The 42,654-nt window shown below is 70.8% G+C and carries 47 protein-coding genes and 1 rRNA gene; 17 read left to right on the forward strand and 31 right to left on the reverse strand.

Going from position 1 to position 42,654, the window contains the following annotated elements:
* Positions 1–93, forward strand: a 5S ribosomal RNA gene (gene rrf, locus ACZ4XD_RS33335); the annotation flags it as partial.
* Between the two features lie 106 nt (positions 94–199).
* Positions 200–724, forward strand: a complete 525-nt coding sequence (locus ACZ4XD_RS33340; RefSeq protein ID WP_468048377.1) for a GNAT family N-acetyltransferase — start codon at positions 200–202, stop codon at positions 722–724.
* A gap of 16 nt (positions 725–740) precedes the next feature.
* On the opposite strand, the gene ACZ4XD_RS33345 is transcribed toward ACZ4XD_RS33340, so the two are convergent.
* From ACZ4XD_RS33345 to ACZ4XD_RS33370, 6 genes are all read right to left on the reverse strand, one after another.
* On the reverse strand, positions 741–2,330 hold the full coding sequence (locus tag ACZ4XD_RS33345) for a type IV secretory system conjugative DNA transfer family protein (RefSeq protein ID WP_468048458.1): 1,590 nt from the start codon (positions 2,328–2,330) through the stop codon (positions 741–743).
* Positions 2,327–3,751, reverse strand: coding sequence for an ATP-binding protein (locus tag ACZ4XD_RS33350; RefSeq protein WP_468048460.1), 1,425 nt, complete (start codon positions 3,749–3,751; stop codon positions 2,327–2,329). Before ACZ4XD_RS33350 ends, ACZ4XD_RS33345 begins: the two co-directional genes overlap by 4 nt.
* Positions 3,752–3,780: 29 nt before the next feature.
* Positions 3,781–5,343: an SCO6880 family protein gene (locus ACZ4XD_RS33355; protein ID WP_468048379.1), complete on the reverse strand. Its 1,563-nt coding sequence runs from the start codon at positions 5,341–5,343 to the stop codon at positions 3,781–3,783.
* The gene (locus tag ACZ4XD_RS33360; protein ID WP_468048381.1) at positions 5,340–6,662 is read right to left on the reverse strand and encodes a hypothetical protein; all 1,323 of its coding nucleotides are present in this window, start codon (positions 6,660–6,662) and stop codon (positions 5,340–5,342) included. The genes ACZ4XD_RS33355 and ACZ4XD_RS33360 overlap by 4 nt, the downstream gene beginning before the upstream one ends.
* The gene (locus ACZ4XD_RS33365; protein ID WP_468048383.1) at positions 6,652–7,503 is read right to left on the reverse strand and encodes a DUF8175 domain-containg protein; all 852 of its coding nucleotides are present in this window, start codon (positions 7,501–7,503) and stop codon (positions 6,652–6,654) included. Before ACZ4XD_RS33365 ends, ACZ4XD_RS33360 begins: the two co-directional genes overlap by 11 nt.
* Before the next feature lie 470 nt (positions 7,504–7,973).
* On the reverse strand, positions 7,974–8,282 hold the full coding sequence (locus tag ACZ4XD_RS33370; RefSeq protein WP_006603970.1) for a hypothetical protein: 309 nt from the start codon (positions 8,280–8,282) through the stop codon (positions 7,974–7,976).
* A gap of 478 nt (positions 8,283–8,760) precedes the next feature.
* Between ACZ4XD_RS33370 and ACZ4XD_RS33375 the strand changes: the two genes are divergently transcribed.
* Both ACZ4XD_RS33375 and ACZ4XD_RS33380 read left to right on the forward strand, forming a co-directional pair.
* The gene (locus tag ACZ4XD_RS33375; RefSeq protein WP_468048386.1) at positions 8,761–9,765 is read left to right on the forward strand and encodes a C40 family peptidase; all 1,005 of its coding nucleotides are present in this window, start codon (positions 8,761–8,763) and stop codon (positions 9,763–9,765) included.
* A gap of 205 nt (positions 9,766–9,970) precedes the next feature.
* Positions 9,971–10,690 carry a phosphatase PAP2 family protein gene (locus tag ACZ4XD_RS33380; RefSeq protein WP_468048388.1) on the forward strand — a complete coding sequence of 240 codons (720 nt, stop codon included), beginning with the start codon at positions 9,971–9,973 and terminating at the stop codon, positions 10,688–10,690.
* A 116-nt stretch (positions 10,691–10,806) separates the two neighbouring features.
* Here the strand turns inward: ACZ4XD_RS33380 and ACZ4XD_RS33385 are convergent, their stop codons facing one another.
* A complete protein-coding gene (locus ACZ4XD_RS33385) occupies positions 10,807–12,405 on the reverse strand; it encodes an FAD-binding oxidoreductase (protein ID WP_468048390.1) in 1,599 nt (532 codons plus the stop codon).
* Between the two features lie 248 nt (positions 12,406–12,653).
* The gene (locus tag ACZ4XD_RS33390) at positions 12,654–12,848 is read right to left on the reverse strand and encodes a hypothetical protein (RefSeq protein WP_468048392.1); all 195 of its coding nucleotides are present in this window, start codon (positions 12,846–12,848) and stop codon (positions 12,654–12,656) included.
* A 170-nt stretch (positions 12,849–13,018) separates the two neighbouring features.
* Here ACZ4XD_RS33390 and ACZ4XD_RS33395 point away from each other — a divergent pair, with 170 nt between their 5' ends.
* Positions 13,019–13,882: an SCO4651 family lipoprotein gene (locus ACZ4XD_RS33395; protein WP_468048394.1), complete on the forward strand. Its 864-nt coding sequence runs from the start codon at positions 13,019–13,021 to the stop codon at positions 13,880–13,882.
* 145 nt (positions 13,883–14,027) lie between these two features.
* On the forward strand, positions 14,028–14,246 hold the full coding sequence (locus tag ACZ4XD_RS33400) for a hypothetical protein (protein WP_468048463.1): 219 nt from the start codon (positions 14,028–14,030) through the stop codon (positions 14,244–14,246).
* A gap of 9 nt (positions 14,247–14,255) precedes the next feature.
* On the opposite strand, the gene ACZ4XD_RS33405 is transcribed toward ACZ4XD_RS33400, so the two are convergent.
* On the reverse strand, positions 14,256–14,672 hold the full coding sequence (locus ACZ4XD_RS33405; RefSeq protein WP_468048396.1) for a metal-sensitive transcriptional regulator: 417 nt from the start codon (positions 14,670–14,672) through the stop codon (positions 14,256–14,258).
* Positions 14,673–14,866: 194 nt separating this feature from the next.
* Here ACZ4XD_RS33405 and ACZ4XD_RS33410 point away from each other — a divergent pair, with 194 nt between their 5' ends.
* A complete protein-coding gene (locus ACZ4XD_RS33410; protein WP_042162406.1) occupies positions 14,867–15,487 on the forward strand; it encodes a DUF47 domain-containing protein in 621 nt (206 codons plus the stop codon).
* A 9-nt stretch (positions 15,488–15,496) separates the two neighbouring features.
* Positions 15,497–16,495: an inorganic phosphate transporter gene (locus tag ACZ4XD_RS33415; protein WP_468048398.1), complete on the forward strand. Its 999-nt coding sequence runs from the start codon at positions 15,497–15,499 to the stop codon at positions 16,493–16,495.
* Between the two features lie 163 nt (positions 16,496–16,658).
* Here the strand turns inward: ACZ4XD_RS33415 and pstB are convergent, their stop codons facing one another.
* The 4 genes from pstB to pstS form a co-directional block, all read right to left on the reverse strand.
* The gene (pstB, locus tag ACZ4XD_RS33420) at positions 16,659–17,435 is read right to left on the reverse strand and encodes a phosphate ABC transporter ATP-binding protein PstB (protein WP_468048401.1); all 777 of its coding nucleotides are present in this window, start codon (positions 17,433–17,435) and stop codon (positions 16,659–16,661) included.
* Positions 17,436–17,468: 33 nt separating this feature from the next.
* Entirely contained in the window at positions 17,469–18,548 is a 1,080-nt protein-coding gene (pstA, locus tag ACZ4XD_RS33425; RefSeq protein WP_468048403.1) for a phosphate ABC transporter permease PstA, read from the reverse strand.
* Positions 18,545–19,540, reverse strand: a complete 996-nt coding sequence (gene pstC, locus ACZ4XD_RS33430) for a phosphate ABC transporter permease subunit PstC (protein WP_468048405.1) — start codon at positions 19,538–19,540, stop codon at positions 18,545–18,547. The genes pstA and pstC overlap by 4 nt, the downstream gene beginning before the upstream one ends.
* Positions 19,541–19,679: 139 nt before the next feature.
* Positions 19,680–20,795: a phosphate ABC transporter substrate-binding protein PstS gene (gene pstS / locus ACZ4XD_RS33435; protein ID WP_468048408.1), complete on the reverse strand. Its 1,116-nt coding sequence runs from the start codon at positions 20,793–20,795 to the stop codon at positions 19,680–19,682.
* 418 nt (positions 20,796–21,213) lie between these two features.
* On the opposite strand from pstS, the gene ACZ4XD_RS33440 reads away from it, so the two are divergent.
* Entirely contained in the window at positions 21,214–22,323 is a 1,110-nt protein-coding gene (locus ACZ4XD_RS33440; protein ID WP_468048410.1) for a C40 family peptidase, read from the forward strand.
* Positions 22,324–22,620: 297 nt separating this feature from the next.
* Positions 22,621–24,045, forward strand: coding sequence for a PP2C family protein-serine/threonine phosphatase (locus ACZ4XD_RS33445; protein ID WP_468048412.1), 1,425 nt, complete (start codon positions 22,621–22,623; stop codon positions 24,043–24,045).
* Between the two features lie 67 nt (positions 24,046–24,112).
* Here the strand turns inward: ACZ4XD_RS33445 and ACZ4XD_RS33450 are convergent, their stop codons facing one another.
* The 4 genes from ACZ4XD_RS33450 to ACZ4XD_RS33465 all read right to left on the reverse strand — a co-directional run bounded on the left by ACZ4XD_RS33450 (position 24,113) and on the right by ACZ4XD_RS33465 (position 26,856).
* Complete coding sequence (locus ACZ4XD_RS33450; protein ID WP_018093407.1) at positions 24,113–24,457, reverse strand: DUF2516 family protein; 345 nt, start codon at positions 24,455–24,457, stop codon at positions 24,113–24,115.
* A gap of 186 nt (positions 24,458–24,643) precedes the next feature.
* Entirely contained in the window at positions 24,644–25,273 is a 630-nt protein-coding gene (locus ACZ4XD_RS33455; RefSeq protein WP_468048414.1) for a hypothetical protein, read from the reverse strand.
* Between the two features lie 33 nt (positions 25,274–25,306).
* Positions 25,307–25,753: a helix-turn-helix domain-containing protein gene (locus ACZ4XD_RS33460; RefSeq protein ID WP_468048416.1), complete on the reverse strand. Its 447-nt coding sequence runs from the start codon at positions 25,751–25,753 to the stop codon at positions 25,307–25,309.
* A 212-nt stretch (positions 25,754–25,965) separates the two neighbouring features.
* Positions 25,966–26,856 (reverse strand): putative protein N(5)-glutamine methyltransferase, encoded by an 891-nt coding sequence (locus tag ACZ4XD_RS33465; protein WP_468048418.1) that lies wholly within the window; start codon positions 26,854–26,856, stop codon positions 25,966–25,968.
* A 349-nt stretch (positions 26,857–27,205) separates the two neighbouring features.
* On the opposite strand from ACZ4XD_RS33465, the gene ACZ4XD_RS33470 reads away from it, so the two are divergent.
* From ACZ4XD_RS33470 to ACZ4XD_RS33480, 3 genes are all read left to right on the forward strand, one after another.
* Complete coding sequence (locus ACZ4XD_RS33470; RefSeq protein WP_468048421.1) at positions 27,206–27,625, forward strand: hypothetical protein; 420 nt, start codon at positions 27,206–27,208, stop codon at positions 27,623–27,625.
* The gene (locus tag ACZ4XD_RS33475; protein WP_468048423.1) at positions 27,622–27,951 is read left to right on the forward strand and encodes a winged helix-turn-helix domain-containing protein; all 330 of its coding nucleotides are present in this window, start codon (positions 27,622–27,624) and stop codon (positions 27,949–27,951) included. The genes ACZ4XD_RS33470 and ACZ4XD_RS33475 overlap by 4 nt, the downstream gene beginning before the upstream one ends.
* Before the next feature lie 328 nt (positions 27,952–28,279).
* Entirely contained in the window at positions 28,280–29,272 is a 993-nt protein-coding gene (locus ACZ4XD_RS33480; protein ID WP_468048425.1) for an aldo/keto reductase, read from the forward strand.
* Positions 29,273–29,564: 292 nt separating this feature from the next.
* On the opposite strand, the gene ACZ4XD_RS33485 is transcribed toward ACZ4XD_RS33480, so the two are convergent.
* A complete protein-coding gene (locus ACZ4XD_RS33485) occupies positions 29,565–30,266 on the reverse strand; it encodes a helix-turn-helix domain-containing protein (RefSeq protein ID WP_468048465.1) in 702 nt (233 codons plus the stop codon).
* Between the two features lie 202 nt (positions 30,267–30,468).
* Between ACZ4XD_RS33485 and ACZ4XD_RS33490 the strand changes: the two genes are divergently transcribed.
* Complete coding sequence (locus ACZ4XD_RS33490; RefSeq protein ID WP_468048427.1) at positions 30,469–30,876, forward strand: VOC family protein; 408 nt, start codon at positions 30,469–30,471, stop codon at positions 30,874–30,876.
* 504 nt (positions 30,877–31,380) lie between these two features.
* A complete protein-coding gene (locus ACZ4XD_RS33495; protein WP_468048429.1) occupies positions 31,381–31,644 on the forward strand; it encodes a hypothetical protein in 264 nt (87 codons plus the stop codon).
* A 103-nt stretch (positions 31,645–31,747) separates the two neighbouring features.
* Here ACZ4XD_RS33495 and ACZ4XD_RS33500 read toward each other — a convergent pair whose 3' ends face one another.
* The 5 genes from ACZ4XD_RS33500 to ACZ4XD_RS33520 form a co-directional block, all read right to left on the reverse strand.
* Complete coding sequence (locus tag ACZ4XD_RS33500) at positions 31,748–32,107, reverse strand: winged helix-turn-helix transcriptional regulator (RefSeq protein WP_468048431.1); 360 nt, start codon at positions 32,105–32,107, stop codon at positions 31,748–31,750.
* A 65-nt stretch (positions 32,108–32,172) separates the two neighbouring features.
* Positions 32,173–32,739: an NADPH-dependent FMN reductase gene (locus ACZ4XD_RS33505; RefSeq protein ID WP_468048433.1), complete on the reverse strand. Its 567-nt coding sequence runs from the start codon at positions 32,737–32,739 to the stop codon at positions 32,173–32,175.
* Between the two features lie 142 nt (positions 32,740–32,881).
* Positions 32,882–33,313: an ankyrin repeat domain-containing protein gene (locus ACZ4XD_RS33510; RefSeq protein WP_468048436.1), complete on the reverse strand. Its 432-nt coding sequence runs from the start codon at positions 33,311–33,313 to the stop codon at positions 32,882–32,884.
* Between the two features lie 840 nt (positions 33,314–34,153).
* Complete coding sequence (locus ACZ4XD_RS33515) at positions 34,154–35,239, reverse strand: asparaginase (protein ID WP_468048438.1); 1,086 nt, start codon at positions 35,237–35,239, stop codon at positions 34,154–34,156.
* A gap of 47 nt (positions 35,240–35,286) precedes the next feature.
* Positions 35,287–35,832 (reverse strand): RsiG family protein, encoded by a 546-nt coding sequence (locus ACZ4XD_RS33520; RefSeq protein ID WP_398835809.1) that lies wholly within the window; start codon positions 35,830–35,832, stop codon positions 35,287–35,289.
* Positions 35,833–36,202: 370 nt separating this feature from the next.
* On the opposite strand from ACZ4XD_RS33520, the gene dtd reads away from it, so the two are divergent.
* On the forward strand, positions 36,203–36,628 hold the full coding sequence (dtd, locus tag ACZ4XD_RS33525) for a D-aminoacyl-tRNA deacylase (protein ID WP_042146934.1): 426 nt from the start codon (positions 36,203–36,205) through the stop codon (positions 36,626–36,628).
* A gap of 72 nt (positions 36,629–36,700) precedes the next feature.
* Here the strand turns inward: dtd and ygfZ are convergent, their stop codons facing one another.
* The 3 genes from ygfZ to ACZ4XD_RS33540 form a co-directional block, all read right to left on the reverse strand.
* Complete coding sequence (gene ygfZ / locus ACZ4XD_RS33530) at positions 36,701–37,681, reverse strand: CAF17-like 4Fe-4S cluster assembly/insertion protein YgfZ (RefSeq protein ID WP_468048441.1); 981 nt, start codon at positions 37,679–37,681, stop codon at positions 36,701–36,703.
* Positions 37,682–37,712: 31 nt separating this feature from the next.
* Positions 37,713–38,150 carry a Fur family transcriptional regulator gene (locus tag ACZ4XD_RS33535; RefSeq protein WP_018089712.1) on the reverse strand — a complete coding sequence of 146 codons (438 nt, stop codon included), beginning with the start codon at positions 38,148–38,150 and terminating at the stop codon, positions 37,713–37,715.
* A gap of 128 nt (positions 38,151–38,278) precedes the next feature.
* Positions 38,279–38,866: a heme-binding beta-barrel domain-containing protein gene (locus ACZ4XD_RS33540; RefSeq protein ID WP_468048444.1), complete on the reverse strand. Its 588-nt coding sequence runs from the start codon at positions 38,864–38,866 to the stop codon at positions 38,279–38,281.
* A gap of 286 nt (positions 38,867–39,152) precedes the next feature.
* Between ACZ4XD_RS33540 and ACZ4XD_RS33545 the strand changes: the two genes are divergently transcribed.
* The gene (locus ACZ4XD_RS33545; RefSeq protein WP_033266312.1) at positions 39,153–39,518 is read left to right on the forward strand and encodes a DsrE family protein; all 366 of its coding nucleotides are present in this window, start codon (positions 39,153–39,155) and stop codon (positions 39,516–39,518) included.
* Positions 39,519–39,543: 25 nt separating this feature from the next.
* Here ACZ4XD_RS33545 and ACZ4XD_RS33550 read toward each other — a convergent pair whose 3' ends face one another.
* The 5 genes from ACZ4XD_RS33550 to ACZ4XD_RS33570 all read right to left on the reverse strand — a co-directional run bounded on the left by ACZ4XD_RS33550 (position 39,544) and on the right by ACZ4XD_RS33570 (position 42,443).
* Positions 39,544–39,831 carry a DUF3099 domain-containing protein gene (locus ACZ4XD_RS33550; RefSeq protein WP_468048447.1) on the reverse strand — a complete coding sequence of 96 codons (288 nt, stop codon included), beginning with the start codon at positions 39,829–39,831 and terminating at the stop codon, positions 39,544–39,546.
* Between the two features lie 184 nt (positions 39,832–40,015).
* The gene (locus ACZ4XD_RS33555; RefSeq protein ID WP_006603933.1) at positions 40,016–40,303 is read right to left on the reverse strand and encodes a DUF1416 domain-containing protein; all 288 of its coding nucleotides are present in this window, start codon (positions 40,301–40,303) and stop codon (positions 40,016–40,018) included.
* Positions 40,304–40,348: 45 nt separating this feature from the next.
* The gene (locus ACZ4XD_RS33560) at positions 40,349–41,194 is read right to left on the reverse strand and encodes a sulfurtransferase (protein ID WP_388197620.1); all 846 of its coding nucleotides are present in this window, start codon (positions 41,192–41,194) and stop codon (positions 40,349–40,351) included.
* Between the two features lie 213 nt (positions 41,195–41,407).
* Positions 41,408–41,515, reverse strand: a complete 108-nt coding sequence (locus ACZ4XD_RS33565; RefSeq protein WP_360054210.1) for a putative leader peptide — start codon at positions 41,513–41,515, stop codon at positions 41,408–41,410.
* A 226-nt stretch (positions 41,516–41,741) separates the two neighbouring features.
* Positions 41,742–42,443, reverse strand: coding sequence for an LmeA family phospholipid-binding protein (locus ACZ4XD_RS33570; protein ID WP_468048455.1), 702 nt, complete (start codon positions 42,441–42,443; stop codon positions 41,742–41,744).
* Positions 42,444–42,654: the final 211 nt, after the last annotated feature.

Genomic DNA, 42,654 nt, shown 5'->3' on the forward strand with positions numbered 1-42,654 from the left:
ACGCCCGGTTACATTCCGAACCCGGAAGCTAAGCCTTTCCGCGCCGATGGTACTGCAGGGGGGACCCTGTGGGAGAGTAGGACGCCGCCGAACAAATTTTGAGAAAGCCCCTCGGGAACGAAAGTTCCCGGGGGGCTTTTTCGCGTTTCCGGACAGAAATGGGCCCGCTGTTCGGCAGGTCGCTGAGATGCTGGGCGGTATGGGGTATGTGATCAGGCCGGTGAAGGCGGGCGAGTGGGAACGGCTGAAGGAGCTGCGGCTGGCGGCGCTGGCTGATCCCGTGGCCCGGGTGGCGTTCAACGAGACCTTTGAGGAGGCCGTGCGCCGGCCGGATGAGCTCTGGCGGGAGCGGGCGGCGCGGAGTGCTGAGGGGCACTCGGTCGTGACGTTCATCGGGGAGGCCGCGGACGGGGGTTGGGGCGGCATGGTGGTGGCTCTCGTCGAGACGGACGAGGAGGCGCCGCAGACGCATGTGGTCGGGGTGTATGTGCGGCCCGAGCACCGGGGGACGGGGCTGGCAGGGGAGTTGCTGGGGGCGGCGATCGCGTGGTCGTGGGGCCTGGCCGAGCCGGTGGTCGAGCGCGTACGGCTGTGGGTGCACGAGGAGAACGTGCGGGCTGAGGCGTTCTACCGCGGGCTGGGGTTCGCGGCGACGGGGCGGACCATGGCTGATCCGAAGGACTCCGCGGCGAGTGAGCGGGAGATGGCGCTGCCGCGGGGGTAGTGCCCTGGGGCCGGCGTCAGGCCCGTAGGGAGTGGTGGGGCCAGCGGGCGCGGGCCTGTTCCTGGGAGCGCATGGTGGCCAGGGTCAGCAGGCCGCGTGCCCGGCCGGTGTCGAGCAGGCCGGGGAGGGCGGGCAGCGGGGCGAGGGCCGCGATGTCGTCGAGGACGAGGGTGAGTGGTGGGTCGAGCCGACCGTCAGATGACCGTTCGGCCATGCGGCGGCCGTGCTCGACCACGTTCGAGAGGAGTGCGGTGAGCAGCGGCATCGCACCCGGGTCGGTACGCGGATCCTCGATGGGCTCGCCTACCACGTAAAGCGTTCCCCCTTCATCGAGAAATGATTCGAGGAGAACCGAATCTGCTCGAAGCGGGGTGCAGGCGTCCCGGATGTGGATCGAGGAGAGGGCGGTCAGGGCCCGGCCGATCAACGCCTGGGCGGCTTCCCGGCGTTCGGGGTGTGCCGTGAGCACCGATTCCAGCTCGCCGGCCTGGCCGGCCGAGGCCTTGGGGCTGGTGCGCAGGATGCGGACGGGTTCCTGGGCGGCGCCGGTGGCGTGTGCCCAGCGGTGCAGCTGGCGGAACGGGCGGCCGTCCACCGCGGCGGCGTGCAGCCAGCAGCGCAGCAGGGTCTGGGCGGCGTCCGCGACCGCCGAGTCCAGGGCGCCGGCCGGACGGACGGGGGCCAGCAGGGCGGCGGCGCGGGCGGTGGCGGTGGCGAGGTCCGTACAGCCGGAGGTGGGGGACCAGCGCAGCCGGGCCGGGGTGTCGAGGTGGTGCGTCGGGTCGTAGGTCAGCAGCGGGCCGAGTTTGGCGCGGGCGTCCTTGGTCTCGGCCCAGACAGCGGGGTCGGTCGTGGCGACGATCAGCGGGCCCGGGGCGGCGGCCGCGGCGGCGACGGCAGCCGCGCGGGCGGCGGCGCGGTCGGGGGTGAACTGGACGCGGGGGAGGGCGGGTTCGGCGGGCGTGCCGACGGCGGGGGTGAGCGGGGGCGCGGTGCGCTGTTCCGGGACGGGGCCGGCGGCTACGGGGTCGAGGGGCAGCGGGTCGAGGACGGAGGGGGTGGCCGGGGCGTCCTCGCCGGTGGCCGTGGGTTCCTGGGCGGCGGGGAAGGTCTCCCGTACGGCTTGCCGGGCCGCTCGGGCCTCCTTGGCCTCCCGCGCGGCCCGTTCCGCCTCGCGTGCCTGCTGGTCCGTCAGACGGGCTTCTCGTGCGGCCCGGGCCTTCGTCCGGCGGGCCTTTCGTACGGCGCGGTAGCGGGCGACCGTCCCCAGCGTGAAGATCACCAGGACCAGCAGCACCATCAGCTCGCCGATGAGGAGGCCCCAGAAGAGGCCGTAGCCGGAGAGCTGGCTCTTGGGGGTGTCGGGCCAGGCGGCGGTCATGTCGTGTGGTGCGGAGACCAGATGACGCAGCGCCATGGGCGTACCGGAGTAGGTGACGCCGGCGGGCCAGGCGCCGTGTGCGAACAGGCCGGCCAGCCCGGTCGCCGTCCATACCAGGACGGTCAGGCCCAGCAGGAAGGCGAGCAGCCCGACCAGCAGGGAGTCGGGGACGCCGCGTCCCCGGGGCCGGGCGGCGCCTCGTTCGTCGTCGTATCCGCGGGTCACGCCACCGTCTCGCTCGACTCGTCTCTCCACTGCCGCTCCATCGCCATGGCATCGGCGCGTGCCTCGGCCTCGGCGTCCGCCGCCTCCTGGAGGGCGCGCGCCTCGTCCGTCGGCATCGCGGACGCCTCGGTCATCGCCCGGTCGGTGAAGACCAGCGGGCGTTCGGCCTCGGTGATGAGGTGTTTGACGACCTGGACATTGCCGTTGACGTCCCAGACCGCGATGCCGGGGGTGAGGGTCGGGATGATCTCGACGGCCCACCGTGGCAGGCCGAGGACCCGGCCGGTGGCGCGGGCCTCGTCGGCCTTCTGGGCGTAGATGGTGCGGGTCGAGGCCATCTTGAGGATCGCCGCGGCCTCCCGTGCGGCGGCGCCGTCGACCACGTCGCTGAGGTGGTGGACGACGGCCACGAACGACAGGCCGAGCCGTCGGCCGAACTTCAGCAGCCGCTGGAAGAGCTGGGCCACGAACGGGGAGTTGATGATGTGCCAGGCCTCTTCCACCAGGAAGATGCGCTTCTTGCGGTCGGGGCGGATCCAGGTGTGCTCCAGCCAGACGCCGACGATCGCCATCAGGATCGGCATCGCGATGGAGTTGCGGTCGATGTGCGAGAGGTCGAAGACGATCAGCGGCGCGTCGAGGTCGATGCCGGCCGTGGTCGGTCCGTCGAACATGCCGCGCAGGTCACCGTCGACGAGCCGGTCGAGCACCAGCGCCACGTCCAGGCCCCAGGCCCGGACGTCGTCTATGTCCACATTCATCGCCTCCGCCGACTCCGCCTCCGGGTGCCGCAATTGCTCGACGATGTCGGTCAGGACGGGCTGCCGGTGGGTGATGGTGTCGGTCACGTAGGCGTGCGCGACCTTGAGGGCGAAGCCGGAGCGTTCGTCCAGGCTGCGGCCCATCGCGACCTCGATGATGGTGCGCAGCAGGGCCAGCTGGCCGGTGGCGGTGATCGACGGGTCGAGGGGGTTGAGGCGGATACCGCCGTTGAGGGCGGCGGTCGGGTCCAGGCGGATGGGAGTTATCCCCAGCTCCTGGGCGATGAGGTTCCACTCGCCGACGCCGTCCTCGCCCTGCGCGTCCAGCACCACGACCTGGCGGTCCCGGAACCTCAACTGCCGCAGGACGTAGGTCTTCTCCAGTGCGGACTTGCCGTTGCCGGACTCGCCGAGGACGAGCCAGTGCGGGGCCGGCAGCTGCTGGCCGTAGAGCTGGAAGGGGTCGTAGATGTATCCCTTGCCGCTGTAGACCTCACGGCCGATGATGACGCCGGAGTCGCCGAGACCGGGGGCCGCGGTGGGCAGGTAGACCGCCTGGGCCTGGCCGGTGGAGGTGCGTACGGGCAGCCGGGTGGTCTCCACCTTCCCGAACAGGAAGCTGGTGAACGCCTCGGTGAGCGCTCCGATCGGATCGAGCATGGCCATGACGTACGCGCCTCCCAGCGGCTTTAGCGGCGGATCCCGGTCGCGAACGGCAGGGTGTTGACGAACGCCCGGTGGTGCTCGCGATCGCACCACTCCAGCTTCAGGTAGGACTTTCCGGCCGAGGCGCGGATGGTGCGCTTGTCGCGGGCGAGGGCCTCGGGCGAGCGGGAGGAGACCGTGAGGTAGCCGACGAGGTTGACGCCGGCGGCCCCGGACGCCAGATCCTCGCCGCGCTGGTCCACCCGGCCGTGGTGCGCGACGTCCCGCGGGTCCACCACCCGGTTCATCTTCGCCGCGCGGCTGGCCTCGGCATCGTCGTTCGTCTTCTCGGTCAGCATCCGCTCGATGGCGATCTCGGTGGGTTCGAGGTCCATGCAGACCGCGACCGTACGGATCACATCCGGGGTGTGCACCAGGAGGGGCGCGAGGAAGTTGACGCCCACCGGGGTCAGCGGCCACTCCTTGACCCAGGCGGTGGCATGGCACCAGGGCGCGCGGGTCGTCGACTCACGTGTCTTGGCCTGGAGGTACGTCGGCTCCATCGCGTCCAGCTCGGCCGGCCAGGCGTTGCGCTTGCTCATCGCCTGGATGTGGTCGATGGGGTGGTCCGGGTCGTACATGGAGTGCACGAGGGAGGCGAGCCGGGCCTGGCCGAGCGGCTGGCGCACCCGGATGTCGGCCTCGGCGAGCCGGGCGCAGATATCGGTGAGCTCACGGGCCATGACCACGGCGAGACCGGCGTCCCGGTCCAGCTTCTTGCGCAGCAGGCCGCCCTGGTGCATCCGCGCGGCGCGGGCCATGGTCTGTGCCTCGGCGGCCAGCTCGCGGGTGTAGTGCATACAGGCGACGAGGTAGGCGCGGTGCTGTTCGGAGGAGGTGGAGACCATCGACTGGAGCTGGTCGTAGGACTCCTGAAGCCAGTCGGGGGAGCTCTTGTCGCCGCGCTGGGCGACGTCCTTGGCGTGCGCGTCCGGGTCGGCGGGCAGCGTCCGCGCCAGCATCTGGAGCCGGGTCACGAAGCCGTCCCCGTTGGCGACATGCTTGAGCAGCGTCCCGAAACGGTCGACCAGCGCCTCCTGGTCCTCGCTGTCCCGCAGGCCGACGCCCGGGCCCTCGATCTCGATGGCCGCCGTCACCGTCTTGCGGTCGGCGTGCAGAAGCACCGCGATCTCGTCCGGGCCGAACGGCGCGGACAGCCAGTTGATCCTGCCGATGCCCGGCGGCGGGCCGATCTCGACCTCCCGGCCGTCCAGCCGGACGCCCGCCTCGGCGGCGCCGGAGCGGTAGGTGGCGCCGCGGCGGACCGTACGGCGGAAGCTGCGCCGGATCTCGAACCACTTGTAGAACGTCCGGCCCTTGTACGGCACATAGACGAGGGCGAGTCCCAGCATCGGGAAGCCGGTCAGGGTCACGATCCGCAGCGGCAGCACGGGCACCAGCAGGCCGCACATCATGCCGAGGAACGCGCCCGCGATGATCAGCGCGATCTCGCCGGTCTCGCGGTTCTTGCCGACGATCGCGTTCGGCCGGGCGCGGCCGATCAGATAGGTGCGGCGCGGGGCGATCGGGTGGGACTGCGTACTCAACGCCCCTCACCTCCTGCGGTCTTGCCGGAGCGGGAACTGCTGCCCGGGCCGGGGTTCGGGTTCGTACGGGGAGCGGGGGTGGCGGGGGCCGGGGCGCGGCCGCCGCCGCGGGAGCTGTGGGCGGCGACGCCGCCGGCCACAGCGTCGGCCGGCCGGGACTGGCCGCCCTGCCCGCCCTGCGCCTGCCCGCCGTCCCCGCCGGAGCTGCGGGAGCTGTGGGTCTTGATGCCCTGCGAGACCAGCGCGGCGGGCGAGGAGATCATCGCGGCGGCCTGGCTGCCGTCGGTGGCCCGGCCCTTGTTCGTACGGGCCGAGACCATCTCGTCGCCGAAGCCGGGGACGAAGCGGTAGATCACCGCGCTGGCGAAGATGGCGAGGACGATGATCGAGAGGCCGGAGACGACCGCGGAGAAGGCGTTCGGTCCCTTGTCGTGGGACAGCGCACCGGCGACGCCGAGCACGATCACGATGACCGGCTTCACCAGGATCACCGCGATCATGATGCCCGCCCAGCGGCGCACATGCCCCCACATGTTCTTGTCGACCAGCCCGGCGTAGACGACCGTGCCGAGCAGCGCCCCGACGTACAGCAGCGCGGCCCGGATCACCAGCTCCAGCCACAGCACACCGGCGGCGAGCACCGAGACCAGCGACACCACGATCAGCATGATCGGGCCGCCGCCGATGTCCGTGCCCTTCGTGAGCGCCTGGGAGAAGGCCCCGAAGAAGGTGTCGGTCTGCGCCCCCGTCCCCTTCGCGATGATCTCGGTGACCCCGTCGGTCGCCGAGACGATGGTGTAGAGGATCAGCGGGGTGAAGGCGGAGGCCAGCACGGTCAGCCAGAGGAACCCGACCGCTTCACTGATCGCTTCCGTCAGCCGCACCCCGCGCACCGCGCGCTTGGCGACGGCCAGCAGCCACAGGACGAGGGTGAGCACGGTGGAGGCGGCGAAGACGACGGCGTACTGACGCAGGAACGCGGCGTTGGTGAAGTCCACCTGAGAGGTGGCCTTCACCGCCTCCGACAGCTTCGTGACGATCCAGGCGGCGGCTTTGGCGCAGCCTTTGGCCAGGGATTCGAGGGGGTCGAGGGGGTTGTTGTCGAGGGGGTTGGTGGGGGGTGAGTCGCTGCCGGATTCATTGCGCTTCTGGCAGAGCTGGAGGGCCGGGCCGCTGAGGAGTTTGCAGCGTTCCGAGGCCGGGCCAGGGTCGGGAGGCGCGGCCATGACGCGTGTCGCCAGCAGGATCATGCAGGTCTGTACGCCTGCCAGCACGCTGAGAACCGAGGCCGCGCGGCGGTGCTTGGGCCTACCGGGCATACGTGAAACCTCCGTACCCTTGGACCGCGCCCGCAATCTCCTTCGCTCCGGAGGCGGGGACGTCCCCGCTGACCGGTGCGGGGCCGTCTGTCTGAGAGCGAGTCAGCGTCTTCCAGTCGTCGCCGGTCCAGGCGAGCTTCATCGTGAGGGTGAACCAGCTCGTGGTGACGGGTTTGACGGATCCCTCGCCGGCCATTCCGAGCAGGCCGGTGCACCAGACCTCGACGGTCGCCTGGTCCTTCGCGAAGTCCTTGATCTTGGTGCCGACCGGGATGGTGCGCGAGACGAAGGTCATCCCTGCCGGCGTGCTTCCGTCGGCCTTCAGCCCGACGGTCTTGAAGAAGTCCGGCGAGTAGGCGTCATCGAGCTTGTTCTGGAGCGTGGCGGTGGCCGACGGCGCCATGACGGTGTTGACGATCTTGTGCCGCTGGTCCTTGTTGAACATGTCCGAGGATCCCAGCGCCACCGCGAAATTCGCCGCCGCCGACTGCGCCCCCTGCTCCGTCTTGGCGAACCCCGACGCGATGCCGCCGGTCTTGCCGTCGACGGCTTTGGTGCCGGTGGGGGCGGTGGGCTGGGTGTGGCCGGGGTCCTTGGGGGAGTCGCCGGTGGTGGTTTCGCTGTTGCCGCTGCCGCCGCGGTTGGCGAAGGCGATGGCCGCGAGCAGCAGGACGATCACGCCGACGATCGTGACGAGGTTGCGGCTGGACAGGCCGTTCCGGGAGCGCCTTCCCGGGCCGTAGATGTCGCCGTCGTTGTCGGGAAGTCTGGTCCGGGTCTGGCCCGTCTCCGGACCGCGGCGGCCGTCGCCCCCGTAGCCGCCGTCGTCACTGAGACTCATCGCGCCTGTGCCCCCTCTGCCGCCGTCGCCGTGCGTGCTGTGTTGTGCCGCCCTCATATGACCGTAGCCGCGCGGACGGCGACTCGGGTGCGGCGGTACGAGTACATCTCACCGTGACGGGTCCTCAGATGCGGTACGGCAGAGGCGAATGGGGGACTCTGGGTTATTTGTGCGCATCGTCTGCTCCGCGGTCGCCGGTCGCCTTCTTGCCCCCGGATCCACCTGTCCCCGCGCAGCGCTCGGCCCAATCGGTCCGCTGGTGGCGGGGGTGATGAGGGCGTGCTGCGGCGCCGTCGGGCCGGCGTGAGCAGGCGTCAGCATGTGGCCTCGGCAGGGGAGGTGGGGCCGGTGGGAGCGAGTGGGGGCACGGGGCGGCGGAGAGAGGGTGGGCGGGGGCGCACGGGGGCGACGCGGGGACGGACGGGTGCCGGGGGCGCGCCATACGGGCGACGGTGGGGCCGGGGTGTGGCCTAGACCGCCATGCCGTAGACGATGGTGAACAGCGTCCCGAGGGAGCCGATGATGAAGACTCCGGTCAGGCCGGCCACGATCAGGCCCTTGCCCTGTTCGGCGCTGAAGGTGTCGCGCAGCGCGGTGGCGCCGATGCGCTGTTTGGCGGCGCCCCAGATCGCGATGCCGAGGCACAGCAGGATCGCCACCGCCATGACCACTTCGATCATCACGCGGGCCTCGTTGCCCAGGCTCCCGAACGGCCCCCAGTCCGGGGCGATTCCGCCGATGATGGTGGTGATGTCGCCTTTTTCGGCCGCAATGAACATGTGTGAACTCACCGCCCCTTGATGGGTAGTTGTGTCCCCGTGCCGGCGCGGCACAGGTCAGTCTCTATCTTCGCTGACAAATGGGCCGTCAGCTGTCGACTTGGCGGCTTTCTTTGAAGGATCCCGTGCGGGTGGCGTGTGTCTGTGGGCGCACACCCTCCATTGAACCGACTGGTCTCACCGTGTGTATCACGGGGGATAACCCTGGGCAATGATCATCGGGAGCACCGGTGGCCGGTCCGGCGCGCCGGGCCGTTTGTAGCCCGTTCGGGTCCATGGCTACGGTCCTGCCGGGGTTCTGACGCGGTGTCGCCCGTCCGGCGGCGTGCAGGGGTGTCGCCGTATGTGCGCGCGCACCCCGGCCGGAGCGCCCCGTGCGCCGCGTCATGCGCCGTCGTGCGGCACCCGGGGCGGCGGCGCGCGCGGGAGCGGCCGGAAAAAGGCAGTGAACCGGGGCTGAATGGGGGAGGGTTGGAGGGTGCGGAAATTCTGGGTGGCCGGAGGGCTCGGGGCGGGGCTCATGCTCTGCCTGCTCGGGCTGCTTGTGATCGGTACGTATATGGCGGCGGCCGGCCTGGCCGGGGCCGGCGGGCGGGCGCTCGGACTGGCGAAGGGGGCGGTGCCCGCCGAGTATCAGCAGCTGGTGCAGAAGTGGGGGACGCTCTGCCCGGCGATAAGTCCCGCGCTGCTGGCGGCGCAGCTCTACCAGGAGAGCGGGTGGAACCCCAGGGCGCAGAGCCCGGCGGCCGCCCAGGGGATGGCGCAGTTCATCCCGGGGACCTGGCAGACCCATGGCGTCGACGGGAACGGCGACGGCAAGAAGGACGTATGGGACCCGGAGGACGCGATTCCGTCGGCGGCCTCGTACGACTGCGAGCTGGCGAGCTATGTGAAGCGCGCGCCGGGCAATGCCACGCACAACATGCTCGCCGCGTACAACGCCGGGGCATATCGCGTCATCCAGTACAACGGGGTGCCGCCGTACAGCGAGACCCGCAACTATGTGAAGACGATCACGACGCTGGCGAAGAGCTTCGAGGCGCCGGCGGGGCGGGTGGAACCGTCGCGCCAGGCGGCCGGTGCCATCTACTTCGCCCAGCAGAAGCTCGGTACGCCCTATCTGTGGGGCGGCACGGGAACCGCGGCGCAGGGCGGCCGGTTCGACTGTTCCGGGCTGTCCCAGGCCGCTTACCACTCCGTGGGCATCGAGCTGCCCCGGGTGGCCAACGACCAGTGGAACGCCGGGTCGCACCCGAAGCGGAATGAGCTGCTCCCGGGTGATCTGGTGTTCTTCGCCTACGACCTGAAGGACCCGCGGTCCATCCACCATGTGGGCATCTATGTGGGGGGCGGGTACATGATCAACGCGCCGTACACCGGGGCCAAGATCCGGTTCGACAAGATCGATACACCGGATTACATCGGTGCCACCCGCGTCACATCGGATGGCGCAAAAGCGCTGCCCGGTACGAACGCTGCGTGAACATAGGGCCCTGAACTGCGGTGATGAGTCAAGCTTCGATAACGTCCTGGTGATCATCCGGTGGAGAGTGGAACGCCAGGGGCGGGCATCGCGTTTCCTTGGCGTGGGGACGTAAGCGCGCTTGACACGGCACACGCTCGACGACCACGGGGGCAGGCAGCACACGAAGGCGCTCGCGCGCGCGAAAGATAAGGGGCCGCTGCAGATGGCTGGACTCGCATTCGAGGGGTCGAACCCCGACGTCGACGTGCTCGACGGCGTCAACGGCCTCGCGAAGGACGCCCCCCACTGGGTCAACAAGGCCATGGAGTACATCGGTGAGTACGGCATCATCGCCGGCCTCGCCGTGCTGTGTCTGATCGCCTGGTGGTCCGCGCGCCGCAATCCGGGCGCGCCGGCCGCCGTCGCGGGCCTGGTCTGGGCGCCGCTGGCCGCGGGCATCGCCCTGCTGGCCAATATCCCGATCCGGTCGTTCGTCGAACGGCCGCGGCCGTTCAAGGAACACGCCGGGCTGGAAGTACTGATCCCCGGCAAGAGCGACTTCTCGTTCGTGAGCGACCACGCGACGCTCACCATGGCGGTCGGTGTCGGACTGTTCATCGCCCACCGGAAGTTCGGCCTGATCGGCATTCTGCTGGCGCTCGCCGAGGGCTTCTGCCGCGTCTACATGGGCGTGCACTACCCGACCGACGTGATCGGCGGCTTCGCCCTGGGCACCGCCGTCGCGCTGCTGCTCGCGCCGCTCGCCCAGGCCCTGCTGGTGCCGGTGACGACGGCGATCGCCCGGTCGAAGCTGGCGTGGCTGGTGTGCGCGCCGGGTGCCGGGGCGGACGCGGGGCAGGACGGCGAGGGCAGCCGGGTGGTGGCCACGGGCTCGGCGATGCGCGGCGGACACAAGGAGCGGGACAAGGATCTGGCGGCCTGAGGGCGCGGCCCGGCGGTTCCGGTGAACCGGCGGGCCGCGCCCCCGGGAGACAAGACCTGGCGGATGCGGACGGCCCGGCCCCTCGCGGGGGCCGGGCCGTCCGTGTGTCCGGGGGCTCAGAGCGCCTGCGGGAAGGTGCTGAACAGCCGCTGCGGGTCGTAGGTCCGCTTGACCTCGGCGAGCCGGGTCGCGGCGCCGCCGTAGTAGGCCGACTTCCAGTTGCTCAGGCCGGGGTCGGTGTAGTTCTGGTAGGCGGCGCCCGAGGAGTGACGGCGCATCGCGTCATGGAACGAATTCAGCCACGCTGTGCGGGAGCCGGGCGAGCCGTTCGCCGGCCAGGACGTCAGGTACTGGGCGAGGAACCGCGAACCGCGGTGGACGAAGGCGGTGTCGGAGCTCTTGACGCGGTTGATCGCGCCGCCCAGCGCCGTCAGCGCCACGTTCCCGGCGACGCCCTTGCGGCCGCCCGCCTCGATCTGGTCCATCAGCGTGCGGATCCCGGCCGCGGACAGCGAGCGGTCGAAGAAGTGCGAGCGGGCGGCGTAGGTCTCCCGGCCCAACTGGCCGGCACCGGTCTGGCCGGGCAGCGAACCCGGCGCATGGCACTGCGCGGTGGACTTGGTCGAGCAGCCCGCGTAGGACTCCATCGCGTCCAGGTAGCCCGTCGGCGTCAGCCGGACGCTCTTGGCGGGGCCGGGGCCGCCCGGCTGGTCGGCGAGCTTGTCGAGGGCGTTCTTCAGATCCCCGTAGCTGCCCAGGGAGAAGGCCGCGACGGAGACGGACGGGGTGCCGCCGGGGTGCGCGTCCAGATGGCAGGCGGACCAGATCTCGTCGTCCTGCACCGGCCCCCACTTCTGCCAGGAGGCCACCACCTTCGCCGCCTTCGACCACGGCCAGGTCAGATACGCCATGACCGCGCGCGGGGCCGGATGCGTACGGAAGCGGAGCTCGGTGACCACGCCGAAGTTGCCGTTGCCGGCGCCGCGCAGCGCCCAGAAGAGGTCGGCGTGCTGCTTCCGGTCGCAGTCGACGGTCTTGCCGTCCGCGGTGATCAGGGTGGCACCGACGAGGCTGTCGCAGGTCAGGCCGTACGCGCGGGAGACCACGCCATGGCCGCCGCCGAGGGTGAGGCCGGATATGCCGACGGTGGGGCAGGAGCCCCCGGGTATCGTCACGCCGTGCGCCCCGAGGCCCTCGTAGACGTCGATGAGCTTGGCGCCGGCGCCGATGCGGGTGATGCCGCCGGACGGCGCGCCGACCTTGGAGAGGGCGGAGACGTCGATGACGAGCTTGTTGTTGCCGCTGGACCAGCCCGCGTAGGAGTGGCCGCCGCTGCGGATGGCGACCGGGGTGTCGTAGCGCCGGGCGAAGGAGAGGCATTCGGCGATGTCCGCCGGATGCTTGACGTAGGCGATGGCCGACGGCTTCAGCGTGTCGTAGCGGGTGTTGTAGAGGCGCCGGGCGGACGCGTAGGCGCTGTCGGAAGCCTGCACCAGCTTGCCGTCCAGGCTCTTGCGCAGCGCGGTCCAGGACGACCGGGAGGCCCGGCCCTTGGTGGCGCCCCCGGCGGCGGCCGCCGCATTGGTCGTGCCCGCGCCGGCCGCGGCCTCCGTGGCGGTGGCGCCCGCCTTGGTCTTGTTGTCGCAGCCGGTGGCCAGGGCGACCGCGGTCGCCGCCAGTCCGCCGCCGGTCTGAAGGAGTGTGCGCCGCTTCACTGGGATGAATCCCCCTCGATGTCGTACGGTCCCGCCCCGCCTGCCGGTGGACCGGCCAGTGGTCACGGGGCGCTGCCGGGGAATCCGCACCGGACGGCCGCGGCAACGCGCAGCCCCGCGTTCCGCTGTGTCCGGTGATGCCCGCGCTGTCCGGTGCTGTCCCTGAAGTCCGTTGGTGGCGCGGTGCCGTTGCTTCCCTGACTACGCAGATGCGGCAGGGGCGGGTGGGGTTCCCGGAACGGACTTCCTCATTCCAGCGGGCGCCCGGATCCGTTGCCTTCGCTGCCGGATCCGGCAGCGGCCTCGGCCAGATGGCGCTGGGCGTCCGTACGTGCCTGTGAGCGGGCGCGCCGGGCCGGCCCCCGCCAGCCGCAGTCACAGCGGGCCGTGCAGAAGGCGCCGCGTTCGGTGGTGGAGGTCGCGTGAGGGGCTCGGTCGGGCACCTGGCCACGCTACGCGCCCCAGGTGTCCTTGCGTGACGAGCCCCCTCGGCAGTCGTTGAACGGAACGGTCGACGAAACGTCAGGCGCGGCGGCGGAACGTTCGACCCTCCCGAGCGGACCGGCCGGCCCAGGCCGTTCCCGAAGACAGCGGCCGAGGGGGCTCGTACGCGATGGTGGTGCAGGACAGGCGAGGCGGTGGCACGGTCGCCGTGGCCATGGCGTGCGGGACGGGTCTGGCGGTCGGGCTGCTGACATCGGGCTGTTCCCCGGACGGCGCCGCGGCCGACGACCAGGAGCCGGCCGGCCGGGCCGCCCCCGCCGCCGCGGAGGTCCGGGACAGCGCCGACGCCCTGGTGCGGGCCGGCTCCGCCACGGTCCGTACGTCCATGGAGACCGCGAGCGGCGGCACCCGCGTCGCCATCCGCGGCACCGGCGGCTACGACTTCGCCACCAGCACCGGCCGGCTGCGGGTGGTGCTCCCCGATCCGGCGGGCCGGCCCAGCGGCGGCCATCAGCCGATCACGGAGATCCTCGCGCCCGGTGCGCTGTTCATGAAGAACCGCGGGGCCGGGGTGCCCGCCGACAAATGGGTGCGGGTGGCCACCGCCTCACTGGCGGACGGGAATCTGGTCACCGGCGGCGCGACCGATCCGCTGGCCGCCGCCGAACTGCTGCGCGGCGCACGGGAGGTGACGTATCAGGGCGAGGAGTGGCTGGACGGGGTCCGGGTGCGGCACTACCGCGGGACGACGGACATCGGGGCGGCCGCCGCGGCGGCGTCGCCGCGCACCGCGCCCGCGCTGGTCGCCGCGGGGAACGGATTCACCACCGACGAGGTGCCCTTCGACGTGTATCTGGACGAGGCGGGGCGGCTGCGCAAGGTGCGCCAGTGGTTCCGTTTCGCCAACGGTGCGCCGAAGGGGGCCTCGGTGACCTCCACGACGGAACTGTCCGGTTTCGGGACGAAGGTCGCGGTGCAACTGCCGGACGAACGGGATATCTACGCGGGGAAGATCGCTTCACCCACGCCATGAGGGCGGGCGCCGTGGGCCGGGCATGTGACGGGGGCGCCTGCCGGATGGCGGAAATGGTCCATCCGTGCCATGCGCGGAGCGCGCGCCCGTCCCTAGGCTTGCGGTAACCACCCCAGGCGTGGGAAGGCGCTCGAAGGAGGAGGTGTTGTACGTGGCCGGACACCGCCCTACGACGGTTCAGGACCACGTAGCCCTCGTCGAGATCGACCTGACCGGTGAGTTGATGATCGCGGCCGCGGCCGCCAGCGAGGATCGGCTCAGCCCGGACCGTATCGACGAGGTGCTGGAGGTCGACGGTGACGGCGGCGACCCCGCGGACCGGGTGCCGCCGGGGATCGGAACCGCCGGACGCTGCCCCGGTTAGCGTGCCGGCTCAGGTGCGCAGCATCCGCTCGATGGCCTTGGTGGCCTCCTGCACCTTGGCGTCGATGGCCTCGGGGCCCTTGACGGCGGCGTCGGCGACGCAGTGCCGCAGATGCTCCTCCAGGAGCTGGAGGCCGAAGGACTGGAGGCCCTTGGTGCTCGCCGAGACCTGGGTGAGTATGTCGATGCAGTAGACATCTTCTTCGAGCATCCGCTGGAGTCCGCGGATCTGACCCTCGATCCTCCGCAGTCGCTTGATGTGTGCGTCCTTCTGCTGTGCGTAGCCGTGCACGCCGGCCGCCGGAGAAGTCTCTGCGTGATGGGTCACGGTTTGAACGTGGCTTCGGGGGTCGGCGTCCGGCTTCGGGGGGTGGGGGGCCGCGGCGGCTGCGGCGCTGCCGTTGGTGTCGGCGTCCGTGGTCGGCATGGCCGTCTCCCGTGGTATCTAGGCGATCCGTATACCCCTGGTGGGTATATAGTACCGAACTTTGCGGGCACCTGTGGTACCCCGTGCAGAGCATGCTGCACGATGGGCGACACTGAAGGAATGCCGGTTAGCAGTGGCTGGATGATGCGCCTAGCATCAACTCGACCGAATCCGATGTACCCCGAGGATTTCACGTGCGCTTTCGTCTGACCCCCAGGGAGACGAGCTTCTACGACATGTTCGCCGCCTCCGCGGACAACATCGTCACAGGCTCCAAGCTCCTGATGGAACTGCTCGGGGCGGACGCCTCCGCACGGGCAGAGATCGCCGAGCGAATGCGGGCGGCGGAGCACGCGGGTGATGACGCGACCCACGCGATCTTCCACCAGCTGAACTCCTCCTTCATCACGCCGTTCGACCGCGAGGACATCTACAACCTCGCCTCGTCGCTCGACGACATCATGGACTTCATGGAAGAGGCGGTCGACCTGGTCGTCCTCTACAAGGTCGAGGAACTGCCCAAGGGCATCGACCAGCAGATCGAGGTGCTGGCGCGGGCGGCCGAGCTGACCGCCGAGGCCATGCCGCATCTGCGGACCATGACCAACCTCACCGAGTACTGGATCGAGGTCAACCGCCTGGAGAACCAGGCCGACCAGATCCACCGCAAGCTGCTGGCGCACCTCTTCAACGGCAAGTACGACGCCATCGAGGTCCTCAAGCTCAAGCAGATCGTGGACATCCTGGAAGAGGCCGCGGACGCCTTCGAGCACGTCGCCAACACCGTCGAGACCATCGCGGTCAAGGAGTCCTGAGCGCTTCCCATGGACACCTTCGCGCTCGTCGTGACCATTGCGGTCGCGCTCGGTTTCACCTACACCAACGGCTTCCACGACTCGGCGAACGCCATCGCGACCTCGGTCTCGACGCGGGCGCTGACCCCGCGGGCGGCGCTGGCGATGGCCGCCGTGATGAACCTCGCCGGTGCCTTCCTGGGCAGCGGGGTCGCCAAGACCGTCAGTGAGGGGCTGATCTCCACGCCGCACGGCAGCAAGGGGATGGGCATCCTCTTCGCCGCGCTGCTCGGCGCGGTGGTCTGGAACCTCGTCACCTGGTACTTCGGTCTGCCGTCGTCGTCCTCGCACGCCCTCTTCGGCGGCATGGTCGGTGCGGCCCTCGCCGGTGGCACCACCGTGATCTGGTCCGGGGTGGTCGAGAAGGTCGTCCTGCCGATGTTCATCTCGCCCGTCATCGGTCTGGTGCTCGGCTATCTCGTGATGGTCGTGATCCTCTGGATGTTCCGGAAGTCCAACCCGCACAAGGCCAAGCGCGGCTTCCGCATAGCCCAGACCGTGTCCGCCGCGGGCATGGCGCTCGGCCATGGCCTCCAGGACGCGCAGAAGACCATGGGCATCGTGGTGATGGCCCTGGTCATCGCCGATGTCGAGGACCAGAACGCGGCGATCCCGCTGTGGGTCAAGCTGGCCTGCGCGATCACCCTCTCGCTCGGTACGTACGCGGGCGGCTGGCGCATCATGCGCACCCTGGGCCGCCGGATCATCGAGCTGGACCCGCCGCAGGGCTTCGCCGCGGAGACCACGGCCGCCTCGGTCATGTACACCGCGTCGTTCATGTTCCACGCGCCGATCTCCACCACCCATGTCATCACCTCCGCGATCATGGGCGTGGGCTCGACCAAGGGCACGCGTGCGGTGCGCTGGGGCGTCGCCAAGAACATCGTGATGGGCTGGTTCATCACCATGCCGGCCGCCGCGCTGGTCGCGGCGGGCGGCTACTGGATCGTGGAGCTGGCGTTCGGCTGACGCGGACGGAAGCCGTCCGGTCCGTCGGCTGACGCGGACAGCAAGTGGGCCCGCCCCCCGGGAAGTGGGGGCGGGCCCTTCGTCTTGCGGTGGCACCGCCATGCAGCACCGCAGGACGCTGGTGGGGGCGGCCCGGCCGGGGCGGCCGGACCGCGCTCGTCGCTCAGCCGAAGCGGCCGGAGATGTAGTCCTCCGTGGCCTGGACCGACGGGTTGGAGAAGATCCGCTCGGTGTCGTCGATCTCGATCAGCTTGCCGGGCTGGCCGACGGCGGCGAGGTTGAAGAACGCCGTCCGGTCCGACACACGGGCGGCCTGCTGCATGTTGTGCGTCACGATGACGATCGTGAAGCGCTCCTTGAGCTCGCCGATCAGGTCCTCGATGGCGAGGGTGGAGATCGGGTCGAGCGCCGAGCACGGCTCGTCCATCAGCAGCACCTGCGGTTCGACCGCGATGGCGCGGGCTATGCACAGCCGCTGCTGCTGGCCGCCGGAGAGCCCGGAGCCGGGCTTGTTCAGCCGGTCCTTGACCTCGTTCCAGAGGTTGGCGCCCTTGAGGGACCGCTCGACGATGTCCTTGAGCTCGCTCTTCTTGTACGAGCCGTTCAGCCGCAGACCGGCCGCGACATTGTCGAAGATCGACATCGTGGGGAACGGGTTGGGGCGCTGGAAGACCATGCCGACGGTGCGGCGGACGGCGACCGGGTCGACCCCGGAGGCGTAGAGGTTCTCGTCGTCCAGCATCACCTTGCCCTCGACGCGGCCGCCGGGGGTGACCTCGTGCATCCGGTTCAGGGTGCGCAGGAACGTCGACTTGCCGCAGCCGGACGGGCCGATGAAGGCCGTCACGGAGCGCGGCTCGACGGTCATCGAGATGTCGTCGATGGCCTTGTGGCCGCCGTAGAACGCGGAGAGGCCGCTGACGTCGATTCGCTTGGCCATGGAAATCACTGCTTCTTTCTGTCGCCGGGCTGGTCAGCGGCCGGACTTGGGGGCCTTCCAGCGGGCGATGCCGCGGGCCACCAGGTTGAGGATCATGACGAAGGCGATGAGGACCAGTGCCGCGGCCCATGCGCGGTCGTACGAGGCCTCGGAACCCTGCTGCCACTGTTGGAAAACGTAGAGCGGAAGTGACTGCTGGGCATCTTCGAAGGGGTTGTTGTTGATCGTCTTCGCGCCCCACACCAGGAGCAGCACGGGTGCCGTCTCGCCGGTGATGCGGGCGATGGCGAGCATCACGCCGGTGGTGATGCCGCCGATCGACGTGGGCAGGACGACCTTGAGGATGGTGCGCCACTTGGGGACGCCGAGGGCCAGCGAGGCCTCGCGCAGCTCGTTCGGGACGAGCTTGAGCATCTCCTCGGTGGAGCGGACCACGACCGGCATCATCAGGATCGCCAGCGCCATCGAGCCGGCGAAGCCGGACGGGCCGAAGCCGAGGATCAGGATCCACACGGAGAGGATGAACAGACCGGCCACGATCGACGGGATACCGGTCATCACGTCGACGAAGAAGGTGACGGCCTTGGCGAGCCGGCCGCGGCCGTACTCGACGAGGTAGATCGCGGTGAGCAGACCGATCGGCGCGGCGATCAGGGTGGCCAGGCCGACCTGCTCCAGCGTGCCGATGATCGCGTGGTAGATACCGCCGCCGGGCAGCGCGTCCGGGGTGGTGCCCATCGAGTGCTGGAGGAAGTAGACGTCCAGGACCTCGGTGCCGCGGCTGATGGTCTCCCACAGGAGGGAGGCCAGCGGTACGACGGCGATCAGGAAGGCCATCCAGACCAGGCTGGTGGCCAGCCGGTCCTTGGCCTGCCGGGTGCCTTCGACGGCCGCGGCCAGCGCGAAGGTGCCGAGGACGAAGAGCGCGGCGGCGATCAGGCCCCACTGGACCGTGCTGTCCAGGCCGGCGCCCAGTCCGATGCCGCAGCCGGCGCCGGCCGCGGCCAGCGCGATGACCGGCGGGGACCAGCGCGGCAGCCGGGCGTGCTTGAGGGAGACCGGAAGCGGGCTGCCGCCGTTGGAGACCGCGGGGCGGTCAGTCGTGATACTCATGCGGCGGCTCCCGAGTACTCCTTGCGGCGGGCGATGATCAGGCGGGCCGCGCCGTTGACGAGCAGCGTGATCACGAAGAGGACGAGGCCGGAGGCGATCAGGGCGTCCTGGCCGAACTGGTCGGCCTCGCTGAACTTGCTGGCGATGTTCTGGGCGAACGTGCCGCCGCCCGGGTCCAGCAGGCTGGCGTTGATGAGGAAGCTGGGCGAGAGGACCGTGGCGACGGCCATCGTCTCGCCGAGCGCACGGCCCAGGCCCAGCATGGAGGCGCTGATGACTCCGGAGCGGCCGAAGGGGAGCACCGACATCCGGATGACTTCCCAGCGGGTGGCGCCGAGGGCCAGCGCGGCTTCCTCGTGCATCTTCGGGACCTGGAGGAACACCTCGCGGCTGACGCTGGTCACGATCGGCAGGATCATGATCGCGAGCAGGATGCCGACGGTGAACAGCGAACGGGCCGCCCCGCCGCCGTATTCGAAGATGCCGGTCCAGCCGAGGTAGTCGTCCAGCCAGGTGTAGAGGCCGGTCAGATGCGGGACGAGGAAGAGCGCGCCCCACAGGCCGTAGATGATGCTGGGCACCGCGGCGAGCAGGTCGATGACGTAGCCGAGCGTCGAGGACAGCCGGCGCGGGGCGTAGTGCGAGATGAACAGCGCGATGCCGACCGCGACCGGGACCGCGAGGACCATCGCGACGATGGAGCTGACGACGGTGCCGAAGGCGAGCACCGCGATGCCGAACTTCGGCTCCGCCCCGCTCGCGTTCCAGTCCCAGGTGGTGAAGAAGTTGGCCGTGTCGCCGGAGATGGCGAGCACCGACCGGTAGGTGAGGAAGACCGCGATGGCGGCCATGATCACCAGGAGGGCGATACCGGAGCCCCGGGAGAGTCCGAGGAAGATCCGGTCACCGGGGCGGACCGCCTTGCCCGATATGGCCGAGCGGCCGTCGTGGGGTGGCGGAGGGGTGTCGATTGTGGAGGAGGCTGTGTTCATGGGTTCTCCGGTCTGCGGAGCCGGATGACGGCTCCTGGCGCGGCGGTGCACCGGACGGGCGGCGGCCCGAAGGGGGCCCTGGTGAAGGGGCCCCCTTTTTTTGGACCGTACGGCGGTTCGTGGGCCGCCGCCCGGTAGGTCAGGAGAGCTTGGCGACGGTCGCGCGGACCTTGTCGGCGATCTCGGTGGGCAGCGGGGCGTAGCCGAGGGCCTTGAGGGCGCTCTGGCCGTCCTTGCTGGAGATGTAGGTCAGGAAGGACTTGGTGGCGGGCAGCGTCTCGGCCTTGTTGCCCTTGTTGCAGGCGATCTCGTACGTCACCAGGGTGATCGGGTAGGCGCCCTCGGCCTTGGTGGTGTAGTTGAGGTCCAGGGCCAGGTCATCGCCCTTGCCGACCTGCTTGGCCTCGGAGATGGCCTTCGAGGCGTTGTCGACGGTGGCCTCGACCGGCTCCTTGGCGCCGGTGTTCAGCTTGGCCGTCTGGATCTTGCCGGCCGTGGCGTACGACAGCTCGAAGTAGGAGATCGCACCGCTGGTCTGCTTGACCTGCGAGGAGACGCCGGCCGAGCCGGAGGCCGCCTGGCCGCCCGCGCCCTCCCACTTCTTCGCCGGCTCGTGCTTCCAGTCACCGGCGGCCTTGAGGTACTTGGTGAAGTTGTCGGTGGTGCCCGAGTCGTCGGAGCGGTGGAACGCCTGGATCTTGAGGTCCGGGAGCTTGGCGCCCGGGTTCAGCTTCTTGATCGCCGGGTCGTTCCACTTGGTGATCTTCGAGTCGAAGATCTGCGACAGGGTCTTGGCGTCCAGCACCAGGTTCTCGACGCCGGGGACGTTGTAGCCGACCGCGATCGGGCCGCCGACCATCGGCAGGTCGACGGCCTGGCCGCCCTTGCAGACCTGCTTCGACTTGGTGACCTCGTCGGGCTTGAGGGCCGAGTCGGAGCCGGCGAAGGCGGTCTGACCCTGGAGGAAGGTCGTGACACCGGCGCCGGAGCCGGTCGGCTGGTAGTTGATCTCGGTGCCCTTGCAGGCGCCCGCGTAGTTCTGCACCCAGACGTCCATGGCGTTCTTCTGCGCGGACGAGCCGGACGCGAGCAGCTTGCCCTTGCCGTCGCACTTGATGTTGGACGGCTTGGCGGCGCCACCGCCACCGGCACCGGTGGTGTCATCGGAGCCGCACGCGGACAGGGCCAGGGCACCGGAGACGGCGAGAGCGCCAACGGCGAGGGCGCGAACCCGGTTCTTGCGCTGAAGCTTCACTGTCGAGAGTTCCTTCCTGGGGCGCGCCGCTTCGTCGGCGTGCGAGGTGATGAGCAGGGCATTGGCTGTCGCGGTCGTGCGATGCCAGCTAGCCGTGACGCGCTTGCGCTGTGGGCATGGCGCGCACTCGGTACGGCTGAAATTAGGTAGATCAGGTGAAGCGGCCGATGGAGGAGAGTGAACGCAGGGTGAACCTCGGCCATCGGCTGGGTGCGGGGGGAGAAGTGCTCGCTGACGGGTGCGAAACGGCCCGTCACCCTGTTGAATTACCAGTCGGTATGGCAGCATCCGCGCCTGAGACAAGGCGATATCGGTGCGGAACGACCGGAGGTGGCTGGTGGGGAGCCAGGGGGCACAGCAGGGCGTTCGGGACGTACGAGGCATGTGGGGGGTACGGGGCGTAAGAGGCGGCAGACTGGTGGCCTGCACCACCGTCGTCCTGTGCGCCATGGGGCTGCTCGGCGGTACGGCCACGGCCGCCTACGCCGATGACCCGAAGAACCCCTCAGCGGACGCCCGGCGGGCCGGGGACGCCGCGGCCGCCGAGGACGCCGACGCCCGGCGCCTCGACGGCGTACGCAAGAAGATCGAGGCCCTCTACCGCAAGGCCGAGCAGGCCACCGACGCCTACAACGCCGCCGAGGAGCAGGTCGGGCTCCAGCAGAAGGAGATCGTCAGGCTGGCCCGCAGCATCGACCGCACCCAGCACAAGCTGGCCGCCCTCAAGCGGCAGGCGGGCTCGCTGGCCAGCGCCCAGTACCGCGGCGGCGGGCTGCCCTCCGAGGCGAAGCTGATGCTCGACACCGACCCGGAAGGCTTTCTCGACAATGCCACCCTGGCCCGTAAGGGACAGTTCGCAGCCAAGCGTGTGATCAGCCAACTCGGGCGCCTCAAGGGTGACTTGGAGAAGTATTCGGACTCCGCGACGGATCGCTGGGAGCAGCTGGAGGCGAACCGCAAGAAGAAGGAAAGCGCCCGGCGGGACATCAAGAAAAAGATCGACGAGGCAAAGCAGCTGGAATCCCGGCTGGCTGCCAAGGAAAAGGACCGGCTGAAGAAGCTGGAGGACGCCCAGGCCTTCGCACGGCAGCAGAAGTGGCTCGACTCCGGCGTGCTGAAAGACATCAGCAACAAAGCGTCGGCGGCCGGCAAGAAAGCGATTTCCTTCGCCACCGCACAGCTCGGCAAGGACTATGTCTGGGGCGCCGAGGGTCCGGACACCTTCGACTGCTCCGGGCTGACGCTGCGCGCCTGGCAGGCCGGTGGCCACACGATTCCGCGCACCTCACAGGAGCAGTGGCGGCAGCTGCCCCGCGTCGGCCTCCGGGATATGCGGCCGGGCGATCTGATCATTTATTTCTCGGATGCCAGCCATGTCGGGATGTATCTCGGTGACGGCGCGATTGTGCATGCGCCGCGTCCCGGCCGGCAGGTGACGATCACCGGCGCCGGTTCCATGCCGATCCTCGGTGTCGTCCGCCCCGATGACGGGGACGACGGCGATGGCGCGCGTCACAACGGACGATGAATGACCGGATTTCTTGCTGTCTGAGGGTTGTCGTGGCGTAGCTGAATGCACTCAAGCGGGGTGATGTTCGTCATTCCGCATTCCGCCCTCCCCAGGTCAAATGGCTTATCGGGTGCGGCATATGACGATGGCCGATTGCCGCCGGGCATTCCATACCTCTCGGTACTGACGCTATGGTCGCCTGTCAGTGCCTGGCACGGCCCACTCATTTGACCGACGAGCGATGTGGAGCCGGGCACGGTGGCGCGCCGTCGGCGCCCCGCCGCACCCCTCGGGGGGAGGGAAGGAAGCAGACCAATGCCCGTACCCGTACCGCACCAGCGGTCGGTCGTGCTGCCGCACCAGGCAGGACCGGCGGATGACGCCTGCGCGGATACCGCGCGGGTCGCCGACGCGCCGGGCGCGGGGGACGCCACGGCCTGGGGCACGAGCGCCCCGGCACCCGCCGGCGGCCAGGAGGCGGCCCGTCCGGCCCCACAGGGCTTCCCGGAGTCCGGGCAGCCCCAGCCGGACGAGCAGCGACTTTCGGCCGATCGCGGACCGCTCCACCAGGGCCTGACCCTGCTCCTCATCGGCGAGGACCCCAACAGCCATGTCCCCGAGATGTGGGACTGGGCCGGCCGCAAGGTGCGCCTGCGGACCGCCCGCAACCTCACCGAGGCCGAGCGGCTGCTCACCGACGACGTGCACTGCATCCTGCTCGACCTGCCCCCGGCGGAGCGCACCGCCGACCGCGACACCGGCGCCCCCGGCGACGAGCTGGGCATGCTGCGCGACGTGCTGCGCATGGCGACCTCGCACGCCGTCCTCGTCCTCACCTACGAGACGGACGCCGAGCGCGCCGCCGACGCCGTCCGCGTCGGCGCCCAGGACTACCTCTTCCGCGACGAGCTGGACGGCGCGGTCCTCAGCCGCGCGGTCCGCTATGCCGTCGAACGCAAACGCGCCGACCTCGCCCAGCGCCAGCTGACCGAGTCGCGGATGCTCGCCCAGGAGAACGCCCGCCTGGAGCGCGGCCTCCTGCCCACGCCCCTGCTGGACGGCTCCGACCTCCGGTTCGCCGCCTGCTACCGCCCCGGGCGCAGCCGCGCGCTGCTCGGTGGCGACTTCTACGACACCGTCCGCACCCCGGACGGCACCGTCCACGCGATGATCGGCGATGTCTGCGGCCACGGCCCGGACGAGGCCGCCCTCGGCGTCGAGCTGCGGATCGCCTGGCGCGCGCTGACCTTCGCCGGACTCTGCGGCGACGAGCTGCTCGCCACTCTCCAGAAGGTGCTGGAGCACGAGCGCGCGGACGACGAGATCTTCGCGACGCTGTGCACCGTCGACATCTCCGCGGACGGCCGCCGCGCCGGTCTGTGCCTGGCCGGCCACCCCGCACCGCTGCTGGCCCGGGCCGGTGAGCGGCCGGACCTGCTGCCGTACGAATTCGGCGGCCCGGCGCTCGGCCTGCTCCCGAACGCCCGCTGGCCGCGCCGGCAGGTCGAGCTGGGCGGCTCATGGAGCCTGATGATGTACACCGACGGTCTGATCGAGGGCCGGATCGGCAAGGGCAATCAGCGCCTCGGCCAGGAAGGCATGACCGAGCTGGTCAGCCGCCAGATGGCGGCCGGTCTCAGCGGCGAGGAGCTGCTGGACGCGTCGGTCAGGGAGGTCCGCGATCTCAACGGCGGCGAGCTGACGGACGACGTGGCCGTCCTGCTGCTGGACCGGCGCTGACGGAGCCGCGGGCCGCCGGGAACGGGCGGCCCGGCGCCCGCCGAGGGCGGGGGCGGTCCGGTGCGGCTCAGCGCCCGCCGTTGTAGGGCCCGTACGGCCCGTCCGAGCTGGAGCCCCCGCGGCGCGGGCCGCGGCCACCGCCGGAGACCTCCCGGAGCGCCGGCCGGACGTCGACGGTGTAGACGATCACCGCGATCACGCCGATGACCGGCAGGAACGACATGATCGGCAGGATGAACAGCAGCGCCGTGGCAAGAGCGAGGAAAATCAGCCACATGCCCTTGGTCTGCTTGCTCGCCGCGCGATAGGCGTCCTCCCGCCGCACGGCCGCATCGATCAGCATCACGGCGGCATACACACCCAGGGCGAGCTGCACCCAGCTCAGAATGCTCTGGAACCCGTAAATCAGCACGCCCTGCACCGCCCGTTCGCCCGTCGTGTCGTCTCGGTCCGCTGCTGCGGCCGTCGGCCGCCCATGCGGCCCCACCGTACCCGCACAACGGACCGGGCACCTGAAGTGTGCCCGGCCCGTGCGGTCAATCGGCGCCCCCGGCGCCGGGTGAGCCGGCTCACAGCCCGCTCACGCGGTGCTCCGCGGTCACTTGGCGGACGGCGGGGTGCTCTTCTTGGCCGGCGCCGGCTTGCGCTGCGCGACGGGCTTCTTCGGCGCGGCCGGCTTGGGCTGCGTCGACGGGGTGGCCTTGGTCTCCGCCTTGGCCCCGTTGGCGGCCTGGTTCTTCGCACCGCTCTTGTTCGCGGGCTTCTGCCCCGGCTTGTGCACCGGCTCCGGCTCGATCGCCACCGCGAGGTCCTCGACCTGGTCGGCGGCCTCGCCGCGCCAGGTCGCCACGGCGCCCCGGCCGCGCTCGGCCAGCTCCTCGTAGCCCTCACGGGCGCGGACGACGGCCTCGGCGGCCCGGCCCACGCCCTGGAGCGCCAGCTCCTGCGCCTGGTCGCGGACCTTCTTGATGTCGCCGTCCAGCGACCCCAGCAGCTCGGTGAGCTTCTCCTGGGCGTCCTTGGCCTGCTTGCTGACCAGGGCCTGGACGTCCTTGGGGTCGGTGCTGCGGACGGACTCGAAGCGCTTGGGCGCCTCGGCCCGGATCTTCTCGACGAACTGCGGGACCTCGCCGAGCTTCTCGGCAGCCAGGTCGACGGTGCCGGCCAGGGCGTACAGCGGGGTCGCGTCGGTCAGGGCCTTGCGGAGGTCATCGGTGTTGATGGCCATGGCGTTGTTCCTCCTGGAAACGGAATCGGTTGCTCAGGTGGCGTGCGGGCCGCCGTCGGCCTCTGTCTCAAGGGAGTCCGTGCCGCGCCCGTCCTCATGTCCGCTCGCAGCGGTGTCCTTGCCGCCGTTCCCGAGCCCGTTCTCCTTGCGGAAGGACTCGTAGATCTGGAGCAGGACCTGCTTCTGCCGCTCGTTCAGCGCCGGGTCGGTGAGTATCGCGGTCTGCACTTCGACCCCGTCCAGACCGTGCCGCTCGTCCAGGATCCCGGCCTGGACGTACAGCGTCTCCGCGGATATCCGCAGCGCCTTGGCGAGCTGCTGAAGAATCTCCGCGCTCGGCTTGCGCAAGCCGCGCTCGATCTGGCTGAGGTACGGATTGGACACCCCGGCGGCATCCGCGAGCTGCCGCAGACTCAGCTGCGCGGTGCGCCGCTGCTCCCGCAGGAACTCGCCGAGATTGCCGACATTGAGTGATGCCATACCCCGATGGTGCCTCGCCGTGCTAACTATTGCAAGCAAGCGCTAGCAATAGTGCTCCACTCAGGTGCGGACGGGCGGGGCGGCGCGGTCGGCGAGCGGGGCGGGGGCCGTTGACTTGTTGTTTGTTTGCCGGGTGCCCAATGGGGGCGGGAACACGCCCTCTCCCGTCCATGGCGTGGCCTCCCGCCATGGCGTGGACTGTCGTGGGTCCGTTACGGCGGGCCCGGTATGGCCTGCCCCGCCGTCGGCCGGGTGCCGATGATGACCGTGGCGTAGAGCTCCTCGGAGCCGGTCACCCTGGGGACCAGCCCGTTGCGGGTGAAGGCCTCGACCGCGTGTGGGGCCTGCCGTTCGCTCGTCTCGACCAGCAGATGACCTCCTGGCGCCAGCCACCGCGGCGCGGCCGCGGTCACCCGTCGCAGCACGTCGAGCCCGTCCGCACCCCCGTCGAGCGCCACCAGCGGCTCGTACTCACGGGCCTCGGGCGGCAGCAGCCCGACCTCGCCGGTCGGCACGTAGGGCACGTTGGCCACCAGAACGTCGATACGGCCCCGGAGGCCGCCGGGCAAGGCGTCGAAGAGATCGCCCTCGTAGACCTCGCCCCCGGCGGGAGCGACATTGCGCCGGGCGCAGCGCACCGCGGCGGGCTCGATGTCCGCCGCGTGCAGCTCGATCCGGTCCAGGGCATCGGCCAGTACGGCGCCCACCGCGCCGGACCCGCAACACAGGTCGACGACGACCGGGGCCCGCCCGGTGCGGGCGCCGGCCCGGCGTCCGAGGCCGACGGCCTGGCCCACGAGGAACTCGGTACGGCGGCGCGGTACGAAGACGCCGGGGTCGACGGTGACCCGCCGGCCGTAGAACTCCGCCCAGCCGACGACATGTTCCAGGGGCAGGCCGAGGACGCGCCGCTCCACCATGGCGGCGAGTTCGCGCGCGGTACGCGCGGTGGAGAGGAGCAGCTCCGCCTCGTCCTCGGCGAAGACGCAGCCGGCGGCGCGCAGTTCGCTGATGACGGCGGAGCGGGAGTGCGGTGCGGACAGGGGTGCCGGGAGGGGCGATGAGAGCGGTGACGGGTGGGACGGCATCGGAGATGACGACATGTGAGCCTTTCGGGGCGCCGAGTGCGCTTCCCGGGTCACGTGTGTCGGAGGGTCACCCGCATCGGGTGGACCGGACGGACGTGAGCCGGGAGCACCTGCCTGGTCTGGCGGGGAATCGGTCTCACCTCCTCGGTCCGTTCACTGATGGCAGCGCCACCCTACCTGACCTGGTCCTCGGCGCCCAGACAGCCATGGTGCGGCCGGCCCTGCCTCCCTCGCCGGATGCTGCGGCGCCGCGGGGGCGTGGCGTCCGAGGCCAACTCACAATGGCTGGAAAGTACTTGCCGGATTGGAAAGTACTTGTCACGCTGAATGCAGGAAGCCGGATCAGCGAACAGGGGGAACTGGCATGGGGGAGAACGCCTCACGAGACGCGGCGGCCGCACTGGCCCGGGTGCGGGAGCTGGACTCGACGGTGCGCAAGAGCTCGACGTGGTACGTCCGGTATCAAGTGCTCTATGGCTGCGCGGCCGCGGTCATGGTGCTGTCCATCGGTCTGTTGCCCCCGCCCCATGGGGTGGCGATCGGCATCGGCCTCTGGATGGCCACCATCGCCGGGCTGTCGGTCTACGCGGTCCGGCAGCGCGTTGCCCGGCGCGGATTCGGTCGGCGGCATCTCGGCATGATCGCGGTGTGGACGCTGCTCTACCTCGCGGTGCTGTTCCCCGGTGTGAGGTGGCATCAGGGCGACGCGTCGTGGTGGGTCCCCGGCGCAGTGGTGGTGGCCCTTCCCGGGCTGATAGGCGGTTATCTGGAGGCGCGGAGGTGACCGGAACGAGTCCGCGGGCACATCCACGTCATGAACTCGACGAGGTGATTCACGCCCCGGTCCGCTTCTCCATCGTGGCGACCCTGGCGGCCGCCGAGAAGGCCGAGTTCGCCTTCGTCCGCGACACCGTCGAGGTGAGCGACTCGGTCCTGTCGCGACAGGTCGCCACCCTGGAGAAGGCCGGCTATGTAGCCGTCACCAAGGGATACGTCGGCAAGCGCCCGCGTACGTGGCTCGCCCTGACACCCGGCGGCCGCACCGCATTCGCCGCGCACTGCCAGGCCCTACGGGCGATAGCGGGAGACGGCGCCGACGGAGGCGGCTGACGGAGGACGTCGACGTCGGCGGAGCGAGGCGAAGGACGTGGCCGTCGGGAGCGCCGTACTTGCCTGCCACCTGCCTGCCACCTGCCTGCCCAGCCCCTCCCTGCCCGACCCCTCCTGCTCGCCCCCTGCCGACCCAACCCCGCCTGCCCACATCCCTGTTGACTTGGAGAGCACTCCAACTCATAGCGTCCGGGACGGGATTACGGGACAGGTCCGCCACGCGGGCCCCGGATTCAGCGCTCAGGGATCAGGGCGCTCGGGGCCGGGAGCTCGGCGCAGGTTCCGGGATTCAGATCCATCCACGGCACGTCCAGGAGGCAGCAACATCATGACCACCACGAACATCCCGACGCGTCACCTCGGTGAGCTGGCGGTCTCCGCCCAGGGGCTCGGCTGCATGGGCATGAGTCACGGCTACGGGGAGTCGGACGACGCGCAGTCGATCGCGACCATCAACCACGCGCTCGACCTCGGTGTCAGCCTCCTGGACACCTCCGACTTCTACGGCGCGGGACACAACGAGGAGCTGATCGGCCGAGCCATCGCCGGACGGCGGGACGAGGTGGTGCTGGCAACGAAGTTCGGCTTCGCCAACGCCCTCGGCGAGCCGACCGCGATCCGGGGCGACGCCGCCTACGTACGAGAGGCCTGCGACGCGTCGCTGCGCCGGCTCGGGGTCGACCACATCGACCTCTACTACCAGCACCGCGTCGACCCCGAGGTGCCGATCGAGGAGACCGTCGGCGCGATGGCCGAACTCGTCCAGGCCGGCAAGGTGCGCCACCTCGGGCTGTCCGAGGCGAGTGCGGCGACCATCCGCCGGGCGCATGCGGTGCATCCGATCGCCGCGCTCCAGAGCGAGTGGTCGCTGTGGACCCGCGATCTGGAGGACGAGATCGCCCCGGTGTGCCGTGAACTCGGCATCAGCCTGGTGCCGTTCTCGCCGCTCGGCCGCGGATTCCTCACCGGGCGCTACACCTCGGTACAGGGCCTGTCGGAGTCCGATATGCGCCGCAGCCAGCCGCGCTTCGCCGACGGCAACCTGGAGCAGAACCTGGCCATCGTGCAGAAGCTCGACGAGCTCGCCGCTGAGAAGGGCGTCAGTGCCGGCCAGCTCGCCCTGGCCTGGGTGCAGCACCGCGGAGCCGATGTCGTGCCGATCCCCGGCACCCGCCGCCAGAAGTACCTGGAAGAGAACCTCGGCGCCCTCGCGATCGAGCTGACCACCGAGGACCTCGCCGCGATCGACGCCGCCGCCCCGACCGGCCGGATAGCCGGAACGCGCTACGACGAGGTCAGCATGACGTTCGTCGGCCGGTGAGGGCTGACGGGCCTGGGGCGTGAGCGATCACGGCCGGCGGAGGCGGTCCGAGGGGGCCGACCGACCGGATCGATAGGTCGAGTCGGCAGGCCGTGTCGGTGGAGTGAATTAGCCCTGAGGGCCAGGGGGGCCGAGCCGGCAGGCCGAGCCGGCAGGCCAAGCCGATGCCTGGGGCTGAAAGACCGACGCCTGGGGCTGAGGACGTCGACGCCTGGGGCTGAGGGGGCCGACGTCCGCTGGCCTGAGTAGCCGACGCTCAGCGGGACGATGGTGTGGTTGAGGGTTACGGGCATCAGGCGCTTCCGGGGGCGTTGAGGGTGCCGTGCAGCAGGACGGCGATGAGTTCGTCGGGGGTGAGCGGCGCCTCGGCCTCCGGCGCCGGCCCCGGTGTCTGTAGCCGGGTGAAGAGCAGGGCCAAGAAGGCGGCGGCGACCTTTTCGGGGCTCAGGCGGAAGGCGGCCCGGTCGGGTTCGAGCAGCTCGATGACCGCGTTGCGCAGGGTGGTGACGGAATGCGCCCGGCCGTCCGGAGGGGGAGCTCCCTCGTCCCGGCCGTCCGGCGGGGCTTCCCCGTCCCGGCCATCCGGCGGGGCATCCTCGTCCCGGCCGTCCGGCGGGGGCGCCTCCCCGGCCCGACTGTCCGGCGGGGGCGCCTCCCCGTCCCGGCTCCCGATGCCGACACCGCGGCCCCGTCGGTGTCCCGAGGCGTGGAGGGCACCGACGACGGTGCCCATGCGTTCCATGTGGGCGCGCAGCGCCTCGGCGGCCTGGGCCAGCCGGGCGGCGAGCGGTTCGTCCAGGGAGATCGAGGCGAGCTCGCGCAGCACATGGTCGGTGCCGACCGCCTCGGCGACACAGGCGTCCAGCAGCTCGCCCTTGTCCTTGAAGGCCCGGAAGATCGTGCCTTCCCCGATGCCCGCGGCGCGGGCGATCTGGCTGGTGGTGACGGCCGCGCCGTACTCCGCCACGAGCGGCAGCGCGGCGGCCACGATCATGGCCCGTCGGTCCTCGACGCTCATACCGGGCGCACGTCGGCGAGAGGGAGGGGGTGTCATGGCGGCACAATATGGAGTGAGCACTCACTCCGTCATCGAGGCGCGCCTTCGCGCCCCGCTCCTTAGACTTCTTGCAGCGCGACAAGGCCGGTCCGACGGCCGCTGTGCAGGGGCCGTCGCCCGTACGGAAGGACGGCGCGCCATGGACTGGAAGCTCGAACTGGTACCGGTTCCGGTCACCGATGTGGAGCGGGCGAAGCGCTTCTACAGCGAGCAGATGGGCTTCGCCGTCGATCACGACATGTGCATCGGCGACGAGGCGCGCATCGTGCAGCTGACGCCGCCGGGGTCGGGCTGCTCGATCGTCATCGGCGCGGGCAGCGGCGTCATGGAGGAGAAACCAGGTTCCCTCCAGGGGCTGCAATTGGTGGTCTCCGATATCGCCGCGGCCCGTGCGCAACTGGTCGAACGGGGGGTGGCGGCCGGCCCCGTGCAGCACCTTGAGGACGGCGCGATGGCGGACGGCCCCGGCGGGGCGTGGAACTCGTTCGTCTACTTCAGCGACCCGGACGGCAATGGCTGGGCCCTCCAGGAGCGCCCCGAGAGCTGAGCGCGGCGCGCCGCGGATGGCCGTTTCGGTGGCGGGCTGGTGCCAGACCGGTATCGGTGTGCGACCGGGTGCGGGCCTCGCTGCGCGACGGACTGCTGCTGGAAATCCTCGCCGCCCGGCCAGGGAAGGCACACCCTCGGCGCTTGCCGGACTCGACGTGTCCGCCGAGGTGTTGGCGCCGCCCGCCGCCGCCCGCCGCCGCCCGCCGCCCGCCGCCCGCCGCCCAGGGCCTCGCAGGGGCCGACCTCCGAGCCGACCGGGGCCGGCCGGGCGCAACAACTCCCCTTCGATGACGGCCGGTTCGACGGCTACGTATCCCATACGGCGCTGATGCGGTGGCGTGGAGGCGGAGGGTGCCGGAAGGAGGCGTACGAGGGCTGGCGAATCCGGGTTGCCCGTCGGCGTTCCGATGCGCTTGCATTGGAACCATGTCGCGCTCGAACGGGGCCTGGAACGGGCCCGGTTGCATCGGGGCGGCGTCAACAACTCATGAGGTGGGGCGACATGGCGATGGCTGGGAGTGAGGAGCGGGTGGCACGGGCGGAGGAGGTGCTGCGGGGCTACGGGCTGTCCGAAGTGGGCTGGCGGCGGAGTCCCGGTGGGAATCTGGGGGAGCTGCTGACGGATCTCCTGGAGTGGTGTGGCGCCACGCAGCACGGCTTCGAGCGGGCGTTGGCCGCCGCCCGCGCGCAGCGCCGGGCGGAGTCTGTTGGGACGGGCGGAGACGCCACGGGCAGGGACGGCGCCGGACGTGTGGAGAGTGCCTGAGAGGTCTGGTGGTGGCTCCGGGGGCGTCCGAGTGCCACGGGCGCGCCCGGAGCCGTCGAGGGTCTGAGCGCCGCCGGGTCCTGGACGTGCGAAACGCTGGTGCTCAGGCCCCTTCCGGATGGCGCTGGGGATAGGTGGCCTCCAAGTGGGCCAGATGGGCGCGGCCCCAGTCGCCGAGAGGGGCCAGTGCCTCGTTCAGGGAGACGCCGAAGTCGGTGAGCGAGTACTCGACCTTCGGCGGCACCTGCGCAAAGTTCTCGCGGTGCACGATGCCGTCGGCCTCCAGTTCGCGCAGCTGCTGCGTCAGCACCTTCTCGCTGATCTTCGGCAACTCCCGCCGCAGCTCACCGAACCGCTGTGGGCGCTGAGCCAGCGCCCACAGCAGCAGCACCTTCCATTTGCCGCCGATCACGTCCACCGCGGCGTCCAGCCCGCATTCGTACGGTCCCTTGCGTGCGCTCATGGCGTCCCCCCTGGTCCGGTTCCTTTGCCGGGCCAAGTATCGGACGCGTACCGGCCAGGCGGGCCTCAGCCGCCGTACGGGCGGCTTGCGCGGGCCTCGCGGAGGGCCACCGCCCACCAGGTGAGCTGATGGAGCAGGGCGTCGGCGGCCTGCGCGGCCGGGGCCGGGTCGTGCAGCCGGCCCGTGTCGTCGAAGAGGTTGCCGGCGAGCGGGAAGCTCACCGTTTCGCGCACCGTCGTGGCGTGCAACTCGGCGAAGACCAGCCGCAGTTGCTCGACGGCGCGGAGGCCGCCGGAGATCCCGCCGTACGACACGAAGCCGACCGGCTTGGCCTGCCACTGGCGGTGCAGCAGGTCGATGGCGTGCTTGAGCGGGGCCGGGAAGGAGTGGTTGTACTCCGGCGTGATCACGACGAAGGCGTCCGCCTCGTCGACGCGCTTGGCGAAGGTCTCGTACTCCTCGCTGCCGTAACGGAGTTCGTACGGGCGGACGGCATCCAGGTCGATGACGTCCACGTCGATGTGCGGGTGGCCTTCGGTGTGCCGGGTGAACCAGTTCGCGATGACGGGCGCGAACCGGCCCTCCCGGGTGCTGCCGATGATCACTGCGAGGCGGTAGGGGTGCTCGGACATGCGGGGCCCTTCGTGCGTGCGGCGCGAGTCGGTGAGCGGCGGAATGCCGTCTCGACCCGACGCTAGAACCTCAAGCGAACTTGAGGTCAAGCGTTGCTGCGCCTGTGGGCGTCGGGCCTCGCCTACCGGGCCGTCCGCCGGGTCACTCCGTCCCGAACAGCTTCAGCAACTCCGCCTTCTCGAACATCCGGGCCGTGTCGATCGCCGACGGAGTGCCCGCCGTCGGGTCCGCGCCGTGTGCCATCAGGACCTTGACGACCTCGTCCTCGGCCTTGAACACCGCGCCGGCGAGCGGGGTCTGGCCGCGGTCGTTGGGGCGGTCCGCGTCGGCGCCGCGCTGCAACAGGGCCTCCACGGTGGCGGGGTGGCCGTGGTACGCCGCCAGCATCAGCAGCGAGTCGCCCTTGTCGTTCGTCAGGTTGGCGGGCACGCCCGCGTCCACGTAGGCGGCGACCGTGTCGGTGTCACCGTGCCGCGCCAGGTCGAACACCTTGGCCGCGAGCTGCAGCACCTCGGGGTCGTGCGCGTGCTCGATCGCCTCGGGCCCCTGCGGCTCGGAATTCGCGTCGCTCATGGTCGCCGGCCTCCTGCTGTTGGTGGGTGATACGTGCGTGCACCGTGTCATCGCCACTTTATGCAGGCCATCGCGGTTGCGGCAGTGGATGGCTGGGCCGCCGTACGGGTTTGCCGGTGGCTGGGCGCCGTTCGCCTATGGCTTGTGGGTGGCGGGTCGGAGGGGACGCCCGGTACCCCGTCCTCGGCGCGGGTTGCCGTGGGCTTGGGCGCGGTTCGCCTATGGCTTGTGGGTGGCGGGTCGGAGGGGACGCCCGGTACCCCGTCCTCGGCGCGGGCGACGCGGGTCCCAGAGGTTGCTCACCCCGTTGTTCGCTCCGGGTCCTGCGGGCGGCTCACCGGGCATCCCCTCCGACCTCCGTCTGTGCGCGGCTGTCCCGCCGTACGGATGGCCGTTACGGCGGTCGGTGCAGCGGCACCTCTTGGCAGGCATCTGGTCCCCGCAGGACGGGCGCGGGCCGGGCTGGGCTGTGAGGCGCGGTGCCACTGTCCGGTAGTCGGCAACGGGGGACGGTCGGAGGGGATGTACCGGGGCCCGCCCGCAGGACCGGAGCAAACACCGGGGCAATCAATCCCACGCAGCCGCGTCGCCCGCGCCGAGGACGGGTCCCGGTGCGTCCCCTCCGGCCCCCGCGGCAACCACGTAACCCGCAACGGCGCCAGCCACAACGCAGCCGCACCGAACGACGTACGGCGCCAACACAGGGGCGCGGGGAACGGCGCGCCCAGCCACCACGGCGCCGCACCAAACGACGTACGGCGAACCCCCAGGCGCGCCCAGCCACACCCCACCCGCAGACAAACCCCACCCGCAGCCAACCCCGCAACCAACCAACGACCGTCAGAACGACGCCCGAACCTCCCCCACCCGCGTACCACCGCCAAGGAGCGGCGCGTCCTCAAGGCGGGTGAGGACCGGCGCGTCGAGGCCCATGAGGCGGAGGGTGCGGGCGAGGACGGGCCCGAGGGTGCGGGTGGCGCCGTCGTCGATCTTGAACGCGAGGGCGCGGCCGTCGGGAAGAGCCAGGGCCTGCACGGCCTCGGCGCCCATCTTGGACAGGGTGCCGGGAAGGGCCTGCATCAGCCAGGTGTCGGGCCGCCGGGTGCCGGCGACGTACTCCGGGTGGGCCCGCATCGCATCCGCGACCCGCCGCTCAGGGCTGCCGGGCTCGGCCATGACGAAGTGCCGGAAGGCGCGGGCCAGCCCGGTCAGCGACAGCGAGAGCAGGGGCGCCCCGCAGCCGTCCGTGCCGACGTGGGCGACGTCCTCGCCGCTCGCGGCGCGGACCCCGTCGGCGACCAGCTGCTGCAGCGGATGGACCTCGTCGAGATACGTGGCGAGCGGCCAGCCGTTGAGCGCGCAGGCGGCCAGCATCGCGGTGTGCTTGCCCGAGCAGTTCATGGTGAGGCGGTCGCGGACCCGGCCGGAGGCGAGGTAGACCTCCGCCTCCTCGGGGTCCAGCGGCAGGTCCGCGGGCGTCTGGAGGTGGTCGGCGGTCAGGCCGTGCTCGGCCAGCATGGTCCGTACGAGGTCGAGGTGGAACGCCTCGCCCGAGTGGCTCGCGGCGGCCAGCGCCAGCCGCTCGCCGGAGAGGTCCAGGCCGGCCCGCAGCACCGCCGCGGCCTGCATCGGCTTGTTCGTGGAGCGCGGGAAGACGGGCGCGGTCACGTCGCCCAGGGCCCAGTCCACGCTGCCGTCGGCGGCGAGCACCACGAGGGAGCCCCGGTGCCGCCCCTCGACGAAGCCGGAGCGAACGACCTCGGCGAGGACGGGAGAGACGGCGGAGGAGACGGAGGAAGCGGCGGAAGCGGGGAAAGCCGGGGAAGCGGGGGACGCGGAGGAAGCGGAAGAAAGCGCGGCCGTCGGGGAATCCGGGGACATGGCGGATTCCGAGGTCGGCTCGGATATGGGGGTGGGCGAGGTCATCGTCGGCCTTCCGGGAGTGGCCTGCCCCCCAGAGGCTTGTGGCCCGGTCAGGACAGCAGGTCGTCTACTTGCGCTTCACCTTCACGGTACCTGCGGGCAATTTCGGCACTGCAATCGTCGGTGGTGCGCTGCAACGACTGACGGCGCCGGGACACCTGCTGTTCGTAGCGGATCAGCCGGCCCATCGCGTCGTGCAGCTCCTGGTCCGTACGCGCGGTGAGGTCGGACAGCTCCACCTCGCCGAGCATTTCCTCGGCGAGCCTGCGGTATTCCTCGCTGTGCGGCGTACCGAGCGTCACATGCCGGGCGGAGGAGCGGTGCCGCGACGGCAGGTCGGTCAGGATCTCCGGGAGCCGGTCCAGCAGCGGTGACTGCTGGGCGCTACGGCGGGCGATCTCGGCCCGCAGGATGTCGATCCGGCCCTGCAACAGCCGCCGCAGATAGCTCAGATCGGCCTCTTCCTGCTGGGAGTCACGCCGTACGACGCGCAGCTCGGGCAGTCCCAGGCCGGACAGATCGGGGGTGGTGGCCGGCAGGCAGCGGTCGCGCTGCTGCGGGGGGCGGGGGTGCTGCGCCTGGCCTGCCTGGAGCATGGGGCCGTCCTCGGTGCCGGGGGGCTCGACGCGAGCCGTCGCTGTGGTCGTCGTCAGGGCGGTGGGGGGTGGTGGGGTGGCGGGCGCCGGATGTGCGGGGTCGGTCGCGGGGGCGGTCGATGTCGTCCGTCCGGTCGGTGTCGTACGGGCGGTTGGTACGGGACCGGGTGTCTGTCCGGCGCCGAGAGTGCTCATGAATCGTTCCGTCCCCTCGTCCGGTGCCGCGTCCTGGGCATGTTGTCCATGAAACGCACCACGTGCACGCATCGTGCCACTCTGGGCGGTCCTTCCGCAGGGCCATGGCACCCGAACGGCCCCCGTGGGGGCACGGCTGTCCGAAGCCGGTGGGCCGCCCGGCATGATGGCGGGTATGCGAGCTGTGGTGCAAAGGGTTGACGGTGCCCGCGTCGAGGTGGCGGGCGAGACGGTCGGGGAGATCGTCGGTGAGGGGCTGTGCGTGCTGGTGGGGGTCACGCACGAGGACACGAAGGAGAAGGCGGCGCAGCTCGCCCGCAAGCTGTGGTCGGTGCGGATTCTTCAGGGCGAGAAGTCCTGCTCGGACACCGCGGCGCCGCTGCTGGTGATCAGCCAGTTCACTCTCTACGGTGACGCCCGCAAGGGCCGCCGCCCCACCTGGAACGCCGCCGCACCGGGGCCGGTCGCCGAGCCGCTGGTCGACGAGGTCGTCGCGCAGCTGCGGGCGCTGGGCGCCCAGGTGGAGACCGGCCGCTTCGGTGCGTCCATGAAGGTGTCGCTGACGAACGACGGGCCGTTCACGGTGCTGGTGGAGGTCTGAGACCGCTCCGGCGGTCAGGGCCGGGCCAGGCTTGCCCCGCGCGCCGGGGGCCCGCGCCGGAGCCGCGGGCCACTACGGCTCGACGACGACCTCCTGCGCCGCCGCCGTGCTCCCGGCCATCAACGGCGCGTCGACCGGCACGTTCCGCTTGACCAGGGCCAGCGCGATCGGACCGAGCTCGTGGTGGCGGGCCGAGGTGGTGACGAAGCCGAGCTGCCGGCCCTCCTCACCGTCCGAGGCGAGGCGGACGGGGGTGCCGTGCGGGGGCAGATGGACCTCGCTGCCGTCCAGGTGCAGAAAGACCAGCCGGCGCGGCGGCTTGCCCAGGTTGTGGACCCGGGCGACGGTCTCCTGGCCGCGGTAGCAGCCCTTCTGGAGGTGGACGGCGGTACCGATCCAGCCCAGCTCGTGCGGGATGGTGCGGTGGTCGGTCTCCAGGCCCAGCCGGGGGCGGTGGGCCTCGACGCGCAGTGCCTCCAGGGCCAGGACGCCGATCGCGGGGCCGTGTTCCGCGGCGAAGGACTCCAGGTCGGCGCGGGGCAGGAACAGGTCGCGGCCATGCGCGGTCTCGCGTACGACGGCGGTCCCGGGCACCTCGGCGATGGAGCCGGCCGGGAGGTGGACGACGGCGATCTCGTCGGTGCGGTCGGCGACCTCGACCCGGTAGAAGAACTTCATGCTCTCCAGGTAGGCGATCAGCGCCTCCTGGTTGCCGGGTTCGGTGTGCATCCAGGTCGTCTCGCCGTCGTCGACGAGGGAGACCGCATGCTCGATATGGCCGTGCGCGGACAGGATCAGCGCCTCGGTGGCATGGCCTGGCGGCAGGTCGCTGACGTGCTGGGTGAGCAGCAGATGCAGCCAGCTCAGCCGCTCGGGGCCGGTGACGGTGACCACGCCACGGTGCGAGAGGTCGACGAAGCCGGCGCCGTCGGCGAGGGCACGCTGCTCCCGGAAGAGGTCGCCGTAGTGCGCGGCGACGCCTTCGTCGGGGGCCTCGGCGGGGACGGCGCCGGGCAGCGACAGCAGGGGGCTGGCGGGTGAAGGTCGCGGCATGGGGCCAGCCTACGACTCGGGGGCGACCGCCTCAGCCGTCACCCTCGGCGGCCTTGGCACGGCAGGCCGCACAGCGCCCGAAGATCGCGAAATGCTTCATATCCGTCTCGAAGCCGAATTGTTCGCGCAGCATCGCCGTGAACGGTTCGGCCACCGACAGATCCGCCTCGATGACCTCCGTGCAGTCCCGGCAGACCAGGTGCATGTGGTGGTGGCGGTCGGCGAGGTGGTAGGTCGGGGCGCCGTGGCCGAGGTGGGCATGGCTGACCAGGCCCAGTTCTTCGAGGAGTTCCAGGGTCCGGTAGACCGTGGAGATGTTCACCCCGCCCGCCGTCTTGCGCACCTCGGTGAGGATGTCGTCCGGCGTGGCGTGCTCCAGCCTGTCCACAGCCTCCAGCACGAGCTGACGCTGCGGGGTCAGGCGGTATCCGCGCCTGCGGAGGTCGCTCTGCCAGTCGGTGGTCACCACACGGCCAGTGTAGAAGGGCGGGCGCCGGGTGTCCGTACGCCGAGGGCCAGAGCCGGACTTCGACCGGCTTCCCCCTCCCGGCGGGGCGCTGGTGGGGGAGAGCGGGACTCTCCCCCCCCCCGGGGGCCTTACGGGTTGTAGGGCGTGCCGTCCGGACGGAAGAAGGAGACGCCGTCCGGCATGTCGTCGGGCAGGCTCTCCGCCCACTCCTTGAGGTCGGCGACCTTCTTCAGATGCGCGGACATGTACGGCCGCAGCGGGACGTCCGGGGTGGACTTCTCGCCGACCCACATCAGGTCGCTGTTGACGTAGCCGTAGAGCCGCTTGCCGCCGCTGTACGGGCCGGAGGCGGCGGTGCGCGCGATGGCGTCGGTGGCCAGGTCGATCTGCGGCTTCTGGTCGGCCAGCTCGCCGTACCAGACCTCCACCACGCCCTGGTCGCGGCACATCACGATCTCGACCTTGCGGTCCGCGTCGATGCGCCAGTAGCCGCTCTCGGACTCCAGCGGGCGGACCTTCTTGCCTTCGGCGTCGAGCACCCAGCTGTGCGAGGTGTACTCCAGGAAGTCACGGCCGTCGTGGCTGAAGGTGACCTCCTGCCCGAAGTTGCACTTCTCGGTACCGGGGAAGTCGGCGACGCCGGCGCCCTCCCAGTTGCCGAGGAGGAAGGCGAGCGGCACCAGGGCCGGGTTCAGGTCGGACGGGATCTCGATCATGAGAGCTCAGACGATCTATAGAGAGGGGAACCGCCGGGGGCGCGGGCGGCGCTCCGGCGAGGGGTGGTGGTGACAGGCGCGCTCAGCGCTGGCCCTGGTACAGCTTCTTCCAGGTCAGACCGGCGAACGCGACGACGGCGACGCCGACCAGGACCAGCAGGGTGGTGAAGAATGCCTCAAGCACGAGCGCGCCCCTTGACGAGTGAGGGTGTAACGGACCGCCTGCGAGTCTAGTCGGCGGCGGTGACAGCGGCGCTGTGAGGTCCGCCGCGCCTACTCTTGCCTCATGGCGAAGAAGCTCGTGATCAAGGTGACGGCGGGCGCGGACGCGCCCGAGCGGTGCTCGCAGGCGTTCACGGTGGCGGCGGTGGCGGTGGCCAGCGGCGTCGAGGTGTCCCTGTGGCTGACCGGGGAGTCGGTGTGGTTCGCGCTGCCGGGGCGGGCGGCGGAGTTCGAGCTGCCGCATGCGGCGCCGCTGCCGGAGCTGATCGACGGTATCCGCGCGGGCGGCGGGGCGATCACGGTCTGCACCCAGTGCGCGGCGCGGCGGGACATCGAGCAGAAGGATCTGATCGAGGGGGCCGGGATCGCCGGTGCCCAGGTGTTCGTCAGCGAGATCATGCCGGACGACGTCCAGGCGCTGGTGTACTGAGCGTCCGCACCGTGGCGGGTCCGGCCTACTGCGGGTGCTTGTCGTCGCCCCGGTCGTCCAGCTCCCGCCACCAGCGGTCGGACTCGGGGTCGCCGGACTCGTCCCACCAGCGCTCGCCGGGCTCGCGCCGGTTGCCGATGACGGCCGCGACGGGCGGGATGACCATGGCGACGACGCACATGCCCACCGCGGCCGGGACCGACCACAGCCGCACCACGCCCCAGGCCAGGACGAACAGCACCAGGCACACGCCCATCAGGACGAAATACCTGCGGTGACGGCGCTCTGCGGGCGACCGGCGGTGCGCGTCCATGACTCCACGGTAAGTCCGTGCGGGGCCGGACAGAAGTCGGGGCGGCCCCGCCACCGGCCGCGCACGGCACGGAGGGCCGCACCCCCAGCCAAGGCGTCCAAACCCCTGGGGTGCGGCCCTCCGGCCGTACGGACGGTGGCGGCGGAATCCGGGTGGCCCCGGGCCGCCGCCACACGCGGTGCCGTCAGACGGCGATGGCGACCTCCGCCAGGCCGCCCTTCTGGGCGACGACGGTGCGGTCCGCGGTGCCGCCCGGGACGAGCGCGCGCAGCGTCCAGGTGCCCTCGGCCGCGTAGAAGCGGAACTGTCCGGTCGCGGAGGTGGGGACCTCGGCGGTGAACTCGCCGGTGCTGTCCAGGAGTCGGACGTAACCGGTGACGGGCTCGCCGTCGCGGGTCACGCTGCCCTGGATCGTGGTCTCACCGGGCTTGATGGTCGAGGCGTCCGGGCCGCCTGCCTGTGCTCCACACATAGGTACTTCCTTGAGGGGTTCGGGGGAGGGAAGAAGCGTGCTCGCTTACTTGGCGGCGCCGAGCTCGATCGGCACGCCGACCAGCGAGCCGTACTCGGTCCAGGAGCCGTCGTAGTTCTTGACGTTGGTCTGGCCGAGCAGCTCGTGCAGGACGAACCAGGTCAGCGCGGAGCGCTCACCGATGCGGCAGTAGGCGATGGTGTCCTTGGCGAGGTCGACGGACTCACCCTCGTAGAGGGCCTTGAGCTCGTCGTCCGACTTGAAGGTGCCGTCGTCGTTGGCGTTCTTCGACCACGGGATGTTGCGGGCGCTGGGCACGTGGCCGGGGCGCTGCGACTGCTCCTGCGGGAGGTGCGCCGGGGCGAGCAGCTTGCCGCTGAACTCGTCGGGGGAGCGCACGTCGACCAGGTTGAGGTTGTCGATCGCGGCGACGACGTCGTCACGGAAGGCGCGGATGGCGGTGTTCTGGGCCTTGGCCTGGTACTCGGTGGCCGGGCGCTGCGGAACCTCGGAGCCGTCGACCAGGTCGCGGGAGTCCAGCTCCCACTTCTTGCGGCCGCCGTCGAGCAGCTTGACGCTGTCGTGGCCGTAGAGCTTGAAGTACCAGTAGGCGTAGGAGGCGAACCAGTTGTTGTTGCCGCCGTAGAGGACGACGGTGTCGTCGTTGGCGATGCCCTTGGCCGAGAGCAGCTTCTCGAAGCCGGCCTGGTCGACGAAGTCCCGGCGGACCGGGTCCTGGAGGTCCTGCTTCCAGTCGATCCGGACGGCGTTCTTGATGTGGTTCTTGTCGTAGGCCGAGGTGTCCTCGTCAACCTCGACGAGAACCACCTTCGGGTCCTCAAGGTGGGCCTCGACCCAGTCGGCGTCTACGAGGACGTCGCTACGGCTCATGATTCTTCTCCTCCGGGGCAGTTGCGGGGGGCAGTGGCAGAGTTGCACGCGGGTATGCCGGGTGCGCGCCGTGGACTTCCGGGCGGCCCGTGTCGGGTGTACGGGGCCGGCGTGGCGCTGTGCGGGGACATACGGGGAACGGCCGAGGGGGCCGGCCGGGCGACGGGGAAACCCCTGCTCCTGAAGGAGCTCGGGAGAGGGTGCGACAGCCCGTCAGGCAGGGCGACAGAGCATGGCGGCGACGCGGCACAGGTCTACTGCCCGCCGCTTCGTCAGTACCGCCCGTCCCCGCGGACGGAGACCGCTCAATGAGCTCTGCATGGCACCGATCGTAGGGACGCGGAGCGGCGCATGTCACCGGCGTGTCGAATAATGAGACGCGTTTGTCCGTAATGCGGGATGGGAGGGCGTGCGGCGTGGTCCCGCACGGGCTCCGGGCGGCCGTACGCCCGTGGGGGGTCTGGCGTACGGACCGGGGTGTCTCAGGAAATGGACGGTGTCCGGATCGGCCCGGCGGACCGGTGGGGCGGTCCGCCGGGGCGTCAGGTCAGCCGGGAAGCTTGACGTTCTTGCCGGAGGCGGAGATCGACAGGCCCTCGGCCATCGTCACGACCTTGTCCAGCTTCAGGTTGCCGGGCAGCTGGTCCAGCTTCCAGTCGTGGTCGGTCTGGGCCCGCACCTTCGCCTCACAGCCGGGCAGGGCCCGGCACATCCCGGGGAGTCCGTCGGCCCGCAGCCGGACGGTGTCGCCGCCCACGATGGTGATGGAGCCGGTCACCTCCAGCGAGCTGAGGACCGGGATTTTCGGCGAGATCTTGACCTGGCTGCGGCCGTCCTTCTGCCCGCCGAAGCTGATCTTGACGCCGCCGCCCGCCGCCTTCGTCAGGTCGGCGTAGGTGATCCGGGCGTTGCCGGTGGCCGAGGCGGCGCTCTCGATGGAGGTGTAGTCGCTGGTCAGCCCGACGTCGAAGAAGTGCGCCGACAGCTGGTCGATGCGCAGCGCGCGCCCCTGGGCACGGGCCTCGATGCCCCCGAGATCGGCGTCCACCTCCTGGAGGCTGCGGCCCGCGACCTGGGTCAGAAACGGGAAGCCCTTGATGGCGACGGTCGGGGTCCGGTCCAGCCCCTGGCTGCCGCGGATCTTCTCCGCGGCCTTGTCCTCGGCGAGCCCCACGGCCACCCGGTCGGCGGCCACGAACAGCCCCCCGAGTATGACCACGAGGATCAACAGCACGCGTAGTGCACGCATCGAACCACTACCCCCACACTGGGCCGGATTACGGCCGACTCGTCCATGCAGGCCCCCTGCCTGCGCTCCGGGGGAGCCTAGACGACGGTCTCCGGCAAACGGGAGCGGGGGGGGGGGGGGGGGGGGGGGGGGGGGGGGGGGGGGGGGGGGGGGGGGGGGGGGGTTTTTGGGGGGGGTGGGTGGTTTTTTTTCGTGCCTACACCACCCCCCA

The organism is Streptomyces sp. NPDC029466 (assembly GCF_055574515.1).

Coding starts and splice junctions, on each gene's coding strand:
- ACZ4XD_RS33540 (WP_468048444.1), bottom strand. CDS start 38,866: ATGATCGAGATCCCGTCCGACCTGAACCCGGCCCTGGTGCCGCTCGCC.
- ACZ4XD_RS33365 (WP_468048383.1), bottom strand. CDS start 7,503: ATGAGTCTCAGTGACGACGGCGGCTACGGGGGCGACGGCCGCCGCGGT.
- dtd (WP_042146934.1), top strand. CDS start 36,203: ATGCGAGCTGTGGTGCAAAGGGTTGACGGTGCCCGCGTCGAGGTGGCG.
- pstC (WP_468048405.1), bottom strand. CDS start 19,540: ATGAACACAGCCTCCTCCACAATCGACACCCCTCCGCCACCCCACGAC.
- ACZ4XD_RS33490 (WP_468048427.1), top strand. CDS start 30,469: ATGGACTGGAAGCTCGAACTGGTACCGGTTCCGGTCACCGATGTGGAG.
- ACZ4XD_RS33415 (WP_468048398.1), top strand. CDS start 15,497: ATGGACACCTTCGCGCTCGTCGTGACCATTGCGGTCGCGCTCGGTTTC.
- ACZ4XD_RS33545 (WP_033266312.1), top strand. CDS start 39,153: ATGGCGAAGAAGCTCGTGATCAAGGTGACGGCGGGCGCGGACGCGCCC.
- ACZ4XD_RS33570 (WP_468048455.1), bottom strand. CDS start 42,443: ATGCGTGCACTACGCGTGCTGTTGATCCTCGTGGTCATACTCGGGGGG.
- pstB (WP_468048401.1), bottom strand. CDS start 17,435: ATGGCCAAGCGAATCGACGTCAGCGGCCTCTCCGCGTTCTACGGCGGC.
- ACZ4XD_RS33500 (WP_468048431.1), bottom strand. CDS start 32,107: ATGAGCGCACGCAAGGGACCGTACGAATGCGGGCTGGACGCCGCGGTG.
- ACZ4XD_RS33380 (WP_468048388.1), top strand. CDS start 9,971: ATGGCTGGACTCGCATTCGAGGGGTCGAACCCCGACGTCGACGTGCTC.
- ACZ4XD_RS33510 (WP_468048436.1), bottom strand. CDS start 33,313: ATGAGCGACGCGAATTCCGAGCCGCAGGGGCCCGAGGCGATCGAGCAC.
- ACZ4XD_RS33460 (WP_468048416.1), bottom strand. CDS start 25,753: ATGGCATCACTCAATGTCGGCAATCTCGGCGAGTTCCTGCGGGAGCAG.
- ACZ4XD_RS33480 (WP_468048425.1), top strand. CDS start 28,280: ATGACCACCACGAACATCCCGACGCGTCACCTCGGTGAGCTGGCGGTC.
- ACZ4XD_RS33560 (WP_388197620.1), bottom strand. CDS start 41,194: ATGAGCCGTAGCGACGTCCTCGTAGACGCCGACTGGGTCGAGGCCCAC.
- pstA (WP_468048403.1), bottom strand. CDS start 18,548: ATGAGTATCACGACTGACCGCCCCGCGGTCTCCAACGGCGGCAGCCCG.
- ACZ4XD_RS33350 (WP_468048460.1), bottom strand. CDS start 3,751: ATGCTCGATCCGATCGGAGCGCTCACCGAGGCGTTCACCAGCTTCCTG.
- ACZ4XD_RS33555 (WP_006603933.1), bottom strand. CDS start 40,303: ATGTGTGGAGCACAGGCAGGCGGCCCGGACGCCTCGACCATCAAGCCC.
- ygfZ (WP_468048441.1), bottom strand. CDS start 37,681: ATGCCGCGACCTTCACCCGCCAGCCCCCTGCTGTCGCTGCCCGGCGCC.
- ACZ4XD_RS33565 (WP_360054210.1), bottom strand. CDS start 41,515: ATGCAGAGCTCATTGAGCGGTCTCCGTCCGCGGGGACGGGCGGTACTG.
- ACZ4XD_RS33465 (WP_468048418.1), bottom strand. CDS start 26,856: ATGTCGTCATCTCCGATGCCGTCCCACCCGTCACCGCTCTCATCGCCC.
- ACZ4XD_RS33370 (WP_006603970.1), bottom strand. CDS start 8,282: ATGTTCATTGCGGCCGAAAAAGGCGACATCACCACCATCATCGGCGGA.
- ACZ4XD_RS33470 (WP_468048421.1), top strand. CDS start 27,206: ATGGGGGAGAACGCCTCACGAGACGCGGCGGCCGCACTGGCCCGGGTG.
- ACZ4XD_RS33340 (WP_468048377.1), top strand. CDS start 200: ATGGGGTATGTGATCAGGCCGGTGAAGGCGGGCGAGTGGGAACGGCTG.
- ACZ4XD_RS33405 (WP_468048396.1), bottom strand. CDS start 14,672: ATGCCGACCACGGACGCCGACACCAACGGCAGCGCCGCAGCCGCCGCG.
- ACZ4XD_RS33360 (WP_468048381.1), bottom strand. CDS start 6,662: ATGCCCGGTAGGCCCAAGCACCGCCGCGCGGCCTCGGTTCTCAGCGTG.
- ACZ4XD_RS33485 (WP_468048465.1), bottom strand. CDS start 30,266: ATGATCGTGGCCGCCGCGCTGCCGCTCGTGGCGGAGTACGGCGCGGCC.
- ACZ4XD_RS33505 (WP_468048433.1), bottom strand. CDS start 32,739: ATGTCCGAGCACCCCTACCGCCTCGCAGTGATCATCGGCAGCACCCGG.
- ACZ4XD_RS33515 (WP_468048438.1), bottom strand. CDS start 35,239: ATGACCTCGCCCACCCCCATATCCGAGCCGACCTCGGAATCCGCCATG.
- ACZ4XD_RS33520 (WP_398835809.1), bottom strand. CDS start 35,832: ATGCTCCAGGCAGGCCAGGCGCAGCACCCCCGCCCCCCGCAGCAGCGC.
- ACZ4XD_RS33550 (WP_468048447.1), bottom strand. CDS start 39,831: ATGGACGCGCACCGCCGGTCGCCCGCAGAGCGCCGTCACCGCAGGTAT.
- ACZ4XD_RS33495 (WP_468048429.1), top strand. CDS start 31,381: ATGGCGATGGCTGGGAGTGAGGAGCGGGTGGCACGGGCGGAGGAGGTG.
- ACZ4XD_RS33455 (WP_468048414.1), bottom strand. CDS start 25,273: ATGGCCATCAACACCGATGACCTCCGCAAGGCCCTGACCGACGCGACC.
- ACZ4XD_RS33395 (WP_468048394.1), top strand. CDS start 13,019: ATGGTGGTGCAGGACAGGCGAGGCGGTGGCACGGTCGCCGTGGCCATG.
- ACZ4XD_RS33445 (WP_468048412.1), top strand. CDS start 22,621: ATGCCCGTACCCGTACCGCACCAGCGGTCGGTCGTGCTGCCGCACCAG.